This window comes from Thermogemmatispora onikobensis (genome assembly GCF_001748285.1).
Classification (GTDB): Bacteria; Chloroflexota; Ktedonobacteria; order Ktedonobacterales; family Ktedonobacteraceae; genus Thermogemmatispora; species Thermogemmatispora onikobensis.
In genome coordinates, this window is sequence record NZ_BDGT01000027.1 from 1 (window position 1) to 57,671 (window position 57,671).

The following is a 57,671-nucleotide window of genomic DNA, read 5'->3' on the forward strand; positions in this document are numbered from 1 at the left end:
CAGGGAGAGCAGTTTCCAGAGCTGGTGCGCCTGCTACGCGAGTGGGAGCGCTGGGCCGCCGAGCTGCTGGAGAGCCATCTCTCCTATCCGGTGCTCATCTATTATCGCTCACAGCACGAACGCCAGTCATGGCTAGCCGCCCTGACCACCCTGCTCGATGCCTGCGCGTTGATCATCGTCTATCTGGATGATTTGCCAGCACAGACTGCCTGGTTCACCTTTGCCATCGCGCGCCATGCCGCGGTCGATCTGGCCCAGGTCTTCGATGTGAAGCCGCGACCCGCAAGCATGAATCGTCTGACAGGAGAGGAGCGCGCTCGTTTACTGGCGGCACTGGAGGCGCTAGGACTGGAGGTTTCACCAGAGCGGGAGCAGCGCCTGGCCGAGTTGCGACAGCTCTACGAGCGCTATGTCCAGAGTCTGGCAAGGCGGCTGGAGATGCCGCTGCCTGCCTGGGCTCCCGCCAAAGTCATCGATGACTGGCAGACCAGTCCGTGGGAACTTCTGGCCGCTAGCCGAGATACCCTGGCCTGGCAGCGCAAGATGTTGACGCTGCAGAGGAAGTTTGAGACCATCAAGCCTGGCGTTCAATCACCAGACGAGACCAGCGCCGGGTAAAGATGAGGCGCTCGGGGGTTGGCTTCTCGGGACAGGGAACGTGCAGGGGATAGACCCGCAGGCGCAAGCGATCATCGCCAGGCATGAGAAGCCAACTGGCGGGGCGCCCCGCCGTATCCCAGGAGCGAAGGAGAGACAGCAGACGCCGAGCCAGGTATTCGGCCCCGCCAAAGCAGCGCACCATGATTTCACAGGCGACCTGGCCACTTTGACTCGCACCACTGGCCGGCACCCTCCAGCCCGGAGGCAGGGCGAGCAGGGCCACATGATTGTCAGCCACAATTCCTATGGTAGCACGGGCCTCCAGGCCAGCGACCTTGAAGAGCCAGGGTAGCTCGGTCAGCGCTGGGTGCTCGCGCTGAGCTACAAGGCTGCAGGCTGTCGGCTCCTGCTGGGAGAGCCAGGAGTTAAAACCGTAATGGACTTCGTGCAGGCTGGCAAGCACGCCGCTGGGCAAGTCGTACCAGGGACCGGCGAGATCTCGGTAGAGGGCGGTGACATCCACCGGCTGGTAGTTATTCAAGCGCAGCTGGAGCGCAGGACTGGCCTCGGTTCGCGGCCCGAGGGCGAAGATGCCCCCCGCCTCTGCGAAGGGGCCGCGTAGCATCATGAAAGCACAGAAGCGTACAGAGACGCTCTCAAGATGGTCATCGCGCCGCTCTAGAGCAACCGAGAATTGAGCATCACGGAGGACCAACGGGAGCAGTAGCCTCCCGTCAGGCTTCAACTGTTCATACCAGGGCGTGGCTATATCGCCCGCAGCCACAGTGAGAATAATGCGGTCATAGGGGGCCGCGGGTGGATAGCCCTGGGCTCCATCCCCACAGATGACATGCACCTGGCGGTAGCCGGCGGCTTCCAGATGGGCACGTGCCCCCTCTACCAGGTCTTCATCGATATCGATGGTCACAATAGTGCCGCTCTCACCCAGGATGTGAGCCATGAGGGCGGCATTGTAGCCGCTGGCAGCTCCGATCTCCAGGACTCGCTGACCTGGCTCTAGACCAAGCTGCTCCAGCATGATGGCCATGATGGCTGGCTGCGAAGAGGAGCTGATGCAGACTCCGTCGACAATCTTGAGAGGGATGACCTGGTCGCGATACACTTCTTCGGAAGGAACCCCTGGCAGGAAGAGGTGCCGGGGCACAGCTCGAAAGGCCGCCTCGATGCGAGCTGTGCGCAGGAAGCCACGCTCTTTCAGATGCTCAACCAGGGCCTGTTGCTGCGCCTCTAGCTGGTCCTGATGCTGGCCTGGACCGTTCCGGTGGGCCGGATCAGGATCAGGGTCACGCCTCGGACCAGCTTCCATAAGGCCCTCCTTTCCTTTCCTTTCCTTCCCTTCCCTTCCTCTCTGGCTGCTGTCTGCTGTCGCCAGTCAGGGAATGTCTCGCCGATGCCAATCGGTCAGCTGCTGGTAGGCATGGGCAATTCTTAAGACAGTCGCTTCGTCGAAGGCATTGCCCACTACCTGAAGGCTGAGCGGGAGGCCAGTCTGGCTGAAGCCACAGGGAAAAGCCACCGCGGGAAGACCAGCCAGGTTGAAAGGCAACGTGAGGCGCAGCGAGGCCGTGGTGGCCTCCTCGCGCTGACCCTCAATGGTAATCTCCTGGTCGATCTGAGCGATGGGAATGGCCGGCATGGGCTGGGCAGGCAGCACAAGCGCATCAACTCGCTGCAGCACCGAGCGCAGCTGTGTGGAGAAGACGCGCCGCTCCTGTTGGGCCCGGAGATAGTCGATGGCGCTGATGCGCTCCCCCTCTTGCAGACGACGCAGAGTGAGGGAACCATAGAAGGCCGCGCGCTCGCTGAGCCAGCCGCGCTCACGATGGACAAAGGCGGCCTCGGGCAGCTGAATAGTACGGAAGGTCGCTAGCGAGGGCCGGCTGAGCAGCACCTCGCTGATCTGGGCCCCAGCTTCCTGGAAGATGAGAACAGCCGCGCGCCAGGCTGCACGCACCTCGGGATCGAGCGGTGCCACGAAGTCCTCGGGCGGCAGGCCCAGCCGTAAGCCCTGCAGCGAGAGCGGTCCCCGCCCCTCTGGTCCCTCGATGAGCAGCGCTGAAGAGCGCGAGGGAGGACCCGAGACACTCTCGGGATCACGTGGGTCATAGCCAGCAATGGCATCGAAGAGGAAAGCGCAGTCCTCGGCGCTGCGTGCCAGTGGCCCAACGTGATCCAGCGAACGTGAGAGCGGTATGACTCCATGACAACTCACGCGCCCATAGGTCGGTTTGAGACCGGTGACCCCACAGCAGGCAGCCGGAATGCGAATTGAGCCACCAGTATCCGTGCCGATAGCCCCGGAGCACATACCAGCAGCAACCGCGACCGCCGAGCCACCGCTTGAGCCACCAGGGACATGGTCACGCTTCCAGGGATTGCGCGTCGGTGGCGTAAAGACGCCAAGACCGAATTCGTGGGTATTGGTCTTGCCGATGATGATCGCCCCGTGCCGTCGCAGATGCTCCACAACACTCGCATCTTCGGGCGCTACATAGTCAGCCAGCACTCGCGAACCCGCGGTCAGGGGCTCCCCCCGTACGGCAATGAGGTCTTTGACGGCAATGGGAATACCATGAAGGGGACCACGGAAGAAGCCGCGCCGCTGCTCGCTCTCGGCCTCGTCGGCAGCCTGCAGGGCCGCGTCGCGCATCACGCTGATAAAAGCATGGAGCTCACCGTCGAGGGCCTCGATGCGCTCCAGGGCCTCGCTGACGAGTTCTCCAGGGGTTGTCATTCCAGAGCGGATGTCATCCGCCAGCTCGCGAATGGATCGATAGAGCATGCTTCCCTTTCACACTGCGCAATGTACGCTTGTCTGCCCCGGGCAATGGGTGACCTGGCCTTCCTTCTATTGTACCACGTGCAGATCAGCCACCACGCTCCAGCCTCTCCCCATCTATGCGCTCTCGATACGCTCCGAGATAGACAGACAGAGAGACAGAAAAGTCGCGCAGACAGAGATGGCCGGTACGATGGATGGGGAAGACCACCACTCTGCCCGCGCGACCGCTTCGCTTGTTCGCGACAGCGGCAACGTTAGAGCTGCCCGAGTCCGTGAGTCGCTTCCTGTCCAGGCTTCCAGCGCAGGTTGGGGCGGCGCGCCGCCAGCGCCTGATCAAGCCGCCCGACTGGCGTGGTATGCGGCGCCGTCTTGACAATCTCAGGATTGGTGCGCGCCTCCTGAGCTATCTGACGCATGACCTTGATAAAGTAGTCGAGCGTCTCCCGCGTCTCGGTCTCGGTCGGCTCAATCATCATCGCCTCGTGGACAATGAGCGGGAAGTAGACAGTCGGGGCATACATGCCAAAGTCAAGCAGACGTTTGGCAATGTCGTTGGCCGTAACGCCGCTCTCTTGCTTCTGGCGCTGAGCCGTGGCGACAAACTCGTGCTGGCAGAGCCGCACCTGGGGGAAGGCGATTTCATAGTCCGACGCCAGTTCGTGGCGCAGATAGTTAGCGTTGAGAATGGCGCTCTGGGCCACGCGCAGCAGGCCATCTGGCCCATAGGTGCGGATATAGGCATAGGCTCGCACAAGGACCCCGAAATTGCCAGTGTTGGCGCGCACTTTGCCGATCGAGAGTGGCCCTGGATCAGCCCAGTAGTAGTTGCCTTGCTCGTCTTTGGCCGGCAGCGGACCGGGCAAGAAGGGAACAAGGTGCTCTTTGACGCCGATGGGGCCAGCGCCCGGACCGCCGCCACCATGCGGCGTGCTGCAGGTCTTGTGTAAATTGAAATGCACGACATCAAAGCCCATATCGCCCGGGCGCGTGATGCCCAGCACGGCATTGGCGTTGGCCCCGTCGTAGTAGAGCTGCCCCCCGGCCTCATGCACCAGGCGCGCGATCTCGACAGCGTTACGGTCAAAGACACCGAGGGTATTGGGATTGGTCAGCATGATGGCCGCCACCTGCTTCCCCTGACTGGCGAGCAGCGAGCGCAGGCGATCCATATCGAGGCCGCCAGTGGCCGGATCGGTCTTAATCTCGACGGCGCGGTAGCCAGCTAGGGTGGCACTGGCCGGGTTGGTTCCGTGGGCGTTGTCGGGAATGAGCACCAGATTGCGGTGGCCCTCGCCACGGTGCTCGTGATAGGCTTTGATGAGCATCAGGCCGGTCAGCTCACCATGCGCTCCTGCCGAGGGCTGCAGCGTCACGCGGGCCATGCCGGCAATCTCGGCCAGATATTGCTCCAGCTCGTACTCTAGCTGGATCGCTCCCTGCACGGTGCTTTCGGGTTGCAAAGGATGGAGCAAGGCAAAGCCGGACAGGGCGGCCATGTCCTCATTCAGCTTGGGATTGTACTTCATCGTGCAGGAGCCGAGCGGATAAAAGCCGGTGTCGACGCCAAAGTTACGCTGCGACAAATGGGTATAGTGACGCACGATCTCGATCTCGCTGACCTCGGGCAGCGGGGCCGGTTCCTGGCGCAGCAGATGCGGCGGTACCAGACGCTCCACCGGCTCGGCGGGCACATCGAGCGTCGGCAAGGTCGCGGCGCGTCGTCCAGGAGCGCCTTGCTCAAAAATCAGCGGTTCCACGCTCATGCCGCTACCTCCTTAAGGGCCGCCACCAGGCGGTCGATATCGTCGCGAGTGCGCATCTCGGTCACACAGAAGAGCATATGATTGGCCAGATCGGGGTAGTCACGGCCCAGGTCATAGCCGCCGATGATATCGTACTGCAAGAGGTGCTCCTGCAAGCGACTGGCCGAGATCGGGAGACGGATCACGAATTCATCAAAGAAGGGAGCGCTGAAGGCAGTCGCGAAGCCGGGCAGGGCGTCGATCTGGCGTTGGGCGTAGTGAGCCTTGTGCAGGCAGAGAGCCGCCAGCTCGCGCAGGCCCTCCTTGCCCAGGGCCGCCATGTAGATGGTGGCCCCGACGGCCAGCAGCGATTGATTGGTACAGATATTGGAGGTCGCGCGCTCACGGCGAATATGCTGCTCGCGCGCTTGGAGCGTCAGCACATAGCCGGTCTGCCTGGCAGGGCCCTCCTCAACGGTCTGCCCGACCAGACGCCCGGGCATCAGGCGCAGAAAGCGCTCGCGTGCAGCCAGGAAGCCGAGGGCCGGGCCGCCGAAGCTCATCGGATTGCCGAAACTCATCAGCTCGCCGACAGCGATATCAGCCTGGTACTCCGCCGGTGAGGCCAGCAGACCAAAAGCGGCAGGCTCACTGGTGACGCTGATAAAGACGGTGCGGCTATGACGATGGACCAATGGCTCGATAGCTTTGACATCCTCGATGCAGCCAAAGAAATTCGGTTGCTGGATGGCAACGGCCACAGTCTCCGGTCCGACAGCAGCCTCCAAAGCGGCCAACGAGGTGACGCCGTTCTCTGTCGCAACCTCGCGCACGCTGAAGCCACGCGCGCGCGCATAGGTATGCAGGACGCGCCGATATTGGGGATCGATAGCGGTGGAGACCACGACCTCGCCCTGGCCGCCAGGGCCGAGGGCCATGAAAACAGCTTCGACGAGGGCGGTGGCACCATCGTAGAGCGAGGCGTTGGCAATGTCGAGACCAGTGAGCTGGCAGACCATTGTTTGAAACTCGTAGATGGCCTGCAGCATACCCTGGCTGACCTCCGGCTGATAGGGCGTGTAGGAGGTGACAAACTCGGAGCGGCGCTGCAGATGCGGTACAACGCTGGGAATGGCGCGCTCATAGGTGCCGGCACCCAGAAAGGAGATGACTCGGTCAAGGCTCTTGTTCCTGGCAGCCATGCCCATCATGAGCCGCTTCAGATCCGGCTCGGCCAGAGCCGGTGGCAGATTGAGGGGACGGCGCAGGCGCACCTCCTCAGGTACCGGCTCTAATAAGTCTTCCATCGATTGCAAACCCAGGCGCTCAAGCATGGCCTGCTGCTCCTGGGGCGTGTTCGGTATGTATCCCATCGTAGCTTCCTCTCCCGAACGGCGAACTGGGAATCAGGGACGGTCAGGCTCGACGCCCAGCGGCCCGCCGCCGAAGCCGCCCGTCCGCGGGCGGCTTCAGGGCAAGGCTCAGGACATCCAGACATCTGACCAGTTGTGGCAAAGGTGGCCCGCCAGCGCGGGCGACGCTGTAGCTGCGTGCCCCTCTTCGCCTCTTCCGGTGGCTGATTTGGCAGATAGGGCTGTTGTGTAGCAGTCAAGCAGGCGAGTGAGAAGCTGCAGGGTAGCGGCATAGGCGGAGCGGGCCACAGCGAGCGAGTAAGCAAGTAAGCAAGCTTCGGCCAGTCAGTCAGTCGTCAATTTAGCGGGCAGGCAGTCAGCGCCCTTCGAGATAGGCAATGTACTGCTCAGCGGTCATAAGATCGTCCAGTTCTGCAGGGTTAGTCAGCTTGACCACCAACATCCAGCCATCCCCGTAAGGCTGCTCATTGACCAGCTCAGGGTGCTCCTTGAGCTGCTCATTCAGCTGGAGGACCTCGCCGCTGACTGGGGCCACCAGTTCCGAGGTAGCCTTTACCGATTCGATGTCGCCGAACTTCTGATCGCGGCTGAGCTGCTGCCCGGGCGTCAGAGGGATCTCGACATAGACGACATCCCCGAGCTGGTCCTGGGCATAGTCCGTGATGCCGATGGTCGCCTGGTCGCCCTGGACGCGGACCCACTCATCGGTTTTGCTATACTTGAGGTCAGCCGGATGGTTCAGGCTCGCCATATCCTCTGTCTCCTTCTGCTCTGATCAGCGTTGTGCTTCTGGTCAGCTTGCAGCGCAGGCCAGGACTTCTGCGCGCCCCGTCCGTCTCTGCACCGGTGTTGCCTGCGCGCCCAGCTCTTTACTTGCGGCGCTTGTAAAAAGGCAGAGTCACGAGGCGTGCGGCCAGGCGCCGATCGCCAATCTCGATCTGCACGAGGTGCTCGGGGATCGCGCGAGCTGCCTCGACATAGCCCATGCCGATGCTCTTGTTGAGCGTTGGACTGGGGGCGCCGCTGGTGACCACACCGATGGCGCGCTGGTTTGCCCCGCTGCTCCCGCTTTCGCCGCCAGTGTCGCTATCATAGATAGTATATCCGCCACGGGGCACCCGTCGCTCCACCATCTCCAGGCCCATGAGCTTGCGCCCTGGCCCTTGCTCGCGGACCCGCAGCAGAGCCTCACGGCCAATGAAGTCACCTTTTTCAAATTTTACCGTCCAGGCCAGGCCGGCTTCCAGAGGATTGGTCTGCTCTGTCAGCTCGTGGCCATAGAGGCAATAGCCAGCCTCCAGGCGGAGCGTATCTCGCGCGCCCAGCCCGGCGGGCACGAGACCGCGCTCTTTTCCTGCCGCGAGCAGGCGCTCCCAGAGCAAGGGGGCCTGAGCCGCCTCACAGTAGAGTTCAAAGCCATCCTCGCCTGTGTAGCCGGTGCGCGAGATCAGGCAGGCCAGCCCCGCCACACTGCCTGGCTGGCAGCGATAGTAACGAATCGTTGCCAGGTCCACGGCTGCCAGGGGCTGGAGTATGGCCTGGGCCTCCGGTCCTTGCAGGGCCAGCAGGGCGGTTTCTTGCGAGCGATCGATGATCTGGACAGCGCCGAAGCGCTGGGCCTGCTCCTGAAACCAGGCCAGGTCTTTGGTAATGTTGGCTGCGTTGACCACGACCATGTAGCGCTCGGCCTCCAGACGATAGATGAGCAGATCGTCAATGACGCCTCCCGTGGGCAGACAGAGCGTCGTATAGAGCGCCTGGTTGATGGCAAGTCGCCCGACATCATTAGGGACCAAATATTGCAGAAACGGCAGCGCCTCCGGACCTTCGACCTGGAATTCGCCCATGTGGCTGACGTCGAAGAGGCCAGCCCGCGTGCGCACGGCCCGGTGTTCTTCGAGAATGCTGCTGTATTGCAGCGGCATCTCCCAGCCTCCAAATTCGACCATGCGCGCCCCAAGGGCCTGATGCTGCTCATAGAGCGGTGTGCGTTTGAGAGGAGCTGCTGCAGCATGCTCTGCTGTCATCGTTGACTCCTTGGCAAGGTTCGAGGCTTGGCTTGGTGGGCCTGCCCGCTTGACGCTTCCACTATAACAGATTTTGCCGACAGCGTCGAATCGCCTCCTTCCCTTGACAGACCCAGCCGGCCCCAGGCCCAGACCAGTGCCCCCGAGGCCGGGAACAGCCCGCCTTGCCGGACCTCCATCAGTAGTCGAGCAGATTCTGTAGCTCTTTTTCTGACTGCTTGCTCAAAGGAATCATTGTTTCCTGGGGATCGTCGAGCTGCAGGGTGTAGCTGTTGCGCGTGAATTGGATGACGGCCTTGATATGCTGCAGATTGACCAGGTAGGCCCGATGGGCCTTGAAGAAGCCTCGTCCACTCAGGCGTTGCTCCAGCTCTTGCAGGGTCAGATGAGTCGTTGCTTCTTCACCGGTGACGGTGCGCAGAATAGTGCGACCATCGCGGCTGGTCGCATAGAGGACCTCCGCGGGATCGTAGAGCATGATGCGATCCTCGCGGCGCGCTGTCACCTTGTAGGGAACATAGCGCGTGGGCGCCGCAGCTGCTCCTTCCTCCTCACCTTCCTTGCTCTCGCCCTCAGCAGAACGAGCCGCATAGCTATAGCTATAGTCGCCGCTGATGCGCCCGGCATCCAGCTCGACGACGCGCGTGCAAAACTTGCCCGCCCAGGCGAGATCTTTGGCGCTGAGCAGCACGGCGCTGCCCTGGGCGGCCAGATCCTGGATCAGCTGAGCAAAGAGCTGGGCCGTATCCCAATCGACGCGCTCGACCGGCTCGTCGAGCAGCGCCAGGGCAGGCTGCCGCAGTTGCAGCTGAGCGAAGGAGAGACGACGTTTGGCCGAGAGCGAGAGCCGATTGATCGGCTGCCGGGCCTGGTCGCTTAATCCGACCGCCGCCAGCACCTCATCGATACGCCGGCCAGGGATGCCATGCAGTGTGCAGAAGAAGGCCAGAAACTGCCGCGGGTTCAAACGCTCATAGAGCAGGTCCTCAGCAAAGAGCAAGGCGACGCGGGCCCTCGCCTGCCGATCGCGCGCAAGATCATGTCCATCCAGGGTGATACTCCCCCCACTGGGCTTGAGCTGGCCGGCCAGCATGCGCAGCAAGAGAGTTTTGCCACAGCCCGAAGGACCAACCAGGGCCACGATTTCTCTCTCGCGTATCCGCAACTGGGGAATCGAAAGCACAGTTCGCCCCTCAAACGTCTTTTCCAGCCGGCAGATCTCTAACTGCATGACGCTCCTTCCTCTTGCACGGCGGCCACTGGGCCTGAATCGAGCGCTGGCGCCTTCCGCAGATCATTATACAGGATGGCTGGTCTGGACAGAAAGAGGAGATCTCTCTCGCCTGGCGGCCCCTGATCATCAGAAAGAGCTGCGCCATTCACCCCCGTATTTACTCCATTCAGCCTCGACCCGCGACCACTCATCTCCTCCACAGAGCCTCTTACCCTGTCCACAGCGCCAGCCAGCCGTTTTTTATAGCGCCGCGCAGCCACAGATGGTACAGTCAGCACAGAGCCACCGCCAGGCGAGAGTGACCTGGCCAGACAATCAGCAATTCAGCCATGAACATGAAAGCTCAAGAACAGAAAGGGAATATCGTCATGGAGCACCAGTCAGAGTCGGAACTGATGATCGAAGCCCATCAGCTCCGACGCACCTTCGGCCAACGCCAGGCCGTCGCTGACCTGAGCTTGAGCGTCAGGCGCGGCGAAATCTTCGGTCTGCTCGGCCCCAATGGAGCCGGCAAGACCACCACCATCCGTCTTCTCACTGGTCAGATCATCCCAGATAGCGGCTGGGCCCGCGTGGCGGGCTGCGATGTGGTTCGGGAGCGCCAGCGTCTCAAGCAGCGTATCGGCGTCGTCTTTGAGGAGCAGAACCTCTACGAACGGCTCTCCGCACGTGCCAACCTGCGCTTCTCCTGCTGGCTCTACAACCTGCCGGAGAAGCGAATCGACGAAGTGCTCACCCTCGTAGACCTGCGCGACCGCGCGCGCGAGCCGGTGGGAAAGTTCTCTCAGGGCCTCAAGCAGCGCCTGCTCATCGCCCGTGCCCTGCTTCATCAGCCAGCCGTCCTCTTTCTGGACGAGCCAGGCCGTGGTCTTGATCCCATCTCGGCCCATACCATTCGCCAGGTCATCCAGCGCCTGCGCGAAGCTGGCACCACCATCCTGCTGACCACCCACCTGATGGAAGAGGCCGATCAACTCTGTCAGCGTGTGGCTTTCATTGTCAACGGGCGTCTGGTCGCCAACGATACTCCGCGGCATCTGAAGCTGCAGCACGGCAAACGCCTGCTGCAGGTCACTCTGGAGGAGCAGCAGGACCACAGCCAGCACCTGCGCGACCTCACCCTGAAGCTAGACGATGCCGGAGATCAGCAACGACTGATGCACTGGCTCAGCGAGGGGCGGGTTCGCTCTCTCCATACGCAGGAGGCCAGCCTGGAAGAGGTCTTCTTCCACGTCGCCGGCGTGCCGCTATCTTAAACTGCTGTCCGTCACCTTTCACCAGCGTAGCCAAAGTACACCAAACGCACAAATTTGCTTTAGGAGAGTGATCACCATGCACCTGCGCAGCATTTTGGCCATTGCCCGCAAAGATCTCATCGATATCGTCCAGAACAAGGGCACGCTCGTCGGGCTGCTCCTGCCCATCTTCATGGCCGTGCTCTTCAGCTTCATCAATAGCTTCATCGGCGGATCGCCGACGCGCCTGCTCATCTACAACCCGGGCCATTCGCCGGTCGAGCAGATTGTCAGCGCCGCCTTCTCCACACCCACAATCACGCATGCGGCCAGCCCCAGCGACGTTGAGGCAGCCTTCGGCCCCGATGGCGCCCACAAGCAGTCAGCCTATGCCCTTGGCCTGATCGTGCCCCCCTCCTTTGAGAGCGATCTGCGTGCGGGCCGCCATCCGCAGCTACAGCTCTTCATTAACGGGGACAGCATCGGCACCACCCAGCGCGCGCTGCTGGCCCAGGCCCTGGCCGACTACGGGCGCCAGGTTGTCAATCCCGAGCCGCCGCTGGCGATAGTTACCAGCACCATTAACCCGCCCCAGCCGAGCACCTTCGCCGAAAACAGTAAAGCCTTCTTCGTGATGTACGTGCTTGTCATGAGCATCATGAATGCCACCGGTATCGTGCCTGGTCTGATCATCGAGGAGAAAGAAAAGAAGACTCTGCGGATGCTGCTGGCCTCGCCGGTCTCTTTTGGCGACATTATCGCCGGCAAGCTGCTGGTCAGCCTGGTTTACCAGGTACTGCTGCTGGCGCTGGTCTTCCTGATCATGCAGGGATTAACCGGCAACTTGTTCTGGCTGCTGCTCTTCCTTCTGATTGGGGCCTGCTTGACCAACGCCATCGGTCTGCTGGTCGGCTGTCTCTTTAACACCATCTCGGCCTCGGGAGCGGTCGGGGGTATCCTTGTCTTCTTCTTCATCGTGCCGGCGCTTTTCGTCGGGCCATTAGGGCAGTTTATTCAGAACCAGTCTTTCATGATGATCATCAAGGCCATTCCGGTTTACTACCTGGCCGAGGGTATCTACAACGCCCTGACCAGCCAGACGCCAGCCGCGACGATGTTGACCGATCTGGCAGTCATCGCCGGCACCACCCTGCTGCTCTTCGTGCTGGCTGCCTGGAGTCTACGTCATCAGGCGGCAGTTGCGAGCAGCATCTAAGACCGCAGAGGAGCAGGCCGTGCTGGCCGCGGAGCGGTCCGGCCCGGCCCGGCCTGGCCTGGCACGGTACCGCTCGCTCATCCGGCTCAGCGCGACCCGGCTCCTACCACAGGCCCCAGCCTGATGACAACAGACACAGCTTGTGATATCCTGTCTCGCGACAGGAAGAGCGCGAGCACAGCAGACACCATCTGCGGCGGCGAGCGCGTGGGCAGCTTTGTCAGACTGCGCCTCCCTGCCGCCCGCGCGCTGCTGCAGTGGAAACAGGAGAATAGACCCATGCCGACAGCAATCTGGGGGGAGCCGGAGCCAGAACGCAACGAGGCTTATCCGCTAGCAACCCTGAAGCAGCTGGTTCACCAGATGATGGTGCATTTCGCGGCACAGGGGGCGTGCCTAGCGCTGTACGATGCTCTGCTAGGGCAGATGGTCATCAGGCTCCACGTGCGCCTGCGCAACGGCGGCGCAGGGGGCCAGCCCAGTCTGAGCCTGAGCACAGGCCAGAGCGGTGCAGAGGGTGTTCATCGCGTCGGCAGGCGAACAACTATCAACCTGCAAGATCCGTCTTCATCAGCGGTGGGGCGCCTGAAGCGGACGCCTGGGCCCCAGGAGGAGCTGGAAGATGTGCCACCGCTGCCAGGGAGTCTCTTCCCGATCGGCGGTCGCTATGCACCAGGCCAGGACCTGATCGGCTATACCTGGCGAGAGAATCGCTCTTGTATCATGGAGCACGAAAGTTACGTCTACGCCTTTCACGGGCAACACAAGACGCCCCTCAGCCTCGACGTCAGACCATACTGGTATTTTGCCGCCCCCATCCAGGAGCCGCTTCTGGCCCATGAAGAAAGCGGCCAACGCGCGGGGCCTCAGCCGCAGGTTCTGGGGGTGGTAGTTCTCTACAAGCTGGTGCCCTCGCCTGGTTTTGACCTCAAGCAGCGCCAGGAGGTTCACACCTTCACCGAGCGGATGGCCCTCTATCTGGAAAACCATCGCCTGCGCCAGATCCAGCGTCGCACCAGCGAGCACCTGCAATCGCTGCAACAGCTCAGCGCCATCTTTCCGTCGACCGTCAACCTCGCCTATCTGCTGGAACAGGTCTATCAGTTCACGCGGCGCATTGTCGACGTCTCGGCCATGCTGGTCACTCTCTACGACCGCGACACGCGCATGATCTACGATGTCTACGCCGTCTGTGATGGCCGGCCCGTCGAGGGTCTGCCGACCGAGTCAGTCGAGCCGCGCACCCGCCGGCAGTGGTGGCGCGTCACGCAGGAAGAGAAGCGCACCCTGCTGCTCAGCCCGGCCCATCTGCGCCAGCACGAATACGACGAGCTGCTGCAAGGCGTCTGGGGCGACCAGCGCCAGGCTGAGTCGTTTCTCCTGCTGCCGATGAAAATGTTCAACCGCGTCATCGGCTCTGTCAGCCTGGCCAGCCAACGGCCCAACGCCTACCGACACGAGGACATCCAGGTACTGGAGACGATGGTCCAGATCATCACTGTTGGGATCGAGAATGCCCGGCTCTACGAGCGCTCGCGACGCCTACTGCGTAAGGCTCGCCAGCGCGAGGAGTCGCTGGCCGCCATGAACAGCGCCCTACAGTCCATCAGCCTCGTCCTCAATGTACGCGAGATGCTCGACAACTTCGTGCGGGCCGTCGCTAATCTGGTTGAGGCGGAGATCGGCGTCTTCTTCCAACTCTCGCCTGACGGGCAGGAGCTCATCGCTCAGGCCATCTATGCCCGCAGCCACAAAGGCGCCAGCAACGAAGCGCTTTCCTTCATGCACGCCGATAGCGAGAAGGAGCGCGAGCTGATCGAGATGATTCGCCTGCCCTTCAAGGGGTCTCTCTTAGAGCGCATGGTCAGCGAAGGGGCCTTCTTCTATCTCGATGGCGCCCTGGCCGAGGAGCTGGCGCAAACAGCCAGTGAGGGAGGGGCCATCTTCCTGCGCGAGACCCAGATTCAGCGCATGATCATGATCCCGGTCCAGTACCAGACCGAGCTGATGGGGCTGCTTTCCCTTCACACACCGCACCAGGATCGCGTCTTCCAGCCCGAAGAGATTGGCATGCTGCTGGCCCTCTCTAGTCAGGCCGCCAGTGCCATCCGCAATGCCCAGCTCTTCGAGCAGATTCAGGAGGCTAACGCCGAGCTGCAGCGCATGAACACGCTCAAAGATGAGTTTATCGTAACCGCCTCCCATGAGCTGCGCACGCCGCTGAGCGCTATCAGCGGCTACGCCTCCTTGCTCAAGCGCCAGAGCGCGCGCGCCACCTCGCAGCAGATTCTGCGCTTCGCCAGCAAGATTGCGGCCTCCGCCCAGCAGCTCAGTGCCCTGGTGGCCAACATGACCGAAGCCGCCAATATGGACGCCCTGGGGCGCAAGCTGGAGCTCCATCCTAGCCCTGTCGAGCTGCGCACCGCCGTCCAGATGGCGGTCAGCATTCTGAACATCAATATCGAGCAGGAGATCCAGGTCAACGTGCCCGAGGACATCTGGCTCTACTGCGATCCGCAACTGCTGCGCCAGGTGCTGACGAACCTGCTCGATAATGCCGCTAAATATTCGCCGCCGGATAGCCAGATCGAGATCCGCGTCCGCGAAATGACGCTCGGCGAGGTGCCGCTCCCCGAGGAGCAGGTCGACCATGAGGCTCTCATCGAGAAGGGGGCCGACCTGCCAGTGGCCGTGGTGAGCGTCTGTGACCAGGGCGAGGGCATCCTCCCAGAGGAGCAGCACAAGATCTTTGAGAAGTTCGTGCGGGCCTCGCGAACGTTGACGACGCCCGTGCGCGGCTCCGGCCTGGGCCTCTATATCTGTCGCCGCTTTATCGAGGCAATGGGCGGCAAGCTCTGGCTGGAGCGCAGTGTGCCCGGCGAGGGGTCGATCTTCAGTTTCTATCTGCCACGCACCAGTCCACCACCCGAAGTCCGCGACCAGGAGGAGGAAGAGACGGCTAGCGACCATGACGAGCCCGCTTAATGTACTGATCGTCGATGACGATCCGCTCATCCGTGAGATGATGATCGATATTCTCGAATTCGAGGGTTATCGCCTGCGAACAGCTCGCAACGGCCAGGAGGCCCTGCAGGTGTTGCAGGGCGAGGAGTGCTACGTAGTCTTTCTGGACCTGATGATGCCCGTGATGGATGGCAGCGCGCTTTGCCACCAACTGGCCGCCCAGCCGGAGCTGCGCCGCCGCCACCGCATTATTCTGATGTCGGCCATGGATCGCCTGGCTACTGCCTCCTCCCTGCAGGCCGATGGCCTGATGCCAAAGCCCTTCTCGGTGGAGGATGTCTTGCAGGCCCTCGCGCCTTTCCGCTCACCCTCTCCATGAGCGTTAAGCCTGCCCACCGCTGTCCGTCTCCCCTGTCCTCTGTTGTGCTGTTGCCTACAATAATATATGAAAGACAACAGAGAGCCAAAGTTGACCGGGAGCGGCCCGCATGAATCCATCCAGTGTGTTTACCGCTTTAAGCATCTTTACAACGTTTGCCAGCATCATTCCCGTCTATCACTTTATTTATCGTTTTCTGCATATTGCCCCCTGCCTCCAGGGAGAGGGGCCTGGTCTGCTGCTCTACCCCAGGAGTTCAGAGACAGAGGAGCAAGGCAGTCGAAGAGAGGCCGCCGCGCTGGTGAGGCGGGGGAGCATGTACCTTCATCGTGGCCAGCCTCAGCGAGCCATTGAGCTATACAGCCGGGCCCTGGCCATTGCTGGCGACGAGGCCGAGGCTATCCTCTATCTGCGTCGAGGAGAAGCCTGCTATCAGGCTGGCCAATACCGGCAGGCCCTGAGCGACTGTGAAAAGGCCCTGCGTCTTCATCCTGCCCTGGCCGAGGCCCATTATCTGCGTGGGCGCATTTGTACCCGTCTGGCTGCCTATCAGCAAGCCCTGAGCAGCTATACGCGGGCCCTGGAACTCGATCCGGGCCTGGCCATGCATATCTACCCGGAGCGGGCGGCTCTCTATCAACGGCGCAAAGAACTCCACGCAGCCCTCCATGACTACTGTCGTGCCCTGGAGTACAGTCCGCACGAGCCTTCCCTTGCCTTTCAACGGGCCTTCATCTATCTGCAGCTACGGGAGCCACGCCAGGCCATCGCCGATCTGAATAGCGTGCTGCAAGCCCGCCCCAACTTTGCCTGTGCCTACCACTACCGCGCCCTGGCCTCTCTCTACTTGCAAGACCTCGCCCGGGCGCGCCAGGACTGCCAGCGAGCTACCACCCTCAACCCGATGCACATCGATCATGGCTGGCTGGCCTGCTGGGTAACCCTCTGCGAAGAGCGTCCGCAGGAGTGCATTGCTGAGCGCCTGGAAGCCCTGGCCCGCACCGCGCCCGAGCAGTACGTAGCCCTGCTCTGCCAGGCGGTTAGCGCCTGGATACGGGGAAAGCAGGCCACAGCTCAGGCCGTCATCAGCCGGGCCCTGGCCGCCCCCGGTTCTGAGGAGCACTGGGGAGGGCTGTTCTGGCAGGCCGCCCTTTGGGCCGCAGCAGGGCGCGAGACCGAGGCCCACCAGGCCCTGCGTGAGGCCCTCATCCGTGGGCTCCCCCTGCCCCTGCTCTCTCCGCTGCGCTGGGCTAACCCCAGCTTCTATGAGCATTACGCTCGCGCTCTGCTGGAAGCCTGAGCCGGACCAGAGGGAGCGCGCGCACCTAGAGCAGCAACATCGCGTCGCCGAAGCTATAGAAGCGATAGCGCTGGCGAATAGCTTCCTGATAGGCTTTCTCGATCAGAGCCTTACCCGCAAAGGCGCTGACCAGGAGGATCAGCGTCGAGCGCGGCAGGTGGAAATTGGTGATCAGGGCATCGACCACCTTGAAACGATAGCCCGGGGTAATATAGAGGTCGGTGTGGCCATGATAGGGCTGGACCTGACCGTTGAAGAGGCTGGCCACACTCTCCAACACGCGCACCGAGGTCGTGCCCACCGCGACCACACGCCCACCACTCCGCCGCGTCTCATTGACCAGCTCAGCCGTGGCCTCATCGATGTCGATCTCCTCACTATGCATCTTGTGGTCGCGCACATCCTCGACATCGACTGGACGGAAGGTATCCAGGCCAACGTGGAGGGTCACGAAACCAATACGCACCCCCTGGGCACGTAGACGATCGAGCAGCTCCGGTGTGAAGTGAAGTCCAGCCGTGGGGGCCGCCGCCGACCCGGCGATCCGCGCGTAGACGGTCTGATAGCGCTCAGGATTGGCCAGCGGCTCACGAATGTAGGGCGGTAAGGGCATGCGCCCTATCTCCTCGATGACCTCGGCGACCGCCGGCGGCGTGGTCTGGGCCCGCTGATGGACGGCCAGATAGTCGGGCGGCAGCGTAAAGCGAATGAACCGTCCACCCGCTTCGGTACGTCCAAGAATCTCGCCCTGAAGGCGCGGCGGCAGGCCCACCTCCCGATCCTCGCCAAAGAGAATGCGTGCACCCTCGCGCAGTCGCCGACCAGGACGAACCAACGCTTCCCAGATGTCCGTTCCCAGATCGGCCCGATGGGCCAGGAGTAGCACCTCGACCGCCCCGCCGGTGCCCTCTCGCTTGCCCAGCAGTCTAGCGGGAATAACGCGACTCTGGTTGGCGATCAGCAGGTCGCCCGCCCGCAGATACTCGCCGATATCGCGAAAGTGGCGATGCTCTAAGGTCCCTGTAGCACGATGGACCACCAGCAAGCGCGAGGCATCGCGCGGCTCGATTGGCTGCTGAGCGATCAGTTCCGGCGGCAGCTCGTAGTCGTAGTCACTGATCCGAAAGGAAAACTCCTCTCCTCCCCCTCCTCGATATTCTTCTGGAGTCTGCTTTCGCTCTTGGAATTCTAGTGAATCGCCTTTCATCATCTATCAATCCTTTGTCTCTATTTATAGCTCTTTAACAGAGGAGCACGCTGCGATCCTGTACAGTGCTAAACAGAACGGAACAAAGAGCACATTCCTTCATAGCTCTCTGAACCGTGATTTATGATAGCACGTCCGCCTGGCCGAGGAAAGCCGAGCCATCAGCAGGGCCTGGGGCGAGCCGCCAGGACCAGCAAGCCGCCAGGATAGAACAACCTGTCCAAAAGGACAGTTTTTGGCTCTCCGACTTGGCGATATGTCGGTATGAGGAATGTCCCTTCTTTCAGAGTTGTTTTATGTAAAGAGAGTATGAAGAGAGTGTCTCGCTACCACAGCGCCCCATAATCTATGGAACAGGTCAAGAGATCTCTTCTGTAGATGCGAGCGCCTTGCCACGCACCCTCTTCTTTCAGGACAATCTACACTACCGCCGGTACACAGCTTTGATAGCACTTCAGTGCTTCTATTCAATATAGATACATAGACTTCAATTTCTGTATCTATTGGGAGTGAGTGGAACAGGAAGGATAATGCAGCAACACGATCCCCGACTGTCAGAACTGCGCCTATTCCCAGAGGAGAAGACGAGCCAGTCTTGCGAGCGGGTAGAGCGCAATGGCCATAGCAACGAGCAAGAGCGGCGAACGGGAGAGACGGTAGCCCTGCCGGTAGCTGAGCCGAGCCTCCCGGGTGCTGCCGTGCCGGGCGAGCGGCAGGGGAGCCAGTCAGCAGCGATTATTGAGACCAACAAATGGCTTGTTTTCGCCATCCTGGCCATAGGTGTCTTCATGGCCACTCTTGACGGCTCGATTGTCAATATCAGTCTGCCTGCTATAGCGAATTATTTTCATGTACCGCTCAATGGAGCCGTCGAGTGGGTCACTATTGCTTACCTGGTCACCACGGCCTCTATGCTGCTGACAGCAGGGCGTCTGGCCGATATGGTGGGGCAAAAGCCGGTGTGGTTGCTGGGGCTCATCATCTTCACCCTTGGCTCGGCCATTTGCGGGGCAGCGCCATCGCTGCTCTTTCTCGTCATTGCTCGTGGCTTCCAGGGTATTGGTGGTGCCATGATGATGGCCATCTCGCCAGCCATGCTGACCAGCGCCTTCCCTCCCACGGAGCGGGGGCGAGCTTTGGGCCTCAACGCCATTAACGTCGCCCTTGGCGTCAGCGTTGGCCCCACCGTAGGTGGACTGATTACCACCTCTCTCTCCTGGCGCTGGATCTTCTATGTGAACGTTCCGGTTGGCATCATTGGCCTCCTCGCCACCTGGTTCCTGCTGAAGGAGCGCCATGCCCAGCGTCAGGGGCGTTTCGATCCACTGGGAGCATTGACCCTGGGCCTGGGCCTGGCCGGCATTACCCTGGCCCTTTCCTTCGGCCAGGAGCTGGGATGGTTCTCGCCCTTTGTTATGGGTAGCTTGCTTGTCGGTCTGGTGGCCCTGACCGCGCTCTACTTCATAGAGCAGCGCGTGGCCTATCCAGTCATCGACTTTTCACTGTTACGGCGACGGGTCTTCCTTTCGGCCAACGTCAGCCTGATTCTCTGCTTCATGTCGCTCTTCGCGGTTAGCTTCCTGATGCCGTTCTATCTGGAGCAGCTGCACGGCTTCCCGACGGAGGTGGCCGGCCTCTTACTGACGCCGCTCCCCATCACGCTTGCCTGTGTAGCACCGCTCAGTGGAAGTCTGGCAGACCGCATTGGCTCGCGCTGGCTGGCGGCCACTGGGCTGGCGATCTCATGTCTGGGATTGATTTTGCTAGGCCAGCTCAATGCCCACAGCTCTATCTGGGATATCATTTGGCGCCTGGTGGTCACAGGTCTGGGCCAGGCAATCTTCCAATCGCCCAACAGCAGCGCGCTGATGGGCGCTGCCCCGCGTGAGCAGCAGGGCAGCGCTTCTGGCTTCCTGGCTACGGGCCGCACGATGGGCCAGAGCATCAGCGTAGCCCTGGCCGGCGCGGTCTTTACCAGCCTGGGCGGGGCCAACGCCGGCCTGCAGCTTGTCATGTTACGCACCCACGGTGTTCTTTCCGCCACCAGGGCTGCCGCGCTTGAGCAGACCTTCTCTCATGCCTTCCAGAGCGCCTTTCTGGTCTGCGCTCTGATCGCTATCATCGGCGTAGGGACCTCGCTCGTGCGTGGCAAGGAGGAGCGACGCAGACAACAGGCCAGGTTGAGCGAGCTAAGCCACTAGGCTCCTGCCTGCTGCCGCCTCCACGATCCCGGTCAGGCAGAGGCTCCGACCCCTGGCGCTCTTCTGCACCCGTGAGCCAACGCTCATGAGAGTGGGGAGTGCGAAGAACGCAGAGCCTCTCCTTTTCCGGCTTTTTTTGCTGCTATGATTACAGGAGGATCATTCTCACAAAGGAAAGTTGGAATACGTCTATGACCCTTGCACAGGCCATTCTGCTCTTCGTGGCCGCAGTGCTCGGCGGCATGCTGAATTCGGTTGCTGGTGGAGGCAGCTTCATCGGCTTTCCAGCACTGATCTTTACCGGTGTACCTTCCATCAATGCCAACGCCACCAACACAGTCGCGCTCTGGCCCGGTGTGGTGGCCAGCGCTGGTGCCTATCGGCGCGAGCTGGCCCGGCAACCGCGGGCACTGATGGTAGTGTTGGGGGGCACCAGCCTCATTGGCGGCGTTCTGGGTGCACTGCTCTTGCTGCGCACACCTCAGCAGACCTTTACCCTGCTGATCCCACCGTTACTCTTGATCGCCACGGTGCTCTTTGCCGTCAGTCCACGGCTGACAGCCCTCCTGCGTAAGCGGCGCGCAGTAGCGGCTTCCCCGGCGGCTAGCGCTGCCGCTCCAGTGGCGACTGCCGGCCCGTCTGTGGCTCAGGAGGCCACGCTTTCTACCGAGGTCCTGACGAGCGAGACCCTGGCCTTGAGTGCCGAGAAGCTTTCTCCTCTCAAGTTGGTCAGCGTCTCCTTTTTCCAACTGCTGATCGCTACCTATGGAGGTTACTTCGGCGGCGGGATCGGCATCTTGATGCTGGCCACCCTGGGTATGATGGGCATGGAAAATATCCATGAGATGAATGGCCTCAAGACTCTGCTGGCAGGTCTGATCAACGGGGTTGCAGTGATTACCTTTGCCCTGGCCGGCGCGGTCCTTTGGCCCCAGGCCCTGCTCATGGTAGTGGGAGCCGTAATCGGTGGCTACGGCGGCGCCTACTACGCTCGTAAAATTGATCAGCGCTGGGTACGCCTCTTTGTGACCCTGGTCGGCGTGGCGATGACGCTCTACTTCTTTATCAATATCTATATCCTGGGACACAGTGGAAAATAACTGCTGTCGAGCCGAGGCTGCCCACAGATAAGCAGCTGAGTCTCTCGGAAGAGCAGAGCGAGCGGCCCCGAAGAGCAGCGGAACTTTCAGGACAACGGCTTCGTCCTTCGGATGGAGAAATTCATCTGCGAAGGAGGTGCCCCGATGTCGATCATGTACCGCCTCTGGAAGGGGCCGCTTGCGATTTTATTCTTGCTGCTCCTTACGTTTCTACAGACCGAGCCCGTGCTGGCCTGCGGGGGACTGGTGGCCCCCAACGGCAGTGTGCGCCTGCAACGCGCCACCACTCTGGTCGCCTGGCATGCGGGCATCGAGTATTACCTGACGAGTTTTACCTACCAGGGGGACGCCAGCCGCCTCGGTTGGATCGTGCCGCTGCCAACCGCTCCGTTGCGTATTCAGGAGGGGGGCGCCTGGACGCTGCAGCGTCTGAATCTGGAGGTTCAGCGGCATCTGCTCCTACGCGGAGGGCAGCCAGTGCAGTTCGACACAGCCAGCGTTCAGGTAGTGCAGCACGTGCAGATTGGCGCCCTCAATATCACGGTGGTCAAGGGGAGCGGTGCGGCTGTGCTCGACTGGGCCACCCAGCATGGCTTCCTGCTCGACGAGGAAACCCGGGCCCATCTGCTGGTCTACGGTCAGGCCAGCCCTTTTTTTATGGCTGTGCAGTTTGACTCGGCACAGGCCCATCAGCGCGGCCTGACGCAGGGAGACGGCACGCCGCTGTTGATTACAATGCGCTTACCTCAGCTCTGGGTACCGCTGGAGGTGCTGGCGATCGGCACTGATACCGTGAATGCCGATCTGTTCTTGCTGACTGATCAGCCCCTCTATACCAGCGACTGGGCCTATCATTTGGGACTATCACCGGTGGGCAGCCAGGTGCCCGGCGCTCCGGGCCTGGAGATCCGTCTCCAGGAGCCACTAAGCGAGACCCTTTATCACGATCTGGTGAGAGATCGCAATATGGGCTGGGTCTGGCCAGGCAGCTGGCTTACTTATCTCAGTTTGGTAGCACCAGCGCCCCAGGTCACGTATGATTTGCAGGTCACACCCCAGCCAGGACTGATGCACGGCGTGGCCTTCGGGACCCCTCCCCAGCAAGCGCCACAGCCAGGCGGTTTCTCCTTGCCCGGATGGGTGCCCGCTCTGCCCACAGGAAGCCTGCCCATTGTGCTAGAGGTGGTTGCGCTCTTGCTGCTCATCTCTGGCCTGGTACTGTGGCACTACCGGAGCCGCGGCGGCGGCTGGGCCAAAAAGGTTCCCTGGCCTCGCGGGTGACTCCTCCCTTCAGAGACGAGGCGGGTGCAGTCGTGTCCTCAGCCAGGAGCAGGCCAGGTAAGAGCTGACTGCACTCGCTCTGCGCCCCTAGATGAAGCAGCGTCAGACAAAGGCGTGATCGCCAGCACGAAACGCTGTTTTTTCTCTCCAAGTGCCACCTCTTCGCCTGTGCCAAGCTGCCTCCAGATCTTCTTCCACTCTTCTTCCGCCCGACCTGCTCTCTCATCCTTTGCAGCTACCCGCCTGATGTTCTCTCTGGCCTGTTCAACCAGAATTTATATTTTTTATCGACTTAAAAATCGATATTACTGCCTGCTTCTTAGCGGGCAGGCAGTAATATCAAGTGGGGATTACAATTTTAATAGCAAGGTTCTCTGGGAACTGACTGTACACAGGAAATCTGATAGAAGTTAGGAAATATGTCTAAAATTGCCAGCCGATGCCTTGAAAAATAGGCCCATAGAAGCGTAGTACAATAAAGAAGCACTTGCAATCGTCTCACGTCCAGACCAGTCAGCGGGGTCCAGGCTGGCAGGCCGGGGATGGGCGAGGACTCAGTGAAGCAGCGAAGAGAGCAACCAACAAAGAGGTCGCAGAGCAGAGCAGAGTAGCGCCGCGCCGCGGCCAGTCAACGAATGGGACGAGGCAAGAGAGCGCGCTGTCACAGGGCAAGAGAGGATCTGGATGAAGCTCAGGAGGAGCAAAAAATATCGTAGGGAGCGGTTGTGTCTATGAATATCTTGCATTGGCTGAAGCAATTGTGGCGAGGCAAGGGTCAAAGGCGCGGGCTGCGGAGAGCGGCGCCATTGCAGATGGTTGCTGGGACAGGAGCAGCGGAGCGAGGGCCAGCGGAGGCTCATCCAGAGCAGGCTGCGAAGGCTAGGCGAGACAGACGCCCGGTCAGTCCAGCAGCGACCACCTCTTTCGGATCAGCATCCCCTGGGGCCTTGCATACTGCTGGCCTCCTGACCCGTGTAGCAATTGGAAGCTGGCCAGGTTGCGGCTCCGCGAGTGATCCAGGCTATGGAGGCAACGGGCAGCTTCAGCAGCCCAAGGTCACGGATCAGCTGGAGCTGGTAGGAGCTGGCAGTACGCTCGTCCAGCGACAGGCGCTGGAGCGATATCCGACTGTCAGGCTTCCCCAGCCTCCCCAGGTGGCGGCTTTCGCCAGGCGCTACTTGATAGATACAGATTACCTGCTGCCGAAGGATCTCATTGAAGCTAATCGGCTCGACTTCCAGCACTTCTACCTCAAGCATGTCCTCAAAAGCAATTACCTGGCGCCGCTTGACAAGGAGCGAGTGCGGGCTATTCTCGACGTTGGCTGTGGCACAGGGCGGTGGGTCATCGAGATGGCGCGGGCTTTTCCGCAGGCGCGTGTCTATGGTATTGATCTGGAGTGGTCGACGCCGCCGCAGAAGCTGCCCCCGAATGTGAGCTTTTTGCAAGGGAACGTTCTGCAGGGCTTGCCTTTTCCCGCACACACTTTTGACTATGTTCACCAGCGTTTGCTTGCTATGGGTATTCCAGCGAAGAGCTGGCCCTTCCTGTTGCAGGAGTTGCAGCGGGTGACAGCGCCCGGTGGCTGGATCGAGCTATTCGAGGGGGGTGACACCTTTGTGAACGCGGGTCCCGCTCTCAGGCTGTTCATTGAGTGGTATCGCCAGGCTAGCAAGCGAGCTGGCTATGATCCGGCCCTTGCGGATCGTCTTGGCAACCTTTTCCAGGAGCTTGGTCTGCACCATGTTCGTTTGGAAACGCTGAGCGTACCGGTTGGTCCCTGGGGTCGTCACGAGGGGGTGATGCTACAGAAGAACCTGATGGCCACCTTTCCAGGTCTTTTCCCGCTCTTACATCAGCAGCTCAATATTGATGAGAAACAATTTGATCTCGTACTGCGAGAAATCGATCGAGAAATGGAAATATTACAGGTAGAGTATCAATATTACGTAGTCTATGGGCAGAAATGATAGCCTGTCAAGCCAGTTGCTCAAGTACCCGGAAATCATGGGGATGGAGCAAGACCCAGATCCTCTTACGCCTAGCGGGGGCACGTACCAGTGTCCCCGTCACGCTGACCAGGCGTCGATCGCGATGAGCATCGCAAGCAAGTGCATACTGGGAGGATTCGAGGGAGAGGTGCAGAGTACCCAGTTCAGGACTTTTCAGGCGTACCTGTCCTCGCTCTGTATCCTCCCAGTGTAATTCAGTGATCACGCCAGTGATTGTCTGCTCCTTTCCACTGCTTCCATCCTGGCTGGCTCGCAGGAGCTGAGCAGCCTTTTCAAGGTAGGGGATTGAAGAGCGATGCAGCTGCAAGGGAGGAAGATGAGAGAGGTCACTAGGAGCAGACAAGAGAGGCGACCAGCTAACAGAGTACTCCACGGCGGTATCACCAACCACCCTGAGCATTTCGGCAACCGCGCTGCACATATTGGCATTCAATCCTTCTGAGTAGTGCTCGACTAGAAGTCGATCATCTCCTGCCCGAGCTGCAGTGCTAAGCATGAGCAGTCCTCTCGTAATCCGCTCGACGACCCTCCTTCCAAGAGGAATGGGAGATCCTTCCAGAGAGGAAAACGGCAGCTGCCCTTGCTCACTGGTCACCGGGGCCTGAAGTACAAAACCGAAGCTCGATTGATAGGTGTGACCGAATTGGAAACGTCTGGTGAACCTCCTGGCAGTAGCGGTTGGCTGCGCGAAATAGCGCTGTCCTATCAGTTCCATACAAGCAGAAAAGATAACCAGGTTTCTGCAGCCACTCAAGAAGGAAGACACGGTCTCTAGCGAGGGCAGCTCTGAGGATGAAATAAGCAAGCGCAAGTAAATGGCATCAGCACTGGCTGCTTGAATGCGGCTAATGAGGGTGGTTGGAGGTACATGCTCAATCTCCGCCAGTCTGTGCAGAGCTTCGGTCAGGCGCAGCTCGGCTCCTCCCAGATCCTTCGAACGCGGTAACGCAATGAGCATCGGCTCACCCAGCTTATTGGCCGGACCGGCAAAGACCAGCAGCTGCTGGTCACTGTACTCGATCTGACGCCAGCCATGCGCTTGCAGGTAAGCCTGGACATCGGCAATGCTCACCAAGTCAAGCGGGAGCTCCTCTAACGATCTATGCATCATAACCTTACCTTCGCTTGCGCCTCATCAAGCAGGCTGAGCAAGACTGCTTCCGTAAAGAGGTTCGCTTTAGGGATATAGATTGTTTTAGATCTTACCTGATCAATTTCAACACGTCCTTGAGGCTTCCAATAGTAACAACACTTGTAGATGCTCAGGCATTCCTCACTTTGATGCAGCCAGTGATCAATACTTGGTGGCAGGCAGAGTAGTAATAGAACAGAAAAGATGCTGTTCACGAGCTTGCGATAGTTTTTTGCAGGGAGATCATAAACGATATAGTCTCCTCTGAGGCGGTAGTTGCGCGAGGCTTTCAATTGCGCATCTACCATCATGCTGCCACTATCGTCGATCTCGCCGTCGATTATCCTTGGCCTACGAAAAGAAATATCGATGCCATAATCCCTCTTCAGGAGCGAGTAATTGACACCAGCTCTGGCGGCAAGAGCCAGGACATATGCCAGGCTGAGCTCCTCGGCACGATGGGCCTCTGGCATCATCGAGGGTGTAGGAGGCGAGGGCGAAGCGGGAGAGAAAAGGTCGGCCCTCTCTTCAGTTGCCATGGCTCAACTCCTATCCTGAACCTATCAGGCGGCTTTAGAGAAGGAAGAGCGCCCACTCCTGTTCTTGACGATCCAGTGGCCAGCAAGCCACAGTTTCCAGTCCCAGACTGGCTGCTTCAGCGTGTAGCTGATCAACCTCGCTCCGCGAGGTACGGCGTAGCAGCTGCCGTACGAGGGCCTCCCCCACGCGGCGACTGACATATGGCGCTTGCCTGTAACGTCCTCGGCAGCAAGTTGTGACATAGATACAGACAGGACAGCCATCGTGTGCGTGGCAGGAGAGTTTGCTACTCTCGTCCTCTGCAAGCTGGTCGCCGCCATACTGACGGGTCCATTCTGCCTCGTCAGCAATCTGATCGATGACCACCTGCCCCGAGAACGTCTGGGCAAGGGGTTCCATGGGTCCAATGGACAACAGCCAGCTGCGCGCAAACTCCTCACGCCAGCCCTGCTCCATTGGCTGCTGGGGGTCCTCTGCCAGGTTAATCGGGCAAAGCACAGAGGCCAGCAAGGCTTGATAGACTTCCCTCGGTCGCGTTTTCAGGGCATGGGCAAACACCTCCGAGAGTCCAGCACCGCCCTCATAGCCTTCCCAGACAACTACCTCACACCGCTGGACATCATACCAGTACTCCAGTGCCTGCTCATTGACGCCACTCATAGTAGCAATAGTTTTGTAGAGCATATGAGCAGCAGTATGGAGAATCAGCTCGCTGTCCAGATGCTTGGGCTGCCCCTGTACCTTGATCTGGCCAAGCTCCTGGTGGAGCTGCTGATCAGTGAGTAGCGTCGTGACGAGATTCTGAAGCTGCCAGCGAATCCCATCGGTAGTGAGGTCGTAGCGCAGGGGGATCTCATAGCGAGCCAGGAAGGAGAGCGGTGGCCTCTTTTGCGGAACATAGTGCCCGTTGGCTTCCGGAAGCATCCGACGCGCGGAGACCTCTGCCCCTTCGACTATCGTCACGCCTTTCATGGTCTTAAGAAGACTGAGGGAGAAAGTGAGTCGTCGCTCTGCTGGGCCAACCGTGTAGCTGCGCTTTATCACCGGAGATGCCTGCAACGTTACGTAACGAAGCTGCGAGTCACAGCAGTGGCGTGTACGACTGATACTATAAATCATGCGACAATTCTCGCACATCTTAACGACTTGCTGCCCTTGCTTATCCGTCTCTAAAGTTCTTACAGAGACCTTATATGGCGCGAAAAACTCGGCGTGATGCAATCCCTCAGCCCCTCGAAGCCGAATGGTGATTTCGTGGTCGCTACTTCGCTCCGGGAGAGGGACAACGTCTATGGTTGAGATATGACGAGCGTAGTAGCGATAGAGCGTTCTGTAAGGAGTGAGCGCATTGGCAAGTACGCCGATGTTCTCTAGCTCAACCTTGGTTTCGGGCTCTACTCCCTCCCCTCTAACCAGGCTGGCATTGACAAGAATTGGCTTTGTGGCCAAGAAATAACCCTCTGGCAAGAGATACTCCACCCTGTAATTGCAAGCGTTGTCACTAATATCGTCCAGGTGGAGATAGAAGCTAGCCTGCAGCACAATTTTCATAGCCTCAGGTGGATAGCGAAGGATTCTCTTATCCTTAAAAAGCTCTTCTAGTTTGAAAAAGAATTTGTATAACCTTTCTACATCACTAAAATTTTTTATTCCGTTATCAGCAACATTTTTCCACAAATCAGCCATTCTACTAATTATATATGAGATCCTTTCAATGGTATGTCTGTCTTTAGTACTATACAGAAGATGCGACAGATAGTCATTCATCTTGAGGAAATGTCGTGAGATCTCCTCAGAGGAGGAATCCTCTTGCTTTAGGAAATCCAGGCTCAAACGTGCAGTTTCTTCCAGTGTGCATATTTCATCTTCTACATGATCTATAAGTGATTTTATCCCTAATTTATATTCCAAATCTACTTTATTGATATTTATCCACTTTTTCAAAAATTTCAACTTTTCCTCTAAAGATGCGTCACTATATTTAGTTATATCATTTTTATAATATTGATTAATTATACCACAATTACTAATATTATCCCAGATCCATTGCAGCAATCCTTTCTCCACCTTGTGCAGAGAGGTATAGGCAGCTAATTCCTTCCGCTTTCTTGAGATGATACCATGTATTGAGGAGATAACAGGATTGTCAGTCTTCAGCGGCAGCTCGTAGCTGCCCTCGATCAGCCGCCTGTAATGGCGGAGGTAGAAATGGCTAATCGGGGAGGTATCCAAGACCAGCATGCTATAGGCAGTCGAGCGCCAGCCCCGACCGGCTCGGCCACGCCTCTGAATAAAGGAAAATAGAGTGTGAGGAATAAGATACTGGATGACAGCTTGAATACGACTATCATCAACGCCAATTTCAAAAGCTGCCGTAGCTAGTATAATATCCTCGTCGTAATGAGCGGCTTTAGCCTTAGATGTCACTTCCACTATTTTCAATGGTTGTATATGCAGATCAGGGAGTTCGCTGGTGCACTGCCCGCCTGCAGGCAGGCCACGCCAGCACTCGCCCTGCTCATAGATGCGACAAGAGGCTGGAGCTGTACGCGGACACCGACGCTGGTTGAAGCAGAGCTGTTCCAGGTTACAGCGAAATGACCAGAGCCGGCGCTGCTCCTCGGCATCGCTGATCTGCGCACGGAATCTGCCGACCATATCCAGGGAATCACAGAAGACGGTGCTTCGCCCCTCTCCTCTGAGAAGGGCATGACCCACGGCCATCACTGTCTGAATCAGTAAGGAGGAGGCCTCTACCCGCTCTTCGGGCTTCTGCAAGACATAGAGTAGCTCAAGGCCTGTCGGTACGCTGCTGTCATCTTCAGCCTTATGCACAACAAGCTGGTCAGACTTCCCTCCATAGAATAAGTTGGCGGCAAACCTCTCAGGCTCAAGAATAGTTGCACTTGCTGCTAACTTGGCAAGCGCTTGACCATCTCTGAGTTCCTCAAGGCGCCTCAGCATATGATGGATATGAGATCCGTAGATTGAGTGATAGACGTGAGCCTCATCAAGTACAATACCAGCTATAGATTTGATGTAGTTCTCAAACTTCTCTAGAGGATATATAGATATTTGATCAAAGGATTCAGCAGTCGTAATCAGCAGATGCGGCATCAGATCGGCATGATAGTTCCTTCCAATAGAGATATGAAAATTTGCTCCACAGCTATTACATTTCAATAGCGTATTCTTCCTGTTATTGTATTTTTTAGGATCTAATTCGTAATGGCCTTTTTTACAAATCACACATTTATCTATATATCTGAATGTATAACCTTCAAAGATCTCACTGTTTTCAAGGGCAGACTCGGGGTCTGGTCCCACCCCACCAAACTGGAAACCTATCGTGATACGTTTCCCTTTAGGAGGGACAGCCCCACCCCAGAGGCTCTTTAGGCTTATTTCCAACTCGGCGCGATACACATAGCGCAGGGCCCGCTCCAGTTGGTCCTTCAGCAAGGTGACTCGCGGATAGAGCAGAACGAAGCGCGGCACCTGATTGGCAGGTACTTCTTCCGCCAATTGGCGAGTAATCTCATAGATAATAGGCAGCAAGAAAACCTCAGTTTTACCGCTCCCTGTGGGAGCAGTAATCACCATACCCTGACGATGGCGGATGACTTCCAGCGCTTTTTTCCAGCCCTCGACTTGGAAAGTAGAGACACGGAGTTCCCCCTCTCTAGCAGCGGTGCTACTGTCCTGATGCTGCTGCTCCTCTTCACTGGGCCTCAAGAGTCGAGCAATCATCTCAAGCTCTCCTGGCAGATCTTCCAGGCGAAGAAGGCGCGGCGGTCGCCGCCTTACCAGCGCTTCCATACGCATATGCTCCACCAGTGATCTCGACGGCCCCAACGCATCGAAGCGCTGTCGGAGCTGCTTCAGAAGGCGAACAAGTTCTATCGCCCGAGGCAAAAGGATGTCTCCTCCCAGAGCAACGAATTCCTCCCTCAGCTCTTCCCTCTTACAGAGAGGCTCTATACGCTGATGATAGCGTTCCCAGAGCAAGTTTGGCGGGGGAAAATCGCGAGCGGTTATGATATCTCGCATCATATCCTGAAGCAGGTCCCGCATCTCCTCATAGGGGGACATGGCCTTCTCCTTTCCAACAACTAGCCGTCTGCCTGTTCGAGCTGTATGAGAATGGAAGCAACGAGCTCCTCCAGATACTCCCGGCGAAAGAAGGCGGTCAGTCGACGGGCTTTCGGTTTGCAGGGCAGCACCTCCAGCCGGCCCGTGCGGCGCGCCGCCAGCTCCATCGCCTGCCGGTAAGCTCGACTCGTCGCATACCCCAGGCAGGCCACGTAGTGCTCTCCCCAGCGCTCCAGATAGCGAGTCAGCCGCCCGGCAACGAGCTCGATTTGCTGCTGGTTGCTTCCCTCCAACCGGAAGTCGTAACCCAGCACTTCTGGGGCCTGCTCCCACTCCTCGGGCACCGGCCCATACAGGCCCGAGAGCGTCACCCAGTGAATGCCGTGCAGCTGCTCACCAAGTGCCGCCTGCAGCCGCTCTCTGACGTAGCGGTGCGTGCGCGACTGCGAATAGGGTTTCTCTCCCGAGCAGGGCAACACCAGCAACAGGCGCTTGTCCACCGGGGGAGCATAGCCATTGCTGACGATGTTGAATGCCTCGGGGGTGTAGGCCAGGGAGACGGCCCGACGGCCACCGGTCCCCGCTGGCAAGCTGGGCTGACTGGTCCCACCAAACGAACGCCTCGAGCCGAGCCGGCGCAAGCGCTCGTCTCGCTGCTGAAGCCGGGCCAGAGCCTCTCGGAGGCGCTCATGCCCCTCCACCCAGCGCAGCAGAAAGTCCGCCAGGGCGTCTGCTGCCACCGCCTGGCGCACCTCCTCCACCAGGCGGAGATCTTGCTCGAGATTGTGCAGCGCCACCTCGGCATAATAGCGGCTCTTATAGGACCCGTTCTCTAATGGGCGACCCGCTGGGGTGAGGGATGTCAGCCCCGCCTGCAGCTCCGCGAGCGAGCTGGTCTGACACACCGGGCAGCTACAGGTCCACTCTTGCAACTCCAGGACCGGCACAAAGTGGTGCCTGACTGGATCGTGATAGCGCAGGCTGCGCGCCATCTGCACGTAGGTACTGGAGTCAAAGGTATCCACTCCAAGATAGGCGAGCAGCGGGATGAGCGTGCCTGTGACCCCAAACAGGTGCACCGGGGTCGTGGGCCGCTCGGCTGCCGGAATGCCCTCGATGGCGGCCTGCACCAGGTCGATGATGGTCAGCAGCTTCTCGGCCCCCCGCAGGCGCAACGGCACCAGCGAACCGATGGCAATCCCCAGCGGGATGCGCTGCAGTCCCTCGGCCTCGCGCAGCGCAAAGACGCGCTGCACCGCGTGGCGCAGGTCGTCGGGGGTCTGCCCATGGACCGCCGCATACACGAACGGGGGAGGGCCAGACTGCTCCGCCAGCAGGCGCAGGGTGATCCCCACATTGGCCAGACTGCGCGCCATACGCGCCTCGGCCTCTGCGCGCACCAGCCCGGATGGGAGCGGATAATCGAGGGTGGCAAGGAGACTGGCCCCGAAATCCTGCTGCAGGTGAAGAATGGTCTGCGGCGTGGCCTCCAGTCCATAGCGCGAGAGGTCCAGCTGGCTGTTCCACAGCAGCCGGAAGCCTCCAGAGTCACAGAAGAGAGGCGCCCGATAGTGCAGCTCAGGAAAGGCGGCCTGATAGTGCTCGCGCAAGGGGCGCTGCCGCCAAAAAGCCAGCCACTTGGGGCGAATGGAAAAATCAAGGAAGTGGAGGACCTGGGTCATGATGGGCCTCTGCTGGCGCAGCAGCCCATGTGGATGAGCCTGCAGCACATATTTCCAGATTCCTCCTCCGCGCGGCGTGGTGCCTGTGATCAGGGAGGCAACAGGAAAGAGTGTCGGCGTCTCCAGATCTCCTTCGCTGAGTCGAAAACATCCAGAACGCGGACCCCTCTCGCGGCAGCCGCGGAATCCCACAGTGGTCATATTCTTCCCATCTTCACCCTCATATTTGTGCAAAAAGGCAGGCTCTCCTTTCCGGGGACGGCCATCGGTTTCCTCTGACTTTAGAGGCTACTTTTTAAAAAAAAGTATACTTCGTTCTCTTTGAAAAGGCAAGCTGCTCTACATTTTCGAGCCATTTGCTCCTCGCACATTAATGGCAATACCCCCAAACTTCCCGACTCTTTTTGAACTGAGCTGCCTCATTCCTGACCTGCCAGCGATTGCCACTATACACCTCCCATAGATTAGCTAGTTTGCTCTCGCCGTGGGGGCGAGAGCCTTACTTATTGCCAATTCGCAGCTCGCTTGGTTCCGCAATCAAGGAAGGCAGGGCACATGGCGAGCACGACCTCACCTCTGCCAGGCCAGGATAAGACTGCCCAGTATTGCATACAAAATCCAGCCGTCCGAGAAAGCAGTGGCTCTTGAGACACAGCCAGCTGCCAATCGGACGGCAGGAAGGCGCGAGAGCACAATTCTGCCAGGTGAGACACAGGCGAGCTAGCTTCACCCCTCATTCTCAGATTGTCTCTGCCTGTGTGCTAAGTCGCTAGAGCCACTGAGGCCACTAGAAGCACTGCCCTCCGAAGGTATTACTCGCATGCCAGCTTGCTGCGGCGATTTGGCTATAGCCGCCGTTTGACGGGCGGCACAGCGTGGGCAAACCAGCCGTGGCAGCCTCTCTTTCAGCCAGATGGGTGGCGCGGTCGCAGCAAACACAATCGATCTCCCCCTTTGGGGCCTGCAGTCCCAGGCAACGAGAGCCCCGATTGCCTGACCAGACAAGCAGGCAGGAATTGCCGCTGTTCTGCGTCTCTCCTCTAAGGAGGACACGCGCCACCATCTGACAACTGACAGAGCACTCCCGAAAGTACCGGTTCACTCCCTCCTGGTCGCTTCTGCTTCTGCGCCTTCTACGGCGAACTCTCTTCTCTTCCCAGGCTCTCAGGCTTGCTCACTGTGGATCTCAGCCGGTCGTGGCGCTGGCGGTGGCTCCTGTTGCCGGAAGTAAGGCATCACTTCTTTGGCCATCATCTCCTGATGCTTGAGCACCAGGTAATCAGGCATGCCGTCAGTACAGCCCCCAGTGACCAGCATGCCAGCATGCAATACCTCCGTGTAGTAGCTCAGCTTCTCGATAACGGTCGCCGGGCTGCCAGCAATGACCACCCCCTGCTCCACCAGCTCCCTGAAGGTCGTGTCACCAAAGCCAAAACTGGCCCGGTTCTCAATGGCGGCCCGAATGCTGCGCAGGCTCATGTAGCCTGGCGGCATGAAGAACTCCGTCGGGACCTTCATGGCCTTCTGGAAGAGCCACATCATGTAGCGCTCACCCTCTTTCATGGCCAGGTCGTCGGTCTCGGCGATGGCAATAGGTACGCAAAAGGCAAGCTGTTCGGGCTGAGCCTCGTAGCCATATTTCTCCTCAGCCAGGCGGCGATACAATTCATAGGCGCGCTTGCGCTGCTCCATTGGCATGAAGACGGTCATATAGGGATAGCGATGGGCAGCGGCAAAGTCGATGGTCTCCAGGCTGGCGGTGCCCGGCATCCAAATCGGCGGATGCGGCTTCTGCAAGGGCCGAGGCCAGATGTTGACGTAGCGATAGTTGTAGTGCTCGCCCTCGAAGCTGAAAGGGCCGGGCCGCGTCCAGGCCTGGATGATGAGATCGTGCGCCTCGTTCATGCGCTCGCGGCTGAGAGTGGGATTAATGTTGTAGCTGAAGTATTCCATGCCGGTGCCACGCACAAAGCCGGAGATGATGCGCCCACCGCTGATGACATCCAGCATGGCGATCTCTTCCGCCACGCGCAGCGGATCGTCGTGCAGCGGCAAGGCATTGCCGATGATGCCGATCCGGGCCCGCTTAATGCGCTGGGTCAGCACAGCAGCCATGATGTTGGGTGAGGGCATCGTACCGTAGGCATTCTGATGATGCTCGTTGACGCAAACGCTGTCCCAACCCAGTTTGTCGGCCCGCTCTAGCTCGTCAAAGTAGCGGTTGTAGAGAGCGTGACCCTTCTCGGGATCATAGATGCTGTTGGGCAGCGTCACCCAGGCCGAGTCGTACTTTTCGTCAAAGTCGGGTGGTAGATCAGGCCAGGGCATGAGATGGAAGTAGTGAAAAGTGAGTCGAGGGCGGCTCATGAGGGTCTCACCTCCTGTTGCTACTGCCGTGGCTCCGCGAGAAATGAGGAGATGTGCGCAGCCCATTGCTGGGCCTGCTCGAACATGGGCATGTGGCCAGTCCCTTCCAGCATGATTAGCTGCGCACCGGGAATGAGACGCTGCCACTCCTGGCCATAGGCAGGTGGAATCAGACGATCGCGCGCTCCCCACACAATCAGTGTGGGGCAGCTCAGCCGCTGGAGACGCAGCGCCAGCTTCGGATCGTAGTGAGGATTCCAGGCCAGGGCGGCCAGGGCGGTGCGCTCGGCATAGAGGCGGACAAAGTAGTCGGTGTTGATCTCACGCGGAATCAGCGGCGCAGCGGCCATGAGATTCTCAAAGCAAGTCTCTAACAGCTGCTGAGGACTCAGGGCAAAGATGTCGGCGATCGGCACCCCTTTGACACGCAGACCCGCAGCGTTGGAGAGAACCAGCCGACTGACGCGCTCGGGATACCAGACGGCGATTTCGGCGGCCATCCAGCCTCCAAGTGAGTGCCCAACCAGGGCGGCACGCTCAAGACCCAGGGCCGCCATGAGATCGCGGAAGTACAGCACGTAATCGCTCATATCGTGCATCCAGTCTGGCCGCTCGCTGAGGCCAAAACCAGGGATGTCGGGGGCAAAGAGGTGGAATCGCTGGGCCAGTAGCCGATGGTAGTCGAGCCAGAGATTGCCAAGATGGGTGCCGTGCAGGTAGAGCAGCGGCGGGGCTGTGGGAGGACCGGCTTCGAAGAGATGGGTGGCTATCCCTTGCACTTCAATGGTGCGCTCAATCCGGTCGCCAGTGCGATCGGCTTCGGTCATCGCTGACACTCCTTTCTCTCCAGATGCAGGGCAAGAGCATGACCTCGCTCAGACGCAGGTGAATGCCTGGGTCCAGCCGTCGACCCAGACGGCTCCCCCCCCTTGCTCTCGATAGAAAATAGAAAGGAAACATATGCGGTCGTCCGCTCGCCTCTCGACGACCAGAAGCAGCGGAGGGAGCACAGACAAAACACCGCTCACGGAGAGAAGGATAACATATGCAGCTGTCTCCTCCACGCTTGCCGGCAGGGAGCTCAGGCGAGAACAGCGGGTAACAGGGGGCGAGACGAGTCAATTCGGTAAGATAATCGATCCGGCCCTAGCTAAACAGGACAGGCATGGTCAGATCGCTGTAGGTGCCTTTCCTTCGCCCTTCCGACCCATAGACCACAATCTTCCCCTTCTCTTCCAGCAGGCTCAGGCTCGACTTATACTTGAAAAATGCGGTATCGGCAATAACAAATTCTTCGATATCATCAACAGTAACTCTTTTTCCTCTAAAATGATCGTAAATCTCTTTAGCCAGAATTGCTGGATCATCGTTATGAAGCAAGAATCCCTGTCCCATTCCTGTACAGTCGGAGAAGACAAAGTTACCCGTTGGGTCAACCTTCCACATCGCCCGTTTCATCTCTTTCATCCCTCGACGATGCTTTGTGGCAAAGAAGAGAAAATAATCAGTTGTATTTCTACTATTGCGCATACAGAATGAGCGCACGTAGCGAGCGCCAGCGACAGTTAAGAGCTGCTGGCGATAGAGGTCGTGCAGGCGCCGCTGCCGTGTCTGGACATCGGGGGCATCAAGGGTGATTGTCTGCCATGCGGTGGTACCGAAGAGGGAGTCATAATGTTGCTGCTTGGTCCTGTAATCAGCTTCCAGAAAACGATTGATTTCCTCATGCATGAAGGTGATCAAGACCTCACAGCGAGGGCAGGCCATCAGGTTGCGAATAACATCCATAGGTGCATGGGAGAAGCCAAATGGATCGATAAAGACAAACATGGCATCATAGCGCCTGCAGCCGCTAGCCAGAAGACTGGTCATTGCATCTACAAATCTGCCCGTATATACCTCGTAGGTCGCTGTGGACGGCAGCGGCTGGTACTGCAGATGGGCCTGGAGCTTCTGTCGAAGATGAGCCGCCCGCTTTGGATCAAGCTCCACAAAGAGAAACTTCACTGTACCCCGTTGGAGAGAAGCAGCACGATGCTGCTGATACGCGCTGATCATAATGAGCGGCGAGCCGATTTCTCCTCCAACGTACTCCCCCGGACCGGCAAAACCATCGATCAGCAATCCGCTTCTTCCCTCACGGATAAGGATCGGGAGCCAGGCATCCAGGTATTTGCGCAGAATGACGTGTTTCGCACGCGTGTGATCATCCAGCTTCCAGATCACTGACTGCGGAGCCATTACGCGCTCCTTTCTAGCTCGCCGCTTCTGGCCATCCCCTCCCTGGACAAGACGAGTCACACCACCCTCCTCAGCCAGGCCCTTCGGAGACAGCGAAGCAAGCAGTATACGCCGAGATCAGAGCTTGCAGCACTCCTCGGATCTTCAAATTTTTAATAAACAAACCGCACTATCAGTTTTATCTCTCTCTCTATCGGAGTATACCTAATGACAGGTTCTTTGACAAGAGAAAATCTCCTAAGATAATCAAGCGAGCATTAAAATCTACTTCTGTAGAGTGTGATTGATGACAGGAAGCGGGCCGCGCTGTAGCTGAGCACGGAGCCGATAGCTGATGTGGCAGGCGCAGGGCATGCTGCTGATCACCCCGGCTTTGAGGAACTGCAGGGCTTCCCGTGGGTCCGCCTTGCAGGGGGTGGTTTGCACCTGGCCGAGGCCGTAGCGCTCCAAGAGCAGCCGCACCCACTGGTAGAGCCGTTGCTGCCGCGCCGCCGACGGGCGATATTTGTGCGCCACCACCGCCGGCTCCAGCTCAGCGAGCAAGGGCGTCACCTGTTCCTCGGGCAAGCTTGACTTGAGCAGCCGTGGCATCTGCGGCGAGAAGCGCAGAATATCCACGGTCATCCGCTTGAGCCGCGGCCCCAGGATGTCGCGGATCTGGGCAAACAGCTCGTGATAGGCCGCGCGGTAACCCGCCACGGGAATGATTGGCCCCAGCCGGATCGTATGATCGAAGGCGCCATGATCAATAGCCCAGGCCAGGCCGCCCAGGCGCTCCTCCGGAAGGGCCCCGCCCGGCTCAAACTGCGCCGAGATGACTGCCGGGTTCAGGCTGATGGCCACGAGGGCCAGCCGGCCATCGAGCTGCAAGTAGGGCTCGTAGACCCCCTTGGTCAGGAAGAAGGAGACGATCCCGCGCGCACTGGAGAGATCCAGAATGGTCTGCACCAGCGAGCCGCGCCCCTGCTCATCGACGAACCAGGGATCTTCCTCGACAGGGCCGCCCAGTTCCGCCCAGTTGACCACACTGCCCCGCGGCAGACGGTCCAGCTCGGGGATGACGTCTTCCAGATTGAGCGCCACGCTCTTGAGACCCATCCCCTGTAGGCCGCGCAGGTAGCAGAAGCTGCATTCGACCGGGCAGACGCCCTGGGCGTAGTTGCCCCGCAGGAAGCCGCGAATCGGTTCGGCCTCCCGCTCCTCCTCGCGGGAGCGGGAGCCAGCGATCCAGGTCTGGCGACCCCGACGGTAGGCCACAATCGGCGTCCAGGCCCCACAGGTCGTGCCAGCCCCACCGACAAAGGGGGCAATGAACTGCGGGGTGCCGGCCCCGCCGCGCCGAATGAGCAGGAGGAGACGCGCCTTGCGCTGCGCTTCATCCTCGGCGGGCCAGAGCTGCCGATGCAGCGTCAGCGCCTCACGTGCCACCTCGCTCCGACTGCCGAGACGCCGCAGATGGACCGCCGCCACCAGCGGCGCCAGGCGCTCCGCGGCGGCGCTCGCCTGCTCTTCTTCCTGCCGGCTGTGGGCGTGCAGCAGCAGGTGAGCGGGACGCGCCGGCGCCAGCCGGCGGCGATTCGCGAGCAGGCGAGTCGCCCGCTCGCCCGCCACACCACTGGCCACGGCAGCGTCCAGGACCACCAGATCAATCTCCGCCAGCCGTCGGAGCATCGATGGCTCCCCCAGCATTCTCTCTTTTTCACAAGTTATATGCTGCGTCATCATCGAGTACTCTCCTTGTAGTAGCGCCCCTGGCCTCCCCCATCCCTCCTTGCCCCTCCAGAGCCTGCGGCTCTTCCGTGGCCGATCGTACAAGTTGACAATAAATCGAATATTTGTTCAAGATCGTCTTAATTATACCCGAGCACGAGGACGAAGTCGAGAGAGCAGAGACAACGGGCTAGAAAAACATCAGCGAGCACCCATCTGGCCCCCTGAACGCCCCCCATTTTGGCCCAGTTTCCATCTTGACAGACAACCGTTCCGTATGGTATCTAATCAATAGCAACGCAACCGGTTGCGTACGCAAACCAACCGGCAGGACTAATCAGGACGGATCGCAGCGTGGCGACCGATCAAGCGAGCAACGAGACTGCGGTCAGGGGGGTCTCTGATGACCACACAAGAGCAGCACATGGCAAGCGCCGGCCCGAACGAGCCGCGGCAGCCAGAGGGGCAGCCCAGTCGGGTGCTTCCCGAGCTGAACACTGTGCGGCCCACCATCGCGGAGATCGCCCGGCGGGCGGGCGTCAACAAATCGACCGTCTCGCGCGCGCTGCGCAACGACCCTTCGATTCCGCAGGCCACGCGCCAGCGCATCCAGGACCTGGCTGCGCAGCTCAACTACGTACCCAATGCCAGTGCCCGGCACCTCAACCACGCGCGCACTGACACCATTGCCCTGGTCTCGCGCGCCCTCAACCTGGACACAGGTGCAGGAAGTGCTGATCCCTTCCTGGTTGAGCTGCTCGCTGGCATCGCCGATGAGGCCGCCAGCCATCATCTCGACGTCCTCCTGGTGCGAGCTGAGGAGGGAGAACGCGAGCTAGGCGTCTATCAGCGCATCCTTGGCGGACGGCACGCCGACGGCGTGATTCTGACTGACCTGCGACCGAATGATCATCGCCTCGCCTACCTCTGCCGTCACCGCTATCCCCACGTGCTTTTCGGTCGCTCCGCCGAAGATCTGGCCGAGGCCCGTCTCTATCCCTATCCCTGGGCCGAAGTCGACAACCGCAGCGGGGCCAGAATCGGCACAGAGCATCTTATCAGCTTAGGCCATCGGCGCATTGCCTTCATCGGAGGTGGCGACACCTACCACTGGGAGCGCGATCGGCGCGCCGGCTACCGTGAGGCCCTGGCAGGGGCCAATCTGGCCTACGATCCACGCCTGTGTATTCCAAGCGGCATCTCCCAGAAAGACGGCTATCTTCTCACCCAGCAACTACTCTCCTGGGAAGAGCCACCAACAGCGATCTTTGCCATCAGCGATGTACTTGCCGTCGGGGTAATGCGGGCCGCCCTTGATGCCGGGGTCCAGGTTGGACCCACCTTCTCAGTCATCGGTTTCGACGGTCTTGGGCTTGGCTCGTATCTCACCCCCCCACTCACGACCTTGCGCCAGCCCATCAACGAGGTGGGGCGCATTCTGGTGCACCTACTGTGCGCCGTTCTGCGCGGTACCCCGCCAGAAGAGCCCCACGTCTTTCTACAGCCCGAGCTGATTGTGCGCGCCTCGACGCGCGGTTACTAACCGATCATAGCCACAACGCCAGAGCACACCTGGCTCCCTTGTATCTGGAAGCCAGAGAGGCCAGACCAGTATTGCCGAAGAGGAGAAAGGAACCGTGTACGAAGAGCAGCACGCAGGCCCAGCCTTAGAGGCGCGTCCCGATGGGAAGCGCTACTACGCCCTCAGCGGCAGGCGCCTCTATACCATCGCCACCTTAGAGGGCCGCTTTCCCGATGTAGGCTGGCACCAGCCAGGCGAGATGGGCGGGCTGTGGGCTCCGCCGCTCAAGCTGCTTGACGGCTACTGGCTTGCGCTGCGCCTGCCCGGAAGCGAGGAAGTGCTCTGGCTCACAGACCCCGAGCGCTGGCAATGGAGCACCGCCGGCGTGACATTCAGCTACACCCTGGCAGCGCTGAGCCTGGCCGTCGAGCGACACGAATGGATCGTTCCCGATGAAAGCGCCCTTGTCATCCAACTGACCTTGAGAGCGCTGCCCGCTTCAGAGGGCAGGACTGGCCAGGCAACGCCACACCTGGCAGAGACAGCGCCCGGCGAAGTGCTCTGCGGCCTGGTGGTGCGCAGCGATTTACACGGCGCCTGGATGGCCGAGGAACGCCTCGGCTGGCACGACGGGGAAGACCTGGCCGAGTATGATGAGGAGCTGGCCGCCGTCGTGCTGCGCGACGCGCTCCACCCCAACTGGACGGCCTGCGTGGGAGCCACCGTCGCCCCTGTTGCTTGGCAGGTAGGCGACCCCATCTGGGGGCCAGAGCGCACCGGCGGGCGCGGCACTGGCGCCGCGCTCTGGTATCGCTGCCAGGTCTCTTCCGCCGGGCCTGCGCAGCTCAGTTTCCTCATCACCGGCCCCGCGCGCACCGCGGGGTCGGCTGCCGACCTCTTTGCCCACCTGACGTGTGGGGGACACGCCTCAGGTGGCCTGACGCCCGTGCTCGTCGAAGCTCAGCGCCGCGCCCAGGCTGAGTCTCGCTCCCCCTTCGAGCACTGCGTCCTCTCCTCGCCCGACCTGGCTTTCAACGAGGTCTTCGCCTGGTCTAAGGCCAATACCGCTCGTCTCCTACTGGAGGTGCCAGGCATCGGCACCGGTCTGATGGCCGGTCTGCCCGATTTCCCCTGGTGGTTTGGCTGCGATACGGCCTATGGAGTGCTGCCTCTGCTGCCCAGCGGACAGACCGAGGCCGCTGTGGCCAGCCTGCGCACCCTGGCCGCCTTCGGCGAACGCTGCGACCCTCACAGCGCCGTGCCTCACGAAGTGCTCCCCTATGGCCAGCTCTGGGCGAGTGGCAATCTGGTAGAGCTGCCGCTCTTCGTGCGCGCTCTCTACCACACCTACTGCTGGACAGGGGACCGCGGCCTGCTGAGAGAGCTGTTCCCTTTCTGTCTGCAGGCCCTGCGCGCCTGGCCGCTGGCCGACTGCGACCGGCGCGCTACCCTGGTCCCCCACGGCAAGAGCATCGTAGAGACGCCGGAGATGGCCAGCGATGAGGTGCAGGCGCTGGATGTGGCCGCCTACCTGGCCGAGGCCCTGGACTGCCTGGCAACCCTGGCCGCTGAACTGGACGACCCCGGGCTGGCCACTGACCTGCACCAGCGCGCCGCGCAGACTCGCGCCCATGTGCGCGACGCCTGGTGGGTGCCACGTGAGGGCCTCTTCGGCGATCTCTACGCCTCCCCCTCCAGCCTGCGCCAGCACCAGACCCTGCTGCGGGCCCGCGCCGCCGAGGCCTCCCGCGCTGCAGAGGAGAGCGAGGCCCAGGCCCTGCAGGAAGCAGCGGCAGCCCTGGAGGAAGCCCTCCAGGCACAGGAACAGGCCGCTTCCTCCGACTCCAGCAGCACCCAGCCCGAGGAGGCTCCTCGTCCCTGGCTACTCTACCATATGGTCCAGGCCCTGGCTCTGGATGCTGGCTTGCCTTCCCTGGCTCAGGCCAGCTCACTGCTGGCCCGCCTCCAGACACCCGAGTGGCAGGAAGCCTGCGGGCTGGTTCTCAATGCCCGGCGCAACCGGGCGGTTATGACCTTGCCCTCGGGGGCCCTGGCAGTCGGCGCGGCTCGCTACGGTCGCCCCGATCAGGCCCTGGCCTGGATGCTGCGCATGAGCACAGCCTTCGGCCTGGCCTCACCTGGCACCCTGAGCGAGTACGCCCCCGATGGCGGCTGCTTCTTGCAGCTCTGGTCAAGCTACGGCATCGTCTGGCCCGTCGTCCATTATTTTTTCGGCCTCCGTCCCGATGTGGCCAAACGCCGCCTGCTCTGTATCCCCCAGCCCCCCAGCAGCTGGCCCCGAGCAGCCCTGCGCCAGATCCCTCTCGCTTCAGCTTCTCTCGATGTCGAGCTGACCGCAGAATCGGATGGCCTGCAAGTACAGCTCACAATCAGTGAAGCAGACTGGGAGCTGCTGCCCGGCCTGGCCCTCCTGCCCGACCAGCGTATCCGCGAGGCCCGCCTCAACGGTAGGCCGGTGACGCTCCATCCGGTCCAGCTCTCCGGATTCGAGGAGCGCACCATCTGGCTCGCCCCGGCTTTGCAGCAAACCACTGCTTACGAGCTGCTGGTACGCTGGTCCCCGTCCGCCAGCGGGACTGGTCCCTAGGAGGTGAGCCTGAGCTAGTGCGCACCACAATGACCACTCATTGTATCTAATCAATTATCTTTACTCAATTTTTCTTGCAATGATGCAAGAATTTTGAGAGGAGTAGCAACAGCACTTTTGCTTGATCCGTTTCTCTGTCCATAGCCAACCCTGCCAGACTCAGCCAGGCAGGCAGTGGCAAGGCAAGCGTCTATTGAGCCTGCTGCGCCCACAGCACCATGTCGCCCGAGCTGATCTGGCAGCGGGATCGGTAGAGCAGCCGATGAGAGCAAACAAAGGAGTTCACTCATGCCAAGCAGAACGAGAAGAAGGAGCCTCTGGAGTATCTTAATGGCCCTGACCCTCGTGGCCCTCCTCACCGCCTGTGGAGGCAGCAGTAGCAGTGGAGGCACGAACAGCGGGACCGGTGCCAGCGTTACAGGACCAAAGAATGCCCTGGTGCGCTGTCCGAGCAACACGAACACCACGGCGGCCAGTCCTGAGACCGGGCAGATCCATCTGGTGGTGGCTGGCTGGTCCTCCACACCGGCGGAGGATGCTCTGGTCAAGCAGGGGCTGCAGAATTTTGAGAAGCTGCACCCCAACGTGTCCGTCACCTGGACACCCATCCCCGGCGACTACGCCACCAAGATGCGCGCCAATGTCGCCAGTGGCAACGTGCCTGATGTTTTCTACTTGCAGCCGCCGATGGCCCAGGAGTATATCCCCGCCGGCAAGCTGCTCAATCTCAGTCCCTACATGGCGCGCGACCACGTCTCGCCTTCGACCTACTATCCGTCGCTGATGCAGGACTTCGATTGCGCCGATGGGACGATCTTTGGCATCCCGAAGGACTGGAACTCGCTTGGCCTCTTCTACAACAAGACGCTCTTCCAGCAGGCCGGCCTCGGTGATCCCTCCAACTGGACCTGGGACGACCTGAAGAATGCGGCCCAGAAGCTGACGAAGCGCGGCAGCAGTCCGGCCAATAGCGTCTATGGCATCGCCCTACCCGCCGATGCCTCGCGCTGGGGGGCTTTCCTCTTCGCCAACGGCGGCCAGATGGTCTCAGCCGACGGGAAACAGGCCGTCTTTAATAGCCAGGCCGGCATCCAGGCAGCTGAGTTCTATACCTCCTTCGAGCAGAACCACACCGGTGTCATGCCCGGCGACGTTGGTGCCAGCTGGGACGGCGATGCCTTCGGCAAGCAGCAGGTGGCCATGACCCTGGAAGGCGGCTGGATGATCCCCTTCCTGGCCCAAAACTATCCCAAGGTCCAGTATGGGATCGCGCCACTGCCCATCGGACCCAGCGGCAAGCGCGGCAACTTGCTCTATACCAATGCCTGGGCCGCTTATTCCGGCACCAAGTACCCCGACATGGCCTGGGAACTGATTAAGTATATGACCGGAGCCGAGTATCAGACGCAGGTGCTGCATGATGGGTTCGCCCTCCCAACCCTGACCTCGCTGGCTAACGACTCCTACTTCCAGCAGAATCCGGGGGTCAAGGTTCTCCAGGATGGGGCCGCCTACGGCCAGCCCGACTTCTATGGCGTGGCCGACACGGAGATCCACAACGATGTCAGCAACGCTCTGCAATCGATCATGCTCGGCAAGCAGTCGGCTGCTGACGCGCTCAATGCCTCAGCCCAGAAGGTCAACACCTGGATACAGCAGAACGTCGCACCCTAGCCCTGGCCGCTCGCGCTCAGGAGTAGAGGCGAGCGCCTTGATCCTGATCCTGTAGAGCAACAGGAGAGCGAGGGCAGTCAGGCCCAGTCGGTCGGACGAGAGCCAGGCGCACTCATTCCGACCTCAGCCTGGCCCTTCGCTCTCCCAGCTCCTACCCAAGAGCCGCGTTCTTCTATCTGTACCTGGTATCTGTACCTGGTCTGCTAGACAAAGGAGCCTTGATCATGCAACTGGCAGCAAGCAAAGCCCGTTCGGGTGGTCCACCCGGGGCACGTCGTGGTCTGCCTTTCAAGATCAATCGGCGCAAGCTCACCGAGACCCTGACAGCCTACACATTCCTCGTCCCTTACCTCTTTGTGCTCATCGTCTTCACGCTGATCGCCATTGTGACGGCGCTCACTCTGAGCTTCTTCTACGTCGACTTCGGCTTCACGACACCTATCTTTTACGGCTTTCGCAATTACCTGAACATCTGGTACGACCTGACTCACGATGGCGATTTTGCCGTCGGTCTACGCAACAGCGTTGAGTATACGGTTGGCGTCGTGACTCTACAGACGATTCTGGCGCTCTTCCTGGCCCTCTTGCTCAATCAGAAGGTGCGTGGGCGGGGCTTCTTCCGTACGATCTTCTACCTGCCGGCTATGACCTCCTCAGTGGCCATTTCGCTGATCTTCTACTGGCTCTACCAGCCCCAGGGAGGGATCAACTATGTGCTCTCGTTGCTGCATATCCAGGGGCCAGCCTGGCTGGAGAATCCCTCGACCGCCCTGCCAGCCATTATGCTGCTCAACATCTGGACCACGGCCCCAACCTTCATGTTGATGTATCTGGCAGCCCTGCAAGATATCCCTTCAACGCTCTACGAGGCCGCGCGCGTCGATGGGGCCACGAGCTGGCAGATGCTCTGGAAGATCACCGTGCCCTTGCTGCGTCCAACCACTTTCGCCGTGGTGGCGCTTGGCTCCATCGGGGCTTTCCAGATATTCGACCAGGCCTTCGTCATGGAGGGCGCCAACGGAAGCCCGCTGCGCTCAACGCTGACGGCAGCGATGGTCATCTACGACTCGGCCTTCCAGAAATCTCTGATGGGCCTGGCCTGCGCTCAAGCCTTCGTGCTCTTCATCATCATCTTTGCAGTGACACTGCTCCAGAAGCGCTACATCGACGTCAACATCCAATACTAACAAGCAATGGCCGAGTTGCCGAAGAGAGAGAGAGGTAAGCGAGGCAGACCGCGCCTGGTCTGTCTCTCAAGCAAGAGAGGAGTAAGACCTATGAGTACGATTGGAGGCGTAGCCAGAGCGGAAAAGGCGCAGCTGCCATCAGTTGCCGTCTCGATGAGGCGTCGGCCCCCGCTGCCGCTGCAGCCGGGTCGCCTGCTCCTCTATATTGTGCTGATCGGCTATGGGCTATTCTCGCTGGCTCCCTTCTTGTTCGCCTTTTCCTCTTCCTTCAAAACATACGCGCAGGTGCTCTCGTGGCCGCCGAGCTTCTTGCCCAATCCGGCCACCCTTGACAACTACCGCTTCATCCTGAGCGGGGCCCAGCTCTTCCCGCGCTATATTCTGAACTCGCTCATCTACGCCGGCGCCGTGACGGTCCTCAATGTGTTTCTGGCATCGATGGCCGGCTACGCCTTTGGCCGCATGGAATTTCCAGGCAAGAACTTCTTTTACCTGCTGACGCTGGCCGTGTTGATGATTCCCTCGCAGCTTATTTTGATCCCGAAGTTTCTGGTGGCCTATACGCTGCACTTGACCGATAACTATGGCGGTCTGATCGTGCCGGCCATGGTCACGCCGACGTCGGTCTTCTTGATGACCCAGTTCTTGAAGACGCTGCCGCGCGAGCTAGAGGAGGCGGCCCTCATCGACGGCTGCTCACGTTTTCGCGCCTTCTGGCAGATTATCTTTCCTCTGGTGCGTCCGGCGATCACTGTGGTCGCTCTGCTGTCGTTCCAGGGGGCCTGGAATGAGTTTCTCTGGCCGCTCATTGTTATGTCCCACCAGGAAAACTATACTTTGACGGTGGGACTGGCCTTCTTCAAAGGCAACTACGTGACCCAGTACAATCTGGTGCTGGCGGGGGCGATGATCTCGCTTGCACCGCTGGTGATCATCTTCTTCATTTTCCAGCGCTACTTTATCCAGGGTCTGGCTACATCGGGCCTGGCCGGCAGATAGAGCAACACTGGCACAACATCACGGGTATTCGCAGAACTATTGTGGTGAAGTCTATGCACGAGTCGGAACAGACTGCTCATCTCGTCCATTGGCTGGAGCGAGGACGGGCCTGGTTGGACGAGCTACAGACGCCTACTGGCCTGCGCGCAAGCAGCGCCGCTGATCACTATCATGCCCTGTTTGGACGCGATACACTCTGGTCGGTGCTGCTGGTGCTGGAGGCCGCGCGACTGCGCCCGACCGATCAGGTCCTGGCCTCCTGGGTTAGGGAGTTCGCCGCACGTGGCCTGCAGGCGCTGGCAGCAACGCAAGGCACGAGCGAGCGAGATGAAAACGAGGAGCAGCCAGGCAAGATCATTCACGAGTACTGGCCGGAACCGCGCCGGTGGCCCGAGGGCGTCTGGCCGCTGTGGGAGGGCCGCTACTACGGTTCGGTGGATGCGACCTATCTCTTTCTGATCGCTGCCGCGACGGTCTGGCACCAGGTCGAGGGCGGTCAGCAGCTGGTCGAGCAGCTGTGGCCTCACGTCCTGGCGGCGCTCAACTGGACGCTGAAGTATGGCGATGTCGACAACGATGGGCTGATCGAGGTGCTGCCGCGCCAACCTCACGGCCTGGGTCTGCGCAATCAAGTCTGGAAGGACAGCAACGACGCCCTGCTGCTCGAAGACGGCGTTCCCCCTGAGCCGCCGGTGGCCTGGGTCGAGCTCCAGGGCTATGCTCTGGCCGCCTTCCGTGAGATGCAGCCCCTCCTTGAGGCCGCAGGGGCGGAAGCCGCGCTCTTGCAGGAGGTGCAGGAGCGCATGGAGCGCCTGCGCCGTGGCCTGCCGCGCTTCTGGCTGCCCACGGAACGCTGCCCAGCGATGGCCCTCTCACCTGAGAAGCAGGCCATTCCTCTGGTAGCATCCAATATGGGCCATCTGCTCTGGTGCGCCGCGCTGGAAGAACCCTACGCTTCTCAGACAGCAGAGCGCCTGCTCCAGCCCGACCTGCTCACCTCCTGGGGCATCCGCACGCTCTCACGCACCTCTTACGCTTTCGACCCGTATTCCTACCACCGCGGCACCGTCTGGCCGTTCGATAACGCGATCATCGCTTCCGCTCTCTGGCGCATGGGTCGCCGCAGTCAGGCGCGTCTCCTCAGTCAGCGCTTGCTGGAGGCGCTGACGCTCTTCGACTCGCCAGTGGAACTCTATTGCGTCTTGCCGGCAGAGTGGATTCTGGCCCCCACAACGGGCGGCGCCGAGGTCCTGGCGGTCTATACGCGCGCCTGCAAGGTCCAGGCCTGGACTGCCGCCGCTCTGATGTTGGCCGCAGCTCAACTACTGGCAGAGACCGACTGACGAGCAGGTGGCCGCGAGGCGGTCGGCAGTCACGTCAGCCTGCAGTCCGAGATTTGGGCGCAGGTCGGAGGGGCCAGGTGACACGGGAGACAGGGGATCGCTCGCTGGCCGCAGCCTGGGATGGGACAGACCGGCAGAGCTGTGCCTCAGCGCTGCTTTCTCCTCTGGTCAGCCTTCTACCCAGCCTGGGCCGGCAGCCAGAGGAGCCAGGCCCCCCTGAGCCAGCACATGCAGGGTAAAACGGGCTGCATTGCTGGCAGCCTTGCGCTGCCGCCGCTCCTTGTTCACATGCTTGAAGCCATCGGCCCAGTCGGCAATGGCCTTGACGAGAATCCAGTCAACTTTGTGGTGCTGGGCCGCCGCGCACAGGCCGGCCCCCTCCATCTCTCCGCCGATGGCTTCCGGCTCCAGCGTCTGCAGCTGATCGCGATATTCCCTGTCATTCACCAGCTTCTCGCCAGAAAGCAGCAGGCCAAAATGGACACGCTGTCCTGACCAGCTCTTGACGCCGCTCCTGAAGCGGTCCAGCAGCAGCGGCGAGGCGGTTACCCGGTCGCCACGCGGGCGTATGCTGCGCTGGCCTTCACGGGCGACTACGGCCTGCTGCTCATAGGCCAGGACCTGGCGCGCCACCAGGATGTCGCCTATGTTCTGCTCATCAGGCTTGAGACCAAAGGCGATGCCCACCATGATAACTGCCCGCGGCTGTAGATGACGAATGCCTTCGCTGACCGTGAGTAGAGAACCTCCTACACCACCCTGTCCCATCTCGGACTGCACCATCATCAGACTGACCCCACCGACTTCGCCCAGGAGGTAGTAGGTCTTGTGCTCAATGTAATACCGCTCAGGCTGCGGGAACAGGGCTAAGACCTCCTGGGCTTCGACTTCGGTGACCGTCACAAGCAGCACATCGGCACGTGGCTCATGTTGCAACGATGACAGGCTCCCAGTGGGGAGCGCTGCCGGCGGGGAGAAAGGGCTCTGCTCTCTGGCCCGCCCGAAGGAAGTGCCTGGGAGAGCGGCACGCTGCCCCTCCAGCTCGGTCACTCTGACGACCTCCTGCATGGACGCAAGCAGGGCTTCTAGCTCAGCAAAGAAGGTTGCAGGTTGCCCACAGGCTCCGCAGATGAGAAATGGCGCACTTTCCCTATGGCGCGCTTCGATGATCCTGAGCAGCCGATCATCCTCAGCCGGAGCCTCCGGTAAAACATAATAAATGCTGCTGCGACTGGTCGTACTCAGGAGCCGCAGAATCCCCTCTTCCTGACTAGGCGGCCCTATCACAATCAGATCTTCGTTGAGCTCCCGCTCCAGGATCTCACGCAGCGGATAGCGGAATTCGAGTAAATCAGGAAAATCAGGAACGAGGAGACCAGCCTCCAGACTCCCAAAGAGGTTTAAGAGGAGAATCCCATTCCCGCGCGCATGATCTTTCAGCTTTTCCTGAAGATAGGCTTCGCTCTCACGCCCTAGCACGAGCTGAGAGAGCTGCTCTGACCCGACTTCTTCGCTGGCAAAGGCGCGCCCTAGCAGTGTATCGACCCCGCTGGCCAGGATGGTCGTAAAGTAGCCCTGCTTACAGAGGCGAGCCAGGGAACGATAGCCATCCAGGTCTTGGGACGCCGCTCGCAGAGAGAGCGCATGCGCCAGGACCCCCAGGCGATCACGCGGGCCGAGCTGATGCAGGTATGCCCGGAAGTCGCTCCAGCTCTGGCTGTGACAGATCGCCTGGCGTATCTCCACGGTCAGACTGGCGGCCAGGGTGAGTACGAGACGATAGGGCTGAAGCCCCTGCCGTTTGCGCAGATTGAGCAGCCAGGCCAGCCGTGTCAGGGCTGGTGACATCGCTGTTTCTTCCATTGTTTCCTCCTCTCTGCTGGCTCAGGCTGGCTGGCTAGCTGGCAGGCCCGCATCTTGCCTTGCTTGCACTGGCACGCAGAACAGATGGCCAGAGCTGAGCCAGACCACGGGGAAGGAAGAGAGGGCCGCCCTCTCCCTCTCAGACTAGAAAGCAAGCGGCGTTCCATATTTGAGCACACGCAGAGCCTCCAGGCGGAGCACGTCCGGGAAGAGGGCTTGATAAATGGCACAATTTGGCGATCGGACATCGAGTCGTCCAGTCAGACGAAAAGTCAACAACGGGCAGCCGCCCGCGCACCAATAACGCCAGCGGCAGGCTCGACACCCCTCTTTCTCATCGATCGGGACAGCGCGCAGTCCCCCGGAGGAGCAACGCACCGCCTCCAGTGGGTCCTCAGCAGCAATGGTGGTCACCGTCTGCCCGAGTGCAGCATGACAGCGCGCCACGCCTCCGTGCTGATCGATTACCAGATAGTTGTGTCCCACACCACAGGCATAGCGAGAGCCAAGGCCGGGATGGGTCCGATCGAGCAGCGAGCCGAACAACTGGCGCCGCGGTAGATGCTTCTCGATCACCGCAAAGGCGGCTCGCATGCCCGCAATCATCTCTTCCTCCTCAAACTGAAGATATTCAATATTAGTAGCGCAATCATTCTCACGGTAGTAGCTGAGCGTAAAGGGCAAATCGAGCGCTAGCAAATACTCGAGCAGAGCGGGCAGTCCGGCGAGATTGCGCCGCGAGACAGTGACATTCACCGAAGGGGGCCAGCCTGCGGCCAGCAAGCGATCGAGAGCGCGCTCAACATAGGCGAACGAGCCTTGACCATGCACAAAGGGACGTTGCAGGTCGTGTTGCTGACCGAGGCCATCGAGCGAGAGCATCACCCTGATGTGCCGCTCTTTCAGGGCAGCGATTGCCCGCTCGCTCAGGGCCACGCCATTCGTAAGCAGGGAGGCGCTTACTCTGAGGTGGGCCTGCTCTCCCAGGGAGAGGGCGTAGTCATGCAGGGCCAGCACCTGGCGGAGGCGCAAGGCTGGCTCGCCGCCGGCGTACTTCAGATGCACCGCCCGATAGCCGTGGCGCCGCGCGGAGCGAAAGACGGCCTCGACTGCCTGTCTGGCGGTCTCCTCAGTCAGGTGCTCGGAGCTTTTGCGGACATAGCAATACTGGCAAGCAAGATTGCAAGCGTTAGTAATATGAAGCCAGGCAGAGAGCGTCATGCCGTTACCTTTGTGCTCGGAAGAGCCGCCCTGGACTGGCCTGGCAGCCACGGGTAACAGCAAGCCCAGTCCGACCAGCAAGCGCAGCAGCGAGAGCAGGCTCTCCCTGGGCACCTGTGAGAAAGATCGCGCGGCCTCGGCGGGCGAGGCTGGCTGCTCAAAGAAGCGGAGCAGAGCCAGGGCCTCGCCATCCAGGACGGCCAGGTGGAATGCTGTTAGCTGCTCGGGATCACAGACCAGCCAGCACCCGGGAGTGCACTCTTGCCGATAGAGAGAAGGGGACATCCGTAGCCGGCTCGAGTCGTTGTGAAGATCGCCAGGCTTCTCTTCCAGCAGCAGCGGCTGATCGCTCCGGCTGCACAGCGCTTCGTTGTCTTCACCAAGACTACACTCATCGGGAGGCCGGCACTCGCAGTCGCTAGGGACCCCAACCTCTTGAGAGGCGCTCCCGAGGGGATCAAAATCAATCCAGACGTTCATTCGTGCGTGTCACCCCACTGAATGGAAGAACTGAGCGCGTGCGGCTACCAGAAGGATCGCACTACATACAAGACCTGCGGCGACAGCGCTTGACGCCTGGAGGTCAAAGAACCGAACCAGAGGCCAGCCGGCCTAGCCAGCGCCTGCCCGCCGGGAGAGCCAGCCGTCAACTAGCCTGGCACGCCCAGCAGCTGGGCAATCTCTCCGCAGGCCTTGGGCAACTCAGGATAGCGCTCCACGAGGCCACGCTGGTGCCAGCCTTCACTCACTATCTGAGCTGCCAGAGGCACCTTTTCCAGGGGGAGAGAGAGCAGCCGTCCCAACAGGCGCCGCTGTGCCTTGTGATATTCCAGGAAATTGTGTTGAACCATCCAGGCACAACTTTCCACATAATGCTGGAACGCCTCCCCAAAGCGACCCGCTGCCAGGGCCAGACTGCCCAGCACCTCCTCGCCGCGCCCCAGCAGCAGACGGTACCCCTCTTCCTCCGCGATGGCCCGCGCCTCCTTCCAGGCCACCTGCGCCTCTTCGTGCTGCCCCAGACGGCCCAGCGCCTCGACCAATTCGCAGAGGCTGGCCACCAGCTGGTAGCGATCCTGCAGGTGACGCGCATGCTCACAGGCACACTGCCAGTGCCTCGCCGCCTCCTGCCAGCGCCCCCGCTCCGCCGCGACCCGCCCCTGATAGTAGTGGCTGTTGATGAAGACCTCCTCATCAAAGCCGGTCACCAGCGCCTCAGCCTGGCGAAACAAGGCATCGGCCTCCTCCAGCTCTCCCCTCAGCAGCGCCACCTGTCCCAGACGAACATAGGTGGCCGCCACTCCACTGCGGTAGCCCACATGCGCGTAGCATTCAAAAGCCCGGTGGAAGTGCCGCTCGGCCTGTAGCAGGTCCTCACTCTCCAGATAGATCATCGCCAGCGTGCTGTGGGAGAGACCCACCGCCCGCTCATCCAGCCTCCCCTCGTGCCAGAGGTCTTCCCGCACCCGCAGGCCCACCAGGCAATACCGGAGGGCCTCCTCAATGCGCCCTTGGAGCCGATAGACCTGGCCGATGCTATTGAGCATATTCGCATACCAGGCCCGGCTGCCCTGCTGCTGATGATAGACCAGGGAGGCGCGATAGCAGCGCAGCGCCTCGTCCCACTGCCCCAGCCGGCGATACACATAGCCCAGCTGCCCCTGGAGCGTGCTGGCTTCTTCCTCATCGCCGCGGCGCCGGGCCAGCTCCAGACACTGCTCGTAATACCTGATAGTCTGCAGGAACTGGTTTTGCTGCAAGGCACAGCGTGCGAACTCATAGGCCAGCTCTGCCTGGTTGGTCTCCAGCCAAGAGGGGTCCGCCTCCTGCTGCAAGCGTTCCAGGAGCTCCTGCGCCAGCGCTGGCTGCTCCTCAATGCGCAGCAGCTGGGCCTCCCACACCCGGAGCAGCCAGCGCTGCGGCGAGGTCAGGAGCGGTTCACATTCCCGCACGGTCTCCAGCAGCGTGCGCGCGAAGCCGCTGCGCCAGCCGACCGTGGCGGGTCCAAAGAGCCGTCGAAAACGCCGCAGGCCCTCCTCAACATCGAGCGTCAACCAGTGAGCCAGCAGCTCCACGCGGCTGGCCTGCCATTCTTGCTCCGAAAGGGCCTGCTCGTTCTGCTGTTCATAGTAGCTGATCACGGCCCGACTCAGCCCGCGGCGAAAGCGCCGGTCGGGGTCCTGACGCTCCCAGCAATAGTGCACCACCAGGCGGCGCATCTCATCATGCAGAGCCAGCTCATCCCCCTCACCCGCAGCACGCACGAACGAGAGCTGCCGCAGAGCTGCCAGCCACTCCTCAACAGAAACCTGCTCGCCGTCCTCTGTCAGCTTGACCTGCGTCAGCAGCCAGGCGAGCAGAGGGGCAGAGAGACGATGGTAGACATGGGCCAGCACCAGAATCAGCCAGTTGAGCGGACGCTCCAGATCGTTAATGCGTACGACAAGCTGCTCCTCAAAGCGTCCTGGGGGGAAGGACACCAATTCAGTCAGCGTAAGCAGGCGCCTTGCCAGCAGATCGCAGGCCAAACCGACTAAAATAGGGCGACCCGCCGTCAGTTCATAGAGGCGCTCAACGGAACGGCTCTGGTCCTCCGCCGAGCCGACAGTCGCCCCGCCAGCCCCCGCCTCCTCATCAAGCAGGCCAGCCAGCTCGCGCTCGAGATAGAGACGTACCTCAGCGGCAGAAAAAGGAGGCAGCGCCAGGTCCAGCGCCTCCTTCTCGCGCCCGCGCCAGATCGGATGCTGCCAATCCAGGGGATTGCGACCCGCTAACAGGACCTTCACATGAGGCAGGCCATAACGCTCAGGAAAGAGCTGTCCCAGGCTCAACACCGCCACCTGGGGATTGCGCTCAACCAGTTCAAAAGTATCGAAGACGAGCAACAGCTGTGGCGCATCCGTCGGCACCAGTGGCAACAACTCCTCTACATCGCGCGCCAGGGCCTCTGAGAGACTATCACGAATGCGGATATCAGCCACATCCTTCTCCGGGTAGAGGCTGCTCAGATAGCCTTGCGTCGCAAAGGTCTCCAGCGTCTGGGCAAAAGCCTGCGCCTGCCAGCGCGGATAAGCCGCCTGGAGACGTTCAACGACGCGGCGCGCGATCACCAGGCGATCACGATCGGCGACACGGAAGAAATCCACCTGGACAACGGCCAGATGCGGAAAGCGCTGCTGGGCAAGCGAGACACAGGCACGCAGGAACCAGGTCTTCCCAATGCCGCCCCGCCGAGCAGGGTCCGGCTCGGCATCATGAACAGAGAGAATCCAGGGAGCATCGGGCTGGACATTTGCCAGCCACTCCAGAAAGAGAGAAAGCTCACGATCTCGCCCGAGAAAAGCCTCGGGTACCCCTCGGCGTTCCATAGCATGATCCCCTCACCCTAGTGTTCGAGTGCTTGCAGCCCTGTGAGCAAGCGCTGGGCATGTTCCCCCAGGACTTCTTGCAGCTCCTGATCTTGACGGACTTCTTCAACAAATTGCACGCGAGCCTCAGCAGTCTCCCAGGGCAGAGTCGCCAGCAGTTCCTCGATTCCCTGCACCAGTGCCGCAGGTTCCAGGCAGAAGGCGCTATGATAGAGCCATTCGCGCAAATAACGGATACGATCGGAACCATTGACGCGCCCAGCCAGACGCTGGTTGAAGGCGGCCAGCCAGCGGTGGAGCGTAGTGAACTGCTCCGGCTGCTCGACCTGCAAGGACAGTAAGAAGAGCCAGCGCACTGGCCTCTCAACCGCGTAGCCGGCACGGTCCAGATGCCAGCGTACGACGTCAGTCCTATCACTCAGCTCGCGTGGCAAAAAGAAATAAGCTAAAGGGCTTTCGCGGGCCCACTCAGGAGCAAATTGCTCAATCAATTCCTGTAATAAGAGAAGATTGAAGCGACGAGGCACCGAGAGAAGACGTAAGAGACCCTCATAGGAAGAGCGCTTCTCAGGAGAGAGCTTCTTCAGAATCTCCTGCCGGATCACCCGCTCAGTCAAGAGCTGGAGCAACTGGAGGCGATCAGCCGGCTGGCGGGGATCAAGACCGCCGCGAATGGCCTCGGTGAGCACCTCCATCGCTAGAGGATAGCCCCGGGTCCAGGAGAAAATCAGCTCCCGGACCTCGGCCTCCAGAGGCAGCCCCACCTTCTGCAGATAGACATCGCAGCTCGGGCGATCAAGGGGGCCGAGTTCCAGCACCGTTATCTTCCGCGCGACGGAACGCTCCTGCTCGAAGGAGACCAGACGCGGAGACGCCAGGACCACAAAGAGACTATACTCTTTCAACAGCTCACGCAGCAGAGCTTCCAGCCAGCGGACCTGGCGCTCATTGCCGGCCTCCACCGCATCCACCAGCAGAACCGCCCGTCCCCGCTGGGCAAGCATACGTAAAGCCTCCACTGCGCGCCACAAGCCAGGATCAAGCGGCTCCATACTCTCCCCTTCTGCCCTTCCCAGCTCGACCCGATAGCGCTGCACCTGCTCGACAATTTGGTGCGCAAGCAGGCTCTCCCCCAGCCCAGCCTCAGCCCAAATAAACGGCACATCCGCCGCCTGACAGCGCTGCTGAACCTGACGGAGGAGCGCCGTTTTGCCAATGCCGCGCACACCGCACAGCTCCACGACAGGCGTCCGCAAGAGACGCTGCCGGTCCTGCAAGGTCTGCAGCGCCTCCTCAATGAGATGTAACTCAACCTCTCGGTTCACAAACAATTCGCCTTCCATGCCAGAACTCCCGAATCAAGATCCACTACCGTTGACAAGACTATTCGTCATGAAGGAGCAGCCGCCGCAATGAGCCTAACTGTTCCCTTAGCATGGACAGCTCAGAGGTCACAAGCTGAAAGCATTGCTCTGTCTGCTGCTGAAGCGAGCTGAGTTGCATCAGGGTATCCTGGAGCAGCTCCCGAGTCTCACGTCTTTCTCTCTGCGCAATCATATATTCACTATTTATTTTACGCAATTCGCTAAGAATATCGAAGGAATTTCTGATATTGGCCGGCATCGAAGATTTCAGATGCCAGAAGAGTGCCTTCAAGAAGTTATCATAGTGCCCATCCCAACCAGTGATATAGCGCGCCTGTCGAGCGTTGAAGACACGAGCCATGTGCGATTCGGGAGAAGGCAGATCTTCATCAACAAACCAGGTTGAGGTGAGTCCTCCATCGAGAGGAATCAAATCGATCAACTCAGCGTCCCAGCGCTGATCAAGACCAATGGCCAGGATGTCGCTTCCCAGCACCTGCTGGAGATGCTCCTTCAGTTTGACCTTCCGGTCGAGATAGGAACGCTGATGCCTGGCATCATAGACACGAGCCACCAGATCTCCGAAGACCTTGATCACGCGACAGAGCCGTCGCTCAGGATGCAGCAAACGCTGCTCATAGCTCCGTCCCGGGATGAAGACTTCATAGTGCTGCCCTTCCCGCATCCCTGCCTGGCTGAAGGCCTGCTCAAGCAAATCATCGATGTTCGTAGTGATAACTTCGCTAAAATACTCCTCCTTGACCAGCTCAGCCAGGCAGAGATCGGCATCAGTGACGGTGACATCGCGCAAAGCCGCATGAAAGATCGAATCAAGGTCGCGTTCGCTAAAAGCATGCTCGTTGAGGACGCGGTAGCACTCGCTAAAGGCAGCGGGCCTGGCCAGACCTTGCAGACTGCGCTCACTGAAGCCCATGATGATTTCTTGAAAGGTCGAACTCAGGCGGTAAAAGGCACCGGCCCGCGCCCCCAGTACGAGCACAATCCCAGAGCCGCCTTGCTTACGAATGTCCAGCAGCTTGGCAATCTCTGGAATGCTCGACTCACTGGAATCTCGTCGGGGCATGATCTTCTTTCTCCCTCTGCCTGCCTTCTCACCGTGCCTGCTTGCCAAGCTTTCTCACAGCTCCAACCCCTCTCACACCCCGGCACTCCCAGGAATAGGGCCGCTTCAACCCCGACCAGATCTCTCGTCTCTGCTTCCCCCCTCCCCATCTCCCTGGCTGGCTCCCCCTCCAACTTAGTAGATCGGGGCTTCCTTCGCTCTGCCAGGCGCGCCAGATTCATCTTGAGCAGGCAGGATTGTTCCGATCAGCTCGCTGGTGTCCGTCTCGCCCTCTGTCATTTCAGCCTAAAGACAGAGGTTATCTGCTTATATTGTGTTAGAAATCAGCAACTATGTCAACCATCAGCGTATCAACTACAGTATCATCTTTGCGAATTGATTTCCTCTCTCCATACAGAGATCCTGACTGGCATTGGTTCTATAGCGAAAAACGATTGCGGACCCTAGCCCAAGAAACACCCCTTGCTCGCTTATCTGACCAACCAGGGTCCCTTTCTCCCTCTCGTTGCCTATCTACTTCAAATATCTACTGTGAATGAGCGGAAGCCAGCGGGGAGGTTGCTCTCCCCGCTCTCAGGAGAGGCGGGGAATCCTATCCGGCGAAGCAGAAAGGGACAAGAGTGCATTCAAAAGAAGAAAAAGGCATAGGTCAAGAAGGAAGATGGTTAGGCGGAGAGGAGAACAAAGACGGGAGCAGCAGTAGCTGCTCCCGTCGCAGGTCAGGTCAGCGCTTGCGCAAGAAAGCCGGAATATCGATCACATCGCTGGCCGGTCCCCGATTGCCGCGGGGCAGGTCGGAGATCTTTGGATCGAGGCGCCGAATCTGGCGCTGCGGTCGTTGCTCTGGGCGCTGCAGCGGTCGGGCCTCCGGCTCGGGGACAGGCAGGCGACCAGGAGCAGGCGTCTCCAGCTCCTCATCTTCGCCCTCGAAGCCCTCGCCGTAGGCAGCCTCGTGCAGCTCCGCGGCCAGCTCGCGGCCTCGCTGGGAGCGAGCATGTTC

Annotated in this window: 36 protein-coding genes and 1 pseudogene; 16 read left to right on the top strand and 21 right to left on the bottom strand. The window is 60.2% G+C overall.

Annotated elements, in window-relative coordinates; all coding sequences use genetic code 11:
• Positions 1-618 (top strand): annotated as a pseudogene (locus BGC09_RS22910) (hypothetical protein); the annotation flags it as partial.
• Here BGC09_RS22910 and BGC09_RS12785 read toward each other — a convergent pair.
• From BGC09_RS12785 to BGC09_RS12815, 7 genes are all read right to left on the bottom strand, one after another.
• Positions 575-1,927: a methyltransferase domain-containing protein gene (locus BGC09_RS12785; protein ID WP_069804385.1), complete on the bottom strand. Its 1,353-nt coding sequence runs from the start codon at positions 1,925-1,927 to the stop codon at positions 575-577. The pseudogene BGC09_RS22910 and the gene BGC09_RS12785 sit on opposite strands and share 44 nt — an antisense overlap.
• A gap of 66 nt (positions 1,928-1,993) precedes the next feature.
• Positions 1,994-3,403, bottom strand: a complete 1,410-nt coding sequence (locus BGC09_RS12790) for an Asp-tRNA(Asn)/Glu-tRNA(Gln) amidotransferase GatCAB subunit A (RefSeq protein ID WP_069804386.1) — start codon at positions 3,401-3,403, stop codon at positions 1,994-1,996.
• A 254-nt stretch (positions 3,404-3,657) separates the two neighbouring features.
• On the bottom strand, positions 3,658-5,166 hold the full coding sequence (gcvPB, locus tag BGC09_RS12795; protein WP_069804387.1) for an aminomethyl-transferring glycine dehydrogenase subunit GcvPB: 1,509 nt from the start codon (positions 5,164-5,166) through the stop codon (positions 3,658-3,660).
• Positions 5,163-6,518 carry an aminomethyl-transferring glycine dehydrogenase subunit GcvPA gene (gene gcvPA, locus BGC09_RS12800; protein WP_069804388.1) on the bottom strand — a complete coding sequence of 452 codons (1,356 nt, stop codon included), beginning with the start codon at positions 6,516-6,518 and terminating at the stop codon, positions 5,163-5,165. Before gcvPA ends, gcvPB begins: the two co-directional genes overlap by 4 nt.
• Positions 6,519-6,873: 355 nt before the next feature.
• The gene (gene gcvH / locus BGC09_RS12805; RefSeq protein ID WP_069804429.1) at positions 6,874-7,260 is read right to left on the bottom strand and encodes a glycine cleavage system protein GcvH; all 387 of its coding nucleotides are present in this window, start codon (positions 7,258-7,260) and stop codon (positions 6,874-6,876) included.
• Between the two features lie 127 nt (positions 7,261-7,387).
• Entirely contained in the window at positions 7,388-8,545 is a 1,158-nt protein-coding gene (gene gcvT / locus BGC09_RS12810) for a glycine cleavage system aminomethyltransferase GcvT (protein ID WP_069804389.1), read from the bottom strand.
• A 178-nt stretch (positions 8,546-8,723) separates the two neighbouring features.
• Positions 8,724-9,776 (bottom strand): ATP-binding cassette domain-containing protein, encoded by a 1,053-nt coding sequence (locus BGC09_RS12815; protein ID WP_069804390.1) that lies wholly within the window; start codon positions 9,774-9,776, stop codon positions 8,724-8,726.
• Positions 9,777-10,147: 371 nt separating this feature from the next.
• Here BGC09_RS12815 and BGC09_RS12820 point away from each other — a divergent pair, with 371 nt between their 5' ends.
• The 5 genes from BGC09_RS12820 (at position 10,148) to BGC09_RS12840 (ending at position 16,873) form a co-directional block, all read left to right on the top strand.
• The gene (locus BGC09_RS12820) at positions 10,148-11,035 is read left to right on the top strand and encodes an ABC transporter ATP-binding protein (protein ID WP_069804430.1); all 888 of its coding nucleotides are present in this window, start codon (positions 10,148-10,150) and stop codon (positions 11,033-11,035) included.
• Positions 11,036-11,111: 76 nt separating this feature from the next.
• Positions 11,112-12,230: an ABC transporter permease gene (locus BGC09_RS12825; RefSeq protein ID WP_069804391.1), complete on the top strand. Its 1,119-nt coding sequence runs from the start codon at positions 11,112-11,114 to the stop codon at positions 12,228-12,230.
• 279 nt (positions 12,231-12,509) lie between these two features.
• On the top strand, positions 12,510-15,215 hold the full coding sequence (locus BGC09_RS12830) for a sensor histidine kinase (protein ID WP_069804392.1): 2,706 nt from the start codon (positions 12,510-12,512) through the stop codon (positions 15,213-15,215).
• Positions 15,199-15,573, top strand: a complete 375-nt coding sequence (locus BGC09_RS12835) for a response regulator (RefSeq protein WP_069804393.1) — start codon at positions 15,199-15,201, stop codon at positions 15,571-15,573. Before BGC09_RS12830 ends, BGC09_RS12835 begins: the two co-directional genes overlap by 17 nt.
• Positions 15,574-15,682: 109 nt before the next feature.
• Entirely contained in the window at positions 15,683-16,873 is a 1,191-nt protein-coding gene (locus tag BGC09_RS12840) for a tetratricopeptide repeat protein (protein ID WP_069804394.1), read from the top strand.
• Between the two features lie 25 nt (positions 16,874-16,898).
• Here BGC09_RS12840 and queA read toward each other — a convergent pair whose 3' ends face one another.
• Positions 16,899-18,083 (bottom strand): tRNA preQ1(34) S-adenosylmethionine ribosyltransferase-isomerase QueA, encoded by a 1,185-nt coding sequence (gene queA / locus BGC09_RS12845; protein WP_245688588.1) that lies wholly within the window; start codon positions 18,081-18,083, stop codon positions 16,899-16,901.
• Positions 18,084-18,610: 527 nt separating this feature from the next.
• Here queA and BGC09_RS12850 point away from each other — a divergent pair.
• The 4 genes from BGC09_RS12850 (at position 18,611) to BGC09_RS12865 (ending at position 24,632) form a co-directional block, all read left to right on the top strand.
• Positions 18,611-20,281 carry an MFS transporter gene (locus tag BGC09_RS12850; RefSeq protein WP_084658669.1) on the top strand — a complete coding sequence of 557 codons (1,671 nt, stop codon included), beginning with the start codon at positions 18,611-18,613 and terminating at the stop codon, positions 20,279-20,281.
• 191 nt (positions 20,282-20,472) lie between these two features.
• Entirely contained in the window at positions 20,473-21,381 is a 909-nt protein-coding gene (locus BGC09_RS12855; RefSeq protein WP_069804395.1) for a sulfite exporter TauE/SafE family protein, read from the top strand.
• 144 nt (positions 21,382-21,525) lie between these two features.
• Positions 21,526-22,662 carry a DUF2330 domain-containing protein gene (locus tag BGC09_RS12860; protein ID WP_069804396.1) on the top strand — a complete coding sequence of 379 codons (1,137 nt, stop codon included), beginning with the start codon at positions 21,526-21,528 and terminating at the stop codon, positions 22,660-22,662.
• 731 nt (positions 22,663-23,393) lie between these two features.
• Positions 23,394-24,632, top strand: a complete 1,239-nt coding sequence (locus tag BGC09_RS12865; RefSeq protein ID WP_069804397.1) for a class I SAM-dependent methyltransferase — start codon at positions 23,394-23,396, stop codon at positions 24,630-24,632.
• A gap of 7 nt (positions 24,633-24,639) precedes the next feature.
• Here BGC09_RS12865 and BGC09_RS12870 read toward each other — a convergent pair whose 3' ends face one another.
• From BGC09_RS12870 to BGC09_RS12905, 8 genes are all read right to left on the bottom strand, one after another.
• Positions 24,640-25,785: a hypothetical protein gene (locus tag BGC09_RS12870; protein ID WP_141727772.1), complete on the bottom strand. Its 1,146-nt coding sequence runs from the start codon at positions 25,783-25,785 to the stop codon at positions 24,640-24,642.
• Positions 25,782-26,345 (bottom strand): DUF4365 domain-containing protein, encoded by a 564-nt coding sequence (locus tag BGC09_RS12875; protein ID WP_069804399.1) that lies wholly within the window; start codon positions 26,343-26,345, stop codon positions 25,782-25,784. The genes BGC09_RS12870 and BGC09_RS12875 overlap by 4 nt, the downstream gene beginning before the upstream one ends.
• A 34-nt stretch (positions 26,346-26,379) precedes the next feature.
• Positions 26,380-30,438, bottom strand: coding sequence for a DEAD/DEAH box helicase (locus BGC09_RS12880; protein WP_069804400.1), 4,059 nt, complete (start codon positions 30,436-30,438; stop codon positions 26,380-26,382).
• Between the two features lie 20 nt (positions 30,439-30,458).
• Entirely contained in the window at positions 30,459-32,354 is a 1,896-nt protein-coding gene (locus BGC09_RS12885; protein ID WP_141727773.1) for a tRNA-guanine transglycosylase, read from the bottom strand.
• A 930-nt stretch (positions 32,355-33,284) separates the two neighbouring features.
• Positions 33,285-34,487, bottom strand: a complete 1,203-nt coding sequence (locus tag BGC09_RS12890) for an LLM class flavin-dependent oxidoreductase (RefSeq protein WP_069804401.1) — start codon at positions 34,485-34,487, stop codon at positions 33,285-33,287.
• A 20-nt stretch (positions 34,488-34,507) separates the two neighbouring features.
• Positions 34,508-35,314 carry an alpha/beta fold hydrolase gene (locus BGC09_RS12895; RefSeq protein WP_069804402.1) on the bottom strand — a complete coding sequence of 269 codons (807 nt, stop codon included), beginning with the start codon at positions 35,312-35,314 and terminating at the stop codon, positions 34,508-34,510.
• 319 nt (positions 35,315-35,633) lie between these two features.
• Complete coding sequence (locus BGC09_RS12900; protein WP_069804403.1) at positions 35,634-36,728, bottom strand: three-Cys-motif partner protein TcmP; 1,095 nt, start codon at positions 36,726-36,728, stop codon at positions 35,634-35,636.
• Positions 36,729-36,992: 264 nt separating this feature from the next.
• Positions 36,993-38,453 (bottom strand): radical SAM family protein, encoded by a 1,461-nt coding sequence (locus BGC09_RS12905; protein ID WP_141727774.1) that lies wholly within the window; start codon positions 38,451-38,453, stop codon positions 36,993-36,995.
• Between the two features lie 388 nt (positions 38,454-38,841).
• Between BGC09_RS12905 and BGC09_RS12910 the strand changes: the two genes are divergently transcribed.
• The 6 genes from BGC09_RS12910 (at position 38,842) to BGC09_RS12935 (ending at position 47,771) form a co-directional block, all read left to right on the top strand.
• Positions 38,842-39,981: a LacI family DNA-binding transcriptional regulator gene (locus BGC09_RS12910; protein ID WP_084658678.1), complete on the top strand. Its 1,140-nt coding sequence runs from the start codon at positions 38,842-38,844 to the stop codon at positions 39,979-39,981.
• A 94-nt stretch (positions 39,982-40,075) separates the two neighbouring features.
• On the top strand, positions 40,076-42,568 hold the full coding sequence (locus BGC09_RS12915) for a glucosidase family protein (RefSeq protein ID WP_069804406.1): 2,493 nt from the start codon (positions 40,076-40,078) through the stop codon (positions 42,566-42,568).
• A 288-nt stretch (positions 42,569-42,856) separates the two neighbouring features.
• Positions 42,857-44,242 (top strand): ABC transporter substrate-binding protein, encoded by a 1,386-nt coding sequence (locus tag BGC09_RS12920; protein WP_084658681.1) that lies wholly within the window; start codon positions 42,857-42,859, stop codon positions 44,240-44,242.
• Positions 44,243-44,466: 224 nt separating this feature from the next.
• The gene (locus tag BGC09_RS12925) at positions 44,467-45,429 is read left to right on the top strand and encodes a carbohydrate ABC transporter permease (RefSeq protein ID WP_069804408.1); all 963 of its coding nucleotides are present in this window, start codon (positions 44,467-44,469) and stop codon (positions 45,427-45,429) included.
• Between the two features lie 90 nt (positions 45,430-45,519).
• Complete coding sequence (locus tag BGC09_RS12930; RefSeq protein ID WP_176728917.1) at positions 45,520-46,428, top strand: carbohydrate ABC transporter permease; 909 nt, start codon at positions 45,520-45,522, stop codon at positions 46,426-46,428.
• Positions 46,429-46,481: 53 nt separating this feature from the next.
• On the top strand, positions 46,482-47,771 hold the full coding sequence (locus BGC09_RS12935; RefSeq protein ID WP_069804409.1) for an amylo-alpha-1,6-glucosidase: 1,290 nt from the start codon (positions 46,482-46,484) through the stop codon (positions 47,769-47,771).
• 168 nt (positions 47,772-47,939) lie between these two features.
• Here BGC09_RS12935 and BGC09_RS12940 read toward each other — a convergent pair whose 3' ends face one another.
• The 5 genes from BGC09_RS12940 to BGC09_RS12960 all read right to left on the bottom strand — a co-directional run bounded on the left by BGC09_RS12940 (position 47,940) and on the right by BGC09_RS12960 (position 56,671).
• Positions 47,940-49,634: a 5'-methylthioadenosine/S-adenosylhomocysteine nucleosidase family protein gene (locus BGC09_RS12940; protein WP_069804410.1), complete on the bottom strand. Its 1,695-nt coding sequence runs from the start codon at positions 49,632-49,634 to the stop codon at positions 47,940-47,942.
• Positions 49,635-49,778: 144 nt separating this feature from the next.
• On the bottom strand, positions 49,779-51,335 hold the full coding sequence (locus tag BGC09_RS12945) for a radical SAM/SPASM domain-containing protein (protein WP_069804411.1): 1,557 nt from the start codon (positions 51,333-51,335) through the stop codon (positions 49,779-49,781).
• 170 nt (positions 51,336-51,505) lie between these two features.
• Positions 51,506-54,223 carry a tetratricopeptide repeat protein gene (locus BGC09_RS12950; protein ID WP_069804412.1) on the bottom strand — a complete coding sequence of 906 codons (2,718 nt, stop codon included), beginning with the start codon at positions 54,221-54,223 and terminating at the stop codon, positions 51,506-51,508.
• Positions 54,224-54,240: 17 nt separating this feature from the next.
• Positions 54,241-55,566, bottom strand: a complete 1,326-nt coding sequence (locus BGC09_RS12955; RefSeq protein ID WP_069804413.1) for an ATP-binding protein — start codon at positions 55,564-55,566, stop codon at positions 54,241-54,243.
• Between the two features lie 40 nt (positions 55,567-55,606).
• Positions 55,607-56,671: an SIR2 family protein gene (locus tag BGC09_RS12960; protein WP_069804414.1), complete on the bottom strand. Its 1,065-nt coding sequence runs from the start codon at positions 56,669-56,671 to the stop codon at positions 55,607-55,609.
• Between the last annotated feature and the right edge of the window lie 1,000 nt (positions 56,672-57,671).

Excerpts from the sequence above, each read along its gene's own strand:
- BGC09_RS12785 (WP_069804385.1), bottom strand. The coding sequence starts at position 1,927 with ATGGAAGCTGGTCCGAGGCGTGACCCTGATCCTGATCCGGCCCACCGG.
- BGC09_RS12790 (WP_069804386.1), bottom strand. The coding sequence starts at position 3,403 with ATGCTCTATCGATCCATTCGCGAGCTGGCGGATGACATCCGCTCTGGA.
- gcvPB (WP_069804387.1), bottom strand. The coding sequence starts at position 5,166 with ATGAGCGTGGAACCGCTGATTTTTGAGCAAGGCGCTCCTGGACGACGC.
- gcvPA (WP_069804388.1), bottom strand. The coding sequence starts at position 6,518 with ATGGGATACATACCGAACACGCCCCAGGAGCAGCAGGCCATGCTTGAG.
- gcvT (WP_069804389.1), bottom strand. The coding sequence starts at position 8,545 with ATGACAGCAGAGCATGCTGCAGCAGCTCCTCTCAAACGCACACCGCTC.
- BGC09_RS12815 (WP_069804390.1), bottom strand. The coding sequence starts at position 9,776 with ATGCAGTTAGAGATCTGCCGGCTGGAAAAGACGTTTGAGGGGCGAACT.
- BGC09_RS12820 (WP_069804430.1), top strand. The coding sequence starts at position 10,148 with ATGGAGCACCAGTCAGAGTCGGAACTGATGATCGAAGCCCATCAGCTC.
- BGC09_RS12825 (WP_069804391.1), top strand. The coding sequence starts at position 11,112 with ATGCACCTGCGCAGCATTTTGGCCATTGCCCGCAAAGATCTCATCGAT.
- BGC09_RS12830 (WP_069804392.1), top strand. The coding sequence starts at position 12,510 with ATGCCGACAGCAATCTGGGGGGAGCCGGAGCCAGAACGCAACGAGGCT.
- BGC09_RS12835 (WP_069804393.1), top strand. The coding sequence starts at position 15,199 with ATGACGAGCCCGCTTAATGTACTGATCGTCGATGACGATCCGCTCATC.
- BGC09_RS12840 (WP_069804394.1), top strand. The coding sequence starts at position 15,683 with ATGAATCCATCCAGTGTGTTTACCGCTTTAAGCATCTTTACAACGTTT.
- queA (WP_245688588.1), bottom strand. The coding sequence starts at position 18,083 with ATGATGAAAGGCGATTCACTAGAATTCCAAGAGCGAAAGCAGACTCCA.
- BGC09_RS12850 (WP_084658669.1), top strand. The coding sequence starts at position 18,611 with ATGCAGCAACACGATCCCCGACTGTCAGAACTGCGCCTATTCCCAGAG.
- BGC09_RS12855 (WP_069804395.1), top strand. The coding sequence starts at position 20,473 with ATGACCCTTGCACAGGCCATTCTGCTCTTCGTGGCCGCAGTGCTCGGC.
- BGC09_RS12860 (WP_069804396.1), top strand. The coding sequence starts at position 21,526 with ATGTCGATCATGTACCGCCTCTGGAAGGGGCCGCTTGCGATTTTATTC.
- BGC09_RS12865 (WP_069804397.1), top strand. The coding sequence starts at position 23,394 with ATGAATATCTTGCATTGGCTGAAGCAATTGTGGCGAGGCAAGGGTCAA.
- BGC09_RS12870 (WP_141727772.1), bottom strand. The coding sequence starts at position 25,785 with ATGATGCATAGATCGTTAGAGGAGCTCCCGCTTGACTTGGTGAGCATT.
- BGC09_RS12875 (WP_069804399.1), bottom strand. The coding sequence starts at position 26,345 with ATGGCAACTGAAGAGAGGGCCGACCTTTTCTCTCCCGCTTCGCCCTCG.
- BGC09_RS12880 (WP_069804400.1), bottom strand. The coding sequence starts at position 30,438 with ATGTCCCCCTATGAGGAGATGCGGGACCTGCTTCAGGATATGATGCGA.
- BGC09_RS12890 (WP_069804401.1), bottom strand. The coding sequence starts at position 34,487 with ATGAGCCGCCCTCGACTCACTTTTCACTACTTCCATCTCATGCCCTGG.
- BGC09_RS12895 (WP_069804402.1), bottom strand. The coding sequence starts at position 35,314 with ATGACCGAAGCCGATCGCACTGGCGACCGGATTGAGCGCACCATTGAA.
- BGC09_RS12900 (WP_069804403.1), bottom strand. The coding sequence starts at position 36,728 with ATGGCTCCGCAGTCAGTGATCTGGAAGCTGGATGATCACACGCGTGCG.
- BGC09_RS12905 (WP_141727774.1), bottom strand. The coding sequence starts at position 38,453 with ATGATGACGCAGCATATAACTTGTGAAAAAGAGAGAATGCTGGGGGAG.
- BGC09_RS12910 (WP_084658678.1), top strand. The coding sequence starts at position 38,842 with ATGACCACACAAGAGCAGCACATGGCAAGCGCCGGCCCGAACGAGCCG.
- BGC09_RS12920 (WP_084658681.1), top strand. The coding sequence starts at position 42,857 with ATGCCAAGCAGAACGAGAAGAAGGAGCCTCTGGAGTATCTTAATGGCC.
- BGC09_RS12925 (WP_069804408.1), top strand. The coding sequence starts at position 44,467 with ATGCAACTGGCAGCAAGCAAAGCCCGTTCGGGTGGTCCACCCGGGGCA.
- BGC09_RS12930 (WP_176728917.1), top strand. The coding sequence starts at position 45,520 with ATGAGTACGATTGGAGGCGTAGCCAGAGCGGAAAAGGCGCAGCTGCCA.
- BGC09_RS12935 (WP_069804409.1), top strand. The coding sequence starts at position 46,482 with ATGCACGAGTCGGAACAGACTGCTCATCTCGTCCATTGGCTGGAGCGA.
- BGC09_RS12940 (WP_069804410.1), bottom strand. The coding sequence starts at position 49,634 with ATGGAAGAAACAGCGATGTCACCAGCCCTGACACGGCTGGCCTGGCTG.
- BGC09_RS12945 (WP_069804411.1), bottom strand. The coding sequence starts at position 51,335 with ATGAACGTCTGGATTGATTTTGATCCCCTCGGGAGCGCCTCTCAAGAG.
- BGC09_RS12950 (WP_069804412.1), bottom strand. The coding sequence starts at position 54,223 with ATGGAACGCCGAGGGGTACCCGAGGCTTTTCTCGGGCGAGATCGTGAG.
- BGC09_RS12955 (WP_069804413.1), bottom strand. The coding sequence starts at position 55,566 with ATGGAAGGCGAATTGTTTGTGAACCGAGAGGTTGAGTTACATCTCATT.
- BGC09_RS12960 (WP_069804414.1), bottom strand. The coding sequence starts at position 56,671 with ATGCCCCGACGAGATTCCAGTGAGTCGAGCATTCCAGAGATTGCCAAG.